This is a genomic window from Romboutsia lituseburensis DSM 797, assembly GCF_900103615.1.
GTDB lineage: Bacteria > Bacillota > Clostridia > Peptostreptococcales > Peptostreptococcaceae > Romboutsia_F > Romboutsia_F lituseburensis.
Map to the genome: position 1 here is coordinate 1 of NZ_FNGW01000009.1, position 57,671 is coordinate 57,671.

Sequence of the window (57,671 nt, forward strand, 5' to 3'; positions counted from 1 at the left end):
CGGGTGTAGCTCAATGGTAGAGTTCCGGCCTTCCAAGCCGGCTGTGAGGGTTCGATCCCCTTCACCCGCTCCAGATTAAACTTATGGGACTATAGCTCAGCTGGGAGAGCACCTGCCTTACAAGCAGGGGGTCACAGGTTCGAGCCCTGTTAGTCCCACCATATATGCGGCCTGGTAGTTCAGCTGGTTAGAATGCCAGCCTGTCACGCTGGAGGTCGAGGGTTCGAGTCCCTTCCAGGTCGCCAATTTAATTAAATACCGCGGGAATATGGCTCAGTTGGTAGAGCAATTGACTGTTAATCAATGGGTCACAGGTTCGAGTCCTGTTATTCCCGCCATTGTATCTGCGGGAATAGTTCAGTGGTAGAGCGCAACCTTGCCAAGGTTGAAGTCGCGAGTTCGAATCTCGTTTCCCGCTCCATAATAAAATATGGGTGCATAGCTCAGCTGGATAGAGCAACGCCCTTCTAAGGCGTGTGTCCGGGGTTCGAATCCCTGTGCGCTCACCAATAAAAAAAGTTTCACTTTAGTGAAACTTTTTTTTTATAGATATAAATAACATTAACTCTATAGACTAAACTATTAACTAATTGTAAATAATTTGTATATAGTTAGATTTATATAGTATAATACATAGTGTAAAAGATTAAAATGTTTATTTAGGAAGTTTTCAAACAGGAGGATAAAACTGTGTTGGATATAAATTCTTTTTTCAGTGGTTTTGTGGATATAATTTCAAGAATAACTATAAATGATGTAGTTGATATATCCATAGTAGCATATATTTTTTATAAAATATTTATGTTTATAAAAGATACGAGAGCAGAGCAAGTTTTAAAGGGGATATTATTCTTGTTAGTAGCAACTCAATTAAGCGAAACATTTAAATTACATACTCTTTATTGGATATTAGTTAAGAGTTTAGAAATTGGTGTTTTAGCAGCTGTAATAATATTTCAACCAGAACTTAGAGCAGGTCTAGAGCATATAGGTAGAACCAAATTTAATTTTTTTGGTAAAAATGGACCTAATTCTTCAGAGGATTCACTTAATAATACAATAGAAGAAATAGTAGAAGCATTATATTCTTTATCAAGACAAAAGATTGGTGCACTTATTATAATGGAAAGACAAACTAAAATAGGGGAAATAATAAATACTGGTACAAGCATAGATGGAGAAGTATCTAGACAATTATTAATTAATATATTTATTCCAAATACTCCTTTACATGATGGTGCTGTAGTAGTTAGAGATTCTCAAGTAAAAGCAGCAGCATGCTTTTTACCATTGACAGAAAGTAAGGATTTAAGTAAAGATTTAGGTACAAGGCATAGAGCAGCAATAGGTGTTAGTGAGGTTTCGGATTGTATATCGCTTATAGTTTCAGAAGAAACGGGAGACGTATCTATAGCTAAAGCAGGGAAGCTATATAGAAATATTTCTAAAGATAGAATGACAAACATATTAAGAAGTAATTTGAAATCAAAGTCAGAAGAAAAAAGCTTTTTTAAAGGTGGTATATTCAGATGATAGAGAGATTTAAAACTAATACAAAAATAAAATTAATATCCCTGTTAAGTGCAGTAGTATTATGGTTATATGTTATGGCGGTAGTTGACCCAGAAGAGACAAAATTATTTGAAGGGATGCCAGTAACTATAAGTAATATGGATGAATTAAGAGATAAAGATCTTGTAATATATCCTAAAATTGATCTTACTACAGATATATCTGTATCTGGTAAGCTATCTAAACTGCAAAAGGTTAATAAAGATAATATACATATTTATGGTCAAATAAATAATCCTATGGAGGGAAGTAATGATATTTATCTAAGAGCTAATACTCCAGGACAAGTAACTCATGAGATTAGAAATAACATACTTATAGTTAATTTAGAAAAAATAGTGAGTGAACAAAAACCTATTGATATACAGGCAGAAGGAAAACATAAGTCAAATGTAGCTAGAGCTACTGTTGATAAAGGTATAGATAGTATAGGTGTTTCAGGTCCTAGAAGCCAAGTTAAATTGGTAGATAAAATTGTAGGAGTAGTTGATGTAGGGTCAAATACAAATGACTTTACTGCTCAGATAAAACTATTTCCAGTAGACAAGGATGGAAACGAAGTAAAAGATGTTGAGCTTGAAAAATCATCAGTAACAGTAAATGTAGAGTTATTAAAAGAAAAAACTGTACCTATACAGATTAAATTTACACAAGATAGCAATCCAGATATAAAACTAAAAGATTATACATTGAGCCAAGAAAGTATAGTTATAAAAGGTAAAAAAGATGTTGTAGACAAAATTGATTATATAGAAACAGAGCCGTTAAATATAAATGATATTGCTAATAGTACATCAAAAGACCTGGGATTAAGTATACCTGAAGGAATAAGTACAGATACAAAATATATAACTATAAAGCTCAAAACCGTAAAGACAATTAAAGAATCCTTCGTTTATACAAAGCCTGAAATTCAAATAAGAAACAAAACAGAAGATATTGATATATCTAAAATAGATATACCAGATAATATAAATGTAAATATAGAATACTTAGAAAATATAGGAACTATAACAAAAGAAGATATAGTACTATATATAGATGTGTCACAAGATATTAGTGAAACTCAAAAATATGATATAAAGTATGAAACAGAATCTGATATAAAAAATGTGGTTATCACTCCAGATAAAACACTATAATTTTATAAAATAAACTAAAATAAGGTGCAATGAAAATTATCGTTTAAAGTAAAAAAAATGATGTTTTTGTTGCATCTTATTTATTTTAGTAATACTATAAAAGTGAAGAGACATTATAAGGCAATAATCTGAAAAATTAAAAAACTTAAAATAGACTAGGAAAACGTTGCTAAAAAATGTATAATTTAAATATAAAAAACAACTTAAATTAAAAAAATTAATAAGTATTAAATTTTTTATGCATACAATATTCAAAATAATCATCATTTAGTCATACATCACAGGTTATATAATATATTTTACATAGTAAAGTTTTTTGCTAAATAATAAAATATATAGTTAATATTTATAGTAAAGTATAAATGGCTTAAAAGGGGTCAAGCTATTTAACTAGATAAGTAAAGTGAGATTTCACTAGATATAAAAAGAGGTGGGAGTAGATGAGAAACTTTGAAGAAGTAGTAAAGTTTGCAAGAGAAAGAGGTCCTAAAACTATATCCGTAGCATGTTGTCATGATAAAGAAGTTTTAATGGCTGTAGAAATGGCAAGAAAAGAGAAGATAGCTAATGCTATTTTGATAGGCGATATAGAAAAGACAAGAGAGATAGCAAGTAGCATAAATATAGATTTAGATAACTATGAATTAATAGACATAAAAGACTTATCAGAAGCATCTCTAAAGGCAGTTGAATTGGTATCACAAGGAAAATCAGATATGGTGATGAAGGGGTTAGTAGATACATCAATAATCTTAAAAGCTGTATTAAATAAAGAAGTAGGCTTAAGAACTGGAAATGTTTTAAGTCATGTTGCAGTATTTGATGTTGAAGGGTATGATAGATTATTCTTTATAACAGATGCAGCTATGAACTTAGCTCCAGATGTTAATGTTAAAAAACAAATTATAGAAAATGCATGCACAGTAGCACATTCATTAGATATAGACACTCCAAAAGTAGCAGCATTATGTGCTAAAGAAAAAGTAAATCCTAAAATGCAAGATACAATAGATGCAAAAGAATTAGAAGAAATGTGTGAAAGAGGAGAAATCAAAGGATGTATAGTTGGTGGACCGTTCGCACTAGATAATGCTGTATCATTAGAAGCTGCAAATCATAAAGGTATAAATCATCCAGTAGCAGGTAAAGCAGATATATTATTAGCTCCAGACATAGAAGCTGGAAATATATTATATAAATCTTTAGTATTTTTCTCAAAATCAAAAAATGCAGGTGTTATAGTAGGGGCTAAAGCACCAATTATATTAACTTCAAGGGCTGACAACGAAGAAACTAAGTTAAATTCAATAGCTTTAGGCGTATTAATGGCAGCTAAAGCTTAATATATTAGGGGGTATAGCCACATGAATAATGTATTTAAAATACTGACAATAAATCCAGGATCAACGTCAACTAAGATAGCTGTATTTGACAATGAAGATTTAGTATTTGAAAAAACTTTAAGACATTCTTCAGAAGAAATAGGCCAATATGAAAAAATATCAGATCAATTTGAATTTAGAAAAACAGTAATAGAAGAAGCTTTAGCAGAGGGTGGAGTGAAAACTTCAGACTTAGATGCTGTAGTAGGTAGAGGTGGACTTCTAAAGCCTATAAAAGGTGGAACTTATTCAGTAAATGAAGCTATGATAGAAGATTTAAAAGTTGGTGTTCTAGGTGAACATGCATCAAATTTAGGTGGAATTATAGCTAAACAAATAGGTGATGAAGTTAATATACCATCATACATAGTAGATCCAGTTGTTGTAGATGAAATGAATGATGTAGCAAGGGTATCAGGTATACCTGAAATAGATAGAAAGAGTATATTCCATGCTCTTAATCAGAAAGCTACAGCAAGAAGGGCAGCAAAAGAATTAGAAAAAGAATATAGTGCATGCAACTTTATAGTAGCTCATATGGGTGGAGGAATATCTGTAGGGGCTCATGAAAAAGGTAGAGTTATAGATGTAGCTAATGCACTTGATGGTGAAGGACCATTTTCTCCAGAAAGAAGTGGTGGTTTACCAGTAGGTGATTTAGTAAAAATGTGCTTTAGTGGAAAATATACTTTAGATCAAATTAAAAAGAGAATTAAAGGAAATGGTGGTCTAGTAGGATATTTAAACACTAATGATGGTAGAGAAGTTGAAGAAAGAATCTCTAAAGGCGATGAAAAAGCTAAACTAGTTTATGAGGCTATGGCTTATCAAGTAAGTAAAGAAATAGGTGCATGTGCATCAGTTCTTAAAGGCAATGTAGATTTAGTGCTTTTAACTGGTGGAATTGCTTACTCTAAATTATTTACAAACATGATAGAAGATAGAGTTAAGTATATATCTGAAGTTAAAATTTATCCTGGTGAAGATGAAATGATAGCATTAGCACAAGGAGGACTAAGAGTTTTAACTAAAGAAGAGGAACCACAAGTTTATGGATTAGCTGTAGAGTGTATGTAATATTAAAAATACTACACTAACAAATAACATATATAAATGATTATATGACTTAATGGGTGAGATGAATGATAATTAATGATAAAAGAATAAGAATCATAATAGGACATTATGGAAGTGGAAAAAGTGAATTTGCAATTAACTATGTAACTAAGCTAAGAAAAGAAGTAAAAGGAAAAGTTGCTTTATCAGACTTAGATGTAGTGAATGTTTACTTCAGAACTAGAGAGAAAAAAGACTTATTGAAATCTTTAGATATACTTCCAATAGATAGTTCAATAGATGCACCAACTTTAGATTTACCCGCAGTATCAGCTCAAGTAGCAACTCCAATGAATGATGAATCTTATGACTATGTTATAGATGTTGGAGGAGATAATGTAGGTGCTAGAGTGGTAGGAAGATTTAATCATTTAATAAAAGAAAATGATTATGATATGTTTTGTGTAGTAAATGCAAATAGAGAGCAAACTCAGACTGCTGACAAGGTCATCGATCATATAAGAGCAATAGAAAAGTCTTCAGGTTTAAAAGTCACAGGACTTATAAATAATACTCATCTTATTAGATCTACTACTGTAGAAGATGTATTAAGAGGGCAAGAATTAGTACAGGAAGTATCAAAATTATGTAATATACCGGTTAAGTATGTTGCATGTTTAGAAAACCTTGTACCTGAATTACCTAAAGATTTAGAAGGGGAAATATTCCCAATAAAGCTTTATATGAGAGAGGCTTGGATGTAATTTGAGCTCAAATATATAGAAAGATTTTAAGGGGGCATAGGAAAATGGCTAAAGGAACAGTATCTTTTAATCAAGACCTTTGTAAAGGTTGTGGATTATGTGTAGAAGCATGTCCAGTAAAAATTGTAGCAGTGGACAACACTCATATCAATAAGAAGGGCTACAATCCAGCAACAGTTGTTGATATGGATAAGTGTATAGGATGTACAAACTGTGCTACTATGTGTCCAGACTCTGTTATAACAGTAGAGAGAGACTAATTAAAAATTAAGGGGGAATTTTAATGGCTAAGATACTTATGAAAGGTAACGAAGCATTTGGAAAGGCAGCTATAGAAGCTGGATGTAAATATTTCTTCGGTTACCCAATAACACCACAAAATGAATTACCAGAATATATGTCTAGAGAATTACCTAACGTTGGAGGAGTATTTGTTCAAGCAGAATCAGAAGTTTCTGCTATAAACATGATATATGGAGGAGCAGGTGCAGGAGCTAGAGTTATGACTTCTTCATCTTCTCCAGGGATAGCACTAAAACAAGAAGGGATAACATACGCTGCAGGTGCAGAACTTCCTTGTGTTGTAGTAAATGTAATGAGAGGTGGTCCAGGATTAGGTGGAATACAACCTTCTCAAGCAGATTACTTTATGTCTACAAGAGGAGGAGGAAATGGAGATTATAGAACTCCAGTTTATGCTCCAGCTACTGTTCAAGAAGCAGTTGATATGATAATGGAAGCTTTCAATGTTGCTGATTACTATAGAACACCAGTTATGGTAGTTGCTGATGGTATGATAGGGCAAATGATGGAACCAGTAGAATTTAAGGCTCCTAAAAAAAGAGACTTAGCACCTAAAGATTGGGCTACAGTAGGAACTAAAGGTCAAAGAAAACCTAATGTAATCAACTCATTATACTTACAACCAGATGAGTTAGAAAAACATTGTATAAAATTAGAAGCTAAATATAAAGAAATAGAAAAGAACGAAGTAGACTATGAAATGTATAAAACTGAAGATGCAGAACTAGTATTCGTAGCTTACGGAACTACTGCAAGAATAGTAAAAAATGCTATAGATATATTAAGAGGAGAAGGTATAAAAGCTGGTCTTATAAGACCTAAAACTTTATGGCCATTCCCATTCGAAGCATTTAATCAAATACCAGAAGCTAAAAACTTATTAACAGTTGAAATGAGTATGGGGCAAATGGTAGAAGATGTAAGATTAGCTGTTGAAGGTAGAGTACCAGTGCACTTCTATGGAAGAGCTGGAGGAATGATACCTGATCCAGATGGTATAGCTAACAAAGCTAGAGAAGTAGTAGAAAGTCAATTAGCTGTAGGAGGTGCTAGATAATGTCAGTTGTATTTAAGAAAACTAACGGTTTAACAGAAGCTCAAACACATTACTGTCCAGGATGTACTCATGGTATAATTCATAGACTAGTAGGAGAAGTATTAGAAGAATTAGATGTGTTAGGAGATACTATAGGTGTTGCTCCAGTTGGATGTTCAGTTTTAGCTTATAACTATTTTAACTGTGATATGCAAGAAGCATCTCATGGTAGAGCACCAGCAGCTGCTACAGGAATAAAGAGAGTTCATCCTGATAAAACTGTATTTACGTACCAAGGGGATGGAGACTTAGCTTCAATAGGTACAGCTGAAATAGTTCATGCTGCAGCTAGAGGAGAAAAATTTACTACTATATTCGTAAATAATGCTATCTACGGAATGACTGGAGGGCAAATGGCTCCAACTACATTAGTTGGCCAAAAAGCTACTACAGCTCCTAGAGGTAGAGAAATAGATAAACAAGGTTTCCCAATAAGAATGAGTGAAATGTTATCTACATTACCAGGTGCAGTATTCGTAGAGAGAGTTTCTGTAGATACTCCTGCTAATGTTAGAAAAGCTAAAAAAGCAATTAAGAAAGCTTTCCAAGTTCAACAAGCTGGATTAGGATTTGGTATAGTTGAAGTATTATCTACTTGTCCAACTAACTGGGGATTAGCTCCAAATGATGCGCTACAATGGTTAAGAGATAATATGATGCCATATTATCCTATAGGAAATGTAAAAGATGTTGATCTTAATGGGGAGGTGAAGTAATATGTCTACAGCTAGAGTAATATGTGCCGGATTCGGTGGTCAAGGTGTTATGTCTATGGGACAATTACTTACTTATGCAGGAATGCTAGAAGGTAAGGAAGTTTCTTGGTTACCATCATATGGACCAGAAATGCGTGGAGGTACAGCTAACTGTGCAGTAACTGTATCTGATAAGCCAGTAGGTTCACCACTTATAACAGGAGATGCTACTTGTGCTATAGTTATGAACTTACCATCTTTAGATAAGTTTGAAAGAGAAGTTAAGCCAGGTGGAAAAATATTAGTAAACAGCTCTCTTATTGATAAAAAAGTTGAAAGAGATGATGTTGAAGTTCATTATATACCTGCAAATGATTTAGCTTTAGAATTAGGAAACCCTAGAGTTGCAAATATGATAATGTTAGGTGCTTATTTACAAACAGAATCAACAGTAGAAATGGACTCAGTTTTAGAAGCTTTCAAAAAAGTTTTTGGACCAAGTAAAGAAAAGTTTGTTCCGTTAAATAAAGACGCTTTACAAAAAGGAGCACAAGCTATAAAATAATACTAAAGTAGTATAAAAATTTACAAAAAAAGGACAATAGAAATAATTCTATTGTCCTTTTTAGTTATATATATTAAAATGTCTTTATGGAATAAACTAGAGAATTAAGAACATTTATATGTATATAATAATATATTATAATTTGATAAGCTTTTCTTCATGAAAGGAGAATTTTTAATGAGAAAATATTTTGGAACTGATGGAGTAAGAGGCATAGCTAATACAGAGCTTACTTGCGATTTAGCATATAAATTAGGTAGAGCAGGCGGATTTGTTTTAGCTCAAGGGAAAGAAAAAGTTAAAGTAGTAGTAGGAAAAGATACAAGAATATCTGGAGATATGTTAGAAGCAGCTTTAACAGCAGGACTTATGTCTGTTGGATGTGATGTTATAACTGTTGGAGTAGTTCCAACACCTGCAGTAGCATATCTAACAAAAAAATATGAAGCAGACTGTGGAGTTGTTATATCAGCATCTCATAATCCAGTAGAATATAATGGTATAAAATTCTTCAACAATGAAGGGTATAAGTTACCTGATGAAGTTGAATTAAATATAGAAGAATATATCGATAATATAGAAAAAGTAAATTACCATCCAGTAGGAGAAAAAGTTGGAAAAAGAATACACATGCATGATGCACAAAGAGACTATATAGATTATTTAAAGTCTATAATAAATGTTGACTTTAAAGGGTTAAAAGTAGTTTTAGATTGTGCAAATGGAGCATCATATAAAGTTGCACCAATAGTATTTGATGAATTAGGTGCAAGTGTAATTACTATAAATAGTGAGCCAGATGGGAATAATATAAATGATAAGTGTGGGTCTACACATCCGCAAAAACTACAAGAAGCTGTTCTGGCGCACAAAGCTGATTTAGGTCTTGCATATGATGGTGATGCAGATAGATTAATTGCTGTCGATGAAAATGGAAACATTGTTGATGGAGACCATATAATGATATTAAGTGCTATACATCTAAATAAGAAAAAAGAGTTAGCACAAGATACATTAGTAGTTACAGTAATGAGTAATATAGGACTTACTATAGCAGCAAAAGAGCATGGTATAAAACTAGCTACAACTGCTGTAGGAGATAGATATGTATTAGAAGAAATGAAAGATAAAGGATACAACTTAGGTGGAGAACAGTCAGGCCACATGATATTCTTAGATTATAATACAACAGGTGATGGTGTTTTAAGTTCACTAGTACTTTCAAGAATAGTATTAGAAGAAAATAAAAAATTATCAAATCTTGCTGCAGTAATGACTCAATACCCACAAGTATTAGTTAATGCTAGAATAAAAAATGAGAATAAGAATAGATACATGGAGTATCCAGAAATAAAGAGTGAAATTGAAAGAATAGAAAGCTTATTAGATGGATGTGGAAGGGTACTAATAAGACCATCAGGCACAGAACCATTAGTAAGAGTTATGTTAGAGGGTAAAGAGGAAGGTCAAATAAAAGAATTAGCAACTAATTTAGCTAATCTTATACAAGAAAAACTATCGTAATTTAAAAGTGGATACTAAAGACAATATTAGTATTCACTTATAAGCGCCAGAACTTAGTAATTATGTAAGATAATTAAAGAAAAAGTACTGAGTTGACGAGGTCAGAGTTTATCGAATTATCGGCGGATGCTCTGCGGTGTATTTACCATCGTTAGAACTTGCTTAAAACATAGAAGTAATTCTGTGGACAAAGGGAAGTTTATGTAAATATGACCTAACTCTAAAAATATATAAAATAATAATATTTTTAGGAGGAATTAAATATGTGTGGAATAGTTGGATATTTAGGACACAGACAAGCAACAGAAGTTTTAGTAGAAGGACTTTCAAAATTAGAGTACAGAGGATATGACTCTGCTGGTGTTGCAGTTAACACTGGAAATGAATTAGAAATAAGAAAGTTTAAAGGAAGATTAGCAATATTAGCTGAAGATTTAGAAAAAAATCCTATAAATGGTGGATTAGGTATAGGACATACTAGATGGGCAACTCATGGAGAACCATCTGATGTTAATTCACATCCTCATTTCAATATGGATAGAACAATAGCTGTTGTTCACAATGGAATAATAGAAAACTATATGGAATTAAAAGAAGAATTACAAGCTGAAGGTGTTGTATTCTTATCTCAAACAGATACAGAAGTAGTTGCTCATTTAGTAGATAAATACTATGAAGGAAACTTATTAGATGCTGTATATAAAGCTACTGAAAGATTAAGAGGAGCATATGCATTAGGTGTTGTATGTAAAGACAACAATAATGAGTTAGTAGCTGTAAGAAAAGATAGTCCATTAGTTGTTGGTTTAGGTGAAGGTGAAAACTTTATAGCATCAGATATACCAGCAATATTAAAATATACTAGAAATGTATACTTCTTAGAAAACGGAGAATTTGTTCACATGGTAGGAGACAAATTAACTGTATTAAATGAAAATAGAGAAGTCGTATCAAAAGAAGTAACAGAAATAACTTGGGATGTTGAAGCTGCATCTAAAGGTGGATATGAGCATTTCATGTTAAAAGAAATATATGAGCAACCAAATGGTGTTAAGGAAACATTAATAAGAAGATTAAATGATAATGGAGAAATCCAATTAGATGATATAAAAATGACTAAGGAAGACTTAGAAAAAATAAATAAAGTATATATAGTAGCATGTGGTACTGCATATCATGCAGGCCTTGTAGGAAAATTTGCTATAGAAAAATTTGCTAAGATACCAGTAATAACTGATATAGCATCAGAATTCAGATACAGAGATCCATTTGTAGATGAAAATACTTTATTAATACTAGTAAGTCAATCAGGAGAAACAGCAGATACTTTAGCATCTTTAAGATATGCTAAAGAAAGAGGTGCTAGAATATTATCTGTAACTAACGTTGTAGGTTCTTCAATAGCTAGAGAATCAGATGATGTATTCTACACATGGGCAGGACCAGAAATATCAGTTGCATCAACTAAGGCTTATACAACTCAATTAGTATCATTCTACATGATAGCTTTAGATTTTGCTATAAAGAGAGGCACTATAACTAGAGAATTCTACAATGATATGATAGAGAAATTAAAAGAAATGCCTGAAAAAGTAGAAAAAGCTTTAGAACAAGAAACTTATATAAAAGAAGATGTTGCTAAGACTTTAAAAGAAGCAAGTAGCTCATTCTATTTAGGTAGAGGATTAGATTACAACTTAGCTATGGAAGGTGCTTTAAAGATAAAAGAAATATCTTATATACATGCAGAAGCATTTGCTGCTGGAGAATTAAAGCATGGAACAATAGCATTAATAGAAAAAGGAACTCCAGTAATAGCAATAGCTACTCAAGAAGAGCTATTTGAAAAAATGGTATCTAATATGGAAGAAGTTAAAGCTAGAGGAGCATATGTTATAGCTGTTGCTCAAGAAAAGAACAAAGAGGTAGAAAAAGCTGCTGATAAGGTAATATATATACCAAACGTAGATGATATATTATCAAGTATATTAACAGTTTTACCACTTCAATTATTATCTTACTATGTTGCAGTTGAAAGAGGTTGTGATGTAGATAAGCCAAGAAACTTAGCTAAATCAGTAACAGTTGAATAATAAATATAGAAATTATAGCCATGCATTTTTAATGCATGGCTTATTTGAATTATAAATATTAAGAATAAATCACTATTTAATCATTAAAAAAAGTAATGATATCCATAAAAATATACAATATATAGAATTCATAAATTTGATAGATGGTTATTATTAAGTATGATAACCTATAAATATATACATATATTGGAAAAGGGTGAGAATGTGATGATAAGCAAACAAGAAATAGCAAATTTAAAATCAGAAGGTATACTGGCTCAAAAGCAAGAAGGATATTTTTCAATTAGAATTTTAAGCAGGGCAGGGAATTTTACAGCAGAACAACTAACAGAACTAGCTAGATTGTCGCAAAAATATGGCAAAGGATACTTAGGAGTTACAACTAGATTAGCAGTAGAAATACCTTGGATAAAGTATGAGGATATTGATAATATAAAAATTGATTTAAAAGATGCTAATTTAGCTCATGGGGGAACTGGAAAAAAAGTTAGACCACTAGTCGCATGTAAAGGAACTGTATGTCAACATGGGATTTATGATACTCAAGATTTATGTGGAAAGTTACATGATGAATACTTTGCATATGACTTGCCAGCAAAAACTAAAATAACATTGGTTGGCTGTCCAAACAATTGTGCGAAAGCGAACACAAATGATATAGGAATAGTCGGTCAAGTTTATGTAGAGTTCGATGAAGATAAATGCAAAAATTGCGGTTTATGTACTAAATCATGCAGACAAAAATCTGTAAAGCTTGTTGATAAAAAGCTAGTTTGGAATAAAGGTGAATGTGTAAACTGTGGAAAATGTGCACAAGTTTGTCCGTTCGGTGCAATGGAAGTTAAAGAAAAGGGTATGGCCATATATCTTGGAGGAAGAATGGGTAGAGGTTATAGATTTGGTGATAGATTAAGTAATTTATACCAAGAAGATGAAATCATAGAAACAGTTCAAGATATATTAGAAACTTATAAAGACTTAGCAAATCCAGAAGAAAGAATCTGTAAGGTTATAGATAGACTAGGTATAGAAAAATTTGAAAAAGAATTATTAAGTAAAAAAAATCATAATATATAAAATTTAATACTACTACAATAGAGAGTATATCCTTCTTAAATTTGTCAATAATTCAGTTATGAATACGATATAATTTAAGGGGGACTTTTTTTATGAAAACATTCAAAATAATAATAAGTTTTATAGTACTTATGTTAATGGGAATGCTAATATCTTATGCGGATATAAAATCTAATAATGAATATTACAAGTTAATAGAAACTTTCAACAATACACAAGCAAATTTTAAGTTTTATAATATAAAAGCAAATGCAGTCATAGATTATAATATATCTAAAACTCAAATGAGGGATATTTGTATAGAAATCGTTAATAATTTAGGTTTAGAAGAAAGTAATATTAAGTGGGAAGAAAGTAAAAATAAACAGGAAAATCAAATTTATGCACAGATAAAATCTGATGAGAGAAATGTTTCCATAATTTGCATTAAGAAAAATGAAAAAGAGTCATATGTAATAGTTGACATATTAGAGAATAAAGTATATAAAAGTATAGTGGACATTTATACGATTCTTGAGGGGACTTTAAAGAAGCATACACCTCAGGTTGATATAAATACATGTATATCAGGAGAGTACACAAAAAAGTTACAAATAAATAAATATGATGATATTTTAGACAAAATATTATATAATATGAATGCTGAAGAAATAGATAGAATTGAGGAAGAGAATTTTGTCTCAATAACAGCGTATAGCAAGATTTTAAGCGAAAATTATTTAGAATATTTAGGAAATAAGATTAATTTGAATATAGGGATGAGGTATAGCGAAGATGAAGATAAAACTCTTATATACATCGCTACACCAATCATAAAATTAGATTATTAATGAACGAGGAGAGATTAGTAAGATGCCAAAAATATTAGTAAAGAAGAGTAATCCACTTAAAGGTAGTGTTAAAATAGATGGAGCAAAAAATGCAGTATTACCAATAATAGCAGCGACTTTATTAGCAAATGGAAAATCAACATTAAGAGGAGTTCCTAACTTAAGAGATGTACACGTTATATCAGATTTATTAAGACATGTAGGGGCAGAAGTAGAGTATAAAGACAATACATTAACAGTAGATGCTAGTAATATAACTACTTGCGAAGCACCATATGAATTAGTTAGAAAAATGAGAGCGTCTTTCTTAGTAATGGGGCCATTACTTGCAAGATTCAAGCACACTAAGATATCTATGCCAGGAGGATGTGCTATAGGAACAAGACCTATAGATTTACATTTAAAAGGATTCAAATATTTAGGTGCTACAGTAGAAATGGATCATGGATTTGTAGAAGCTACAACTAAGAAATTAACAGGAGCTAAACTATACTTAGATTTCCCATCAGTTGGAGCAACTGAAAATATAATGATGGCAGCTGCACTTGCAGAGGGAACTACTATAATAGAAAATGCTGCAGAAGAGCCAGAAATAGTAGATTTAGCTAACTTCTTAAATGAAATGGGAGCTAATATAAAAGGTGCAGGAACTAACACTATAAAAATACAAGGTGTTGAGGAATTAAAAGGTGCAGAGCATAACGTAATACCTGATAGAATAGAAGCAGCAACTTATATGGTTGCAGCAGCTATGACTAAAGGTGATATAGTTATAGAAAATGTAATAATGGAACATTTAAAACCAGTAGTAGCAAAATTAAAAGAAGCTGGTTGTGAAATAATAGAGATGGAAAATGATTCGGTAAGAGTTATAGGACCAGAAGTATTAAAGCCAATTGATATAAAAACTTTACCACATCCAGGATTCCCTACGGATGTTCAAGCTCAGTTTATGGCTATGCTTACAATAGCAAATGGATCGGGAGTTGTTACAGAAACTGTGTTTGAAAATAGATTTATGCATGTTGCTGAGTTCAATAGAATGGGAGCTAACATAAAAATAGAAGGTAAAAGTGCTGTAGTTAATGGTGTAAGTAAGTTACATGGAGCTAAAGTTAACGCAACAGATTTAAGAGCAGGAGCTGCCCTTATATTATGTGGTCTTATGGCTGAAGGAGAAACTCAAATAGGAGAGATATATCACATACAAAGAGGTTATGTTGATATAGATAAGAAGATAACTGCATTAGGTGGAAATATAAAGATAGTAGAAGATTAATAACAAAAATACTAGTCTAAAACAACAGGGTTGTTCATATACTTTAAGGACAAAGATTTAAACTAAGGAGGAAAAGTATATGAAGAACCCTTTAGCTGTTTTAGCAACAATAGTAGCGTGCTCTATAAGTATACCAATATTAATAAGTGTAGTATCTTATGATGATATAGAAGCAACACCTAAGGTAGATTCAAAACCTATTGTACAAACAATAAAGAAAAAAACAAAACAAATAGCAAATTATGAAACAGTAGATAAAAAATCACCAGTAATAAATGTTTATAATCATAACTTAGGCAAAGTACAACAAATGGATATTGAAGAATATTTATGTGGTGTATTAGCAGGAGAAATGTCAGCAGAGTTTAATTTAGAAGCGTTAAAAGCTCAAGCTGTAGCAGCTAGAACTTTTGTTATGTACAAAGAAGACCAAGGTAAACAAAGCAAACATCCAAATGCAGTAGTTTGTACAGACTTTAAGCATTGTCAGGAGTATAAAAGTTATGAATATTTAAAGAAAAAAAATGGTGAGAAATGGATGCAAAATTCTTACTCTAAAATACAACAAGCAGTTAAAGAAACAAAAGGTCAGATTATAACGTATAATAATAAGCCTATACTTACGTTATATTTTTCAACATCAGCAGGAAAAACAGAAAACAGTGAAGAAGTATTCGCACAGTCTTATCCATATTTAAAATCAGTTGACAGCCCATATGATAAAAACTATTCTCCAAAATACACATCAGCATTAAAAATGAGTAATAAAGATTTTGTACATGCATTTAAGGTAGGATATAGCGATATTCAACTTAGTGAAAATAACTTGAGTAATCAGGTTAAAATAATAGATAAAAGCAATGGTGGATCTGTAGAAAATATTAAAGTAGGTAATAAGCAGATAAAAGGTACAGATGTAAGAAAGATTTTAAACCTTAATTCAGCTAATTTTGACTTATCATTTAAAGATAGCTATGTAGATATATCTGTTAAGGGATATGGACATGGTGTTGGAATGAGTCAATGGGGAGCAGAAGGTATGGCACAAGAGGGTTATAAATACTATGAAATTTTATCTCACTACTATACAGGAACAACAATAAAAGATTTATATTAAAAAGTAAAACTCTATAATCTATTTACTAATTAAGATTATAGGGTTTTTTATAATACTTAGAAAATTATACTTATATTAAAATTAAAGATAATTATAATTTGCGTATATGTATTTCAAAAAAAGTCAGCCTTATAAAATCTTCAAGGAAGACTTTTTTATTTTGTAAATTTATATAAAAATACATTAAATAGCCAGTATTTATCCAAATATTATTTATAAAAAATATACAAAATTGTATAAAAATAGAAATTAGGACAACAATATAAATACATAAATATATTTGGAGGTGCTGTATGAAGAAAAAGCTATTAGAAAAAGATGGTTTTTATCTAGCATTGTTTGCATGTGTTTGCTTAGTAGCTGTTGGCGGAGTTTGGTTTACAAAAAATAATGTAGATGAATTAGCTTCTAATAACGGATTTGTAAATAAGACTGATGAAAGTAAAAATGATGATGAAGTAAATTTAATACAAAAAGATAATGACGCTGCTGTTCCTACAACAACAGAATCAAAAGATAACCTAGAAAAAGCTAAAGCTAAAGAAAAAGAGCAACAAGCAAATAAAAAGGAAGAATCGAAACTTAGTTTTTTAGGTGAAAAGGTAGTCAGAGAATATTCTGATAAAGAACCTAGTTACTCAAAAACACTAAACTTATGGGAAGTACATAAAGGTTTAGACGTTAGTACATTAAAAGGTCAAGAAATAAAATCTTTATTAGATGGAAAAATTGTAGATGTATTTAAAGATGATGAACATGGTATGTCAGTAAAAGTTAAAAGTAATAATGATATTACTGTAGTTTATTCTAATTTAAGTGAAAAAATAAATGTTAAAAAAGATCAACAAGTTAAAGTAGGGCAAGCTCTAGGTACAGTTGGTAACACTTCTATGGTAGAAGGAAAAGATGGTCAACACGTACATATAGAAGCATATAAGGGAAATAGCTCTATGAATCCTATGAGCTTAATTAAATAAAAATAATTAGACTTAATCAAATTTGGTTAAGTCTGTTATATTTTTTGAAATTCTCACATATATATGATTAAGGCTAGTATGTGAGGAGGGGAAGTTTTGAGATCTCATATAGAGGAACGAGCAATCGTTGTAGCAAAATATATACTAGAAAAAAATACGACTGTGCGTCAAACAGCGAAAACATTTGGAGTGAGTAAAAGTACTATTCACAAAGATGTAACAGAACGATTAGAAGAAATAAATCCATCTTTAGCTAAAGAAGTTAAAATGGTTTTAGAAAAGAATAAATCTGAAAGACACATAAGAGGAGGCATGGCTACTAAGCTTAAATATGAGAAAGATATTAAAAAAGATGTAGGTTAAAACCTGCATCTTTTTTAATATTGTTCTTGACTAAAACTCTGTTTTTGTATATTTTGTATTATAGGAGTGTTTTGCAAAAAAATAATGAATCGTTTAAATATAAAATATGAAACAAAAGGAGTTGTAAAAATGGCGAGAGCTGATATAGGTATAGACTTGGGAACAGCAAATGTACTTGTATACGTAGATGGAAAAGGAATAGTATTAGAAGAGCCTTCTGTTGTGGCAATAGAAAAAAGAACTAATTCTGTCCTAGCAGTAGGAGAAGAAGCTAGAAAGATGATAGGTAGAACGCCTGGAAATATTGTTGCTATAAGACCATTAAGAGATGGTGTTATATCTGACTATGATGTAACTGAGAAAATGCTTAACTATTTCGTAAACAAAGTAGTGGATAAAAAAGGATTTGGGAGATTCTTTATGCCGAGAATAATGGTTTGCGTTCCTACTGGTGTTACAGAAGTAGAAAAAAGGGCAGTAGAGGAAGCTACACGCCAAGCTGGTGCAAGAGAGGTATATATAATTGAAGAACCAATAGCAGCGGCTATAGGAGCTGGAGTAGATATATCTAAGCCTAATGGTAGCATGGTTATAGATATCGGTGGTGGTACAGCTGATATAGCTGTAATATCGTTAGGAGGAGCTGTAGTTAGTGAATCTATAAAAGTTGGAGGAGATAGATTTGATGAAGCTATAGTAAGATATATGAGAAAGCAACATAATCTTCTTATCGGAGAAAGAAGTGCGGAAAAGATAAAAGTAGAAATAGGAACTGCATATAAAAGAAAAGAAGAAAAGAGTATGAAAATAAGCGGTAGAAACTTAGTTACAGGATTACCATTATCTATAACAATAAATTCTTCTGAAATGCTAGAAGCACTTGATGAGTGTGCAGAACAAATAGTACTTACTACACTAGCAGTACTAGAAAAGACACCACCAGAGTTAGCTGCTGATATAAGTGATGCAGGTATAATAATGACAGGTGGAGGTTCATTGTTATATGGATTAAATACAAGAATCGAAGAAAGAACAGGAATAAAGGTTATTGTTGCCAATGAACCAATGTCTTGTGTAGCTAAAGGTACAGGTAGTGCACTAGGTTCTTTAGATATGCTTGAAACAGGGGGTACCTTCAAAAGAAGATAATAAGGAGGTATTTTTATGTTAAATATAGATCAAATAAAGGAATTAATACCACATAGATATCCATTTTTATTAGTGGATAAAGTAATAGAATTGGATGCTGGAAAAAGGGCTGTAGGTATAAAAAATGTAACAGTAAATGAGCCATTTTTCCAAGGTCATTTTCCAGAATACCCTATAATGCCAGGTGTATTAATAATAGAAGCAATGGCTCAAGTAGGTTGTGTAGCTATGATGTCTATAGAAGAAAATAGAGGTAAATTAGGTGTATTCGCAGGTATTGATAAAGTTAGGTTTAAAAAAGAAGTAAGACCAGGGGATACATTAACTATGGAAGTAGAGATGACTTCTGTAAGAAGAAACATTGGAAAAGCTACAGCTAAAGCTTTTGTTGGAGAAGAGTTAGCTTGTAGTGGAGAATTAATGTTTGCCCTTGTAGAAAAGTAAGATAAAAAGTCCTAGAAATAGGACTTTTTTTATTTGATAAAATTAAATTATTATACATAAGTAGCCAAAGATTAAAATGCATGAATAGAAAAAGCTCGCACAACTAGTAGCGCTTTATGTAAAGATATAGTGCGAGATAATTCATTTTAAATAGGAAATTAGGTAGAAAGTAATAGAGATAATGAAATTATTTCAGCGAGTTCTATTATGAAGCTAAGCCTCACGTTATTAAAAGAAAATCTGTTATTTTCATCTATTTTATCTACAATCCCAACAATAGAGTAATTTCCTATTTGAGGGAGTTTTTTTCCTACTCCTTTTCCAGGAAGAATAGGACCTTTTCTAATTTGTACATTGCCTATACTACTTTTTGATCCCAAGCATGCATCTATAGCCAAGAAATTTCCTTTAGGATGAGTATTTTTTATATGTTCAATAGACTCATAAATATTTAAAGCATGAATAGGATTATCTAGTGTGCCGTAAACAGGAAACTTAAAGTCACTATTCTTTAACATGGTACCAACTAAAGGGCCAAGAGCATCACCTATAGCCCGATCTGTTCCTATACAAACCACAACTGTATTTTCATCAACTAAATCTTTAAGGACTGAACTTAATATTTGTACGACATTCTCTTTTTTATAATTTACCTTGGCTAAATACATAGGAACACCCCCTTCAAAAGAAATATATGAAATTTTGGCCTGAAAAAGACCTATATTAAAGTAGATAAGTTATAATATGAAATTAAGTTAAGATAGGATACTGTTTATATAAAATTAACAAATAAAAAAATAAGGAAATGTATATTTTAGACTTATTGTGAGAGAGAATTAAATACTGCAGGGGAAAACATTAATTAGATAAAATAAATAATTTTGTTGACAACGTTTTAAAAACATAGTAACATGTAAATTGTAAAGAACATATAATAAAAAGAACTTAATAACTTTCTTGATTACCTTATCAAGAGCGGCGGAGGGATAGGCCCTGTGAAGCCCAGCAACCACCCATATTTGGGAGACGGTGCTAAATCCTACAAAACCATATGGTTTTGAGAGATGAGGTTAGTTAATTAGCGTATTGATATATATATAATTAACCTCTTCTTGTAAAAAGAAGAGGTTTTTTTAATTCAACAATAAATAACTAAACCGTGACCTCTTAAAATGTACTAAGTTCTTAAATAGGTTATTAAAAAATTACCAGTAAAAAGTATAAAAAAATTGATTTTTCGTAATTATAATAAACGAGGGAATCTACTAAATTTAAGGAGGAAACAAAGATGGCAAGACATTTATTTACATCAGAATCAGTAACAGAAGGGCATCCAGATAAAATCTGTGACCAAATATCAGATGCTATACTAGATGCATTATTAGAAAAGGATCCTTTATCAAGAGTAGCATGTGAAACAACAGTTACTACAGGATTAGTTTTAGTTGCAGGAGAAATAAGTACAAAAACTTATGTTGATATACCTAAATTAGTTAGAGAAACAGTTAGAGGCATAGGATATGATAGAGCTAAGTATGGATTTGACTGTGATACTTGTGCAGTTATAACATCTATAGATGAACAATCAGGCGATATAGCAATGGGTGTTGATGAAGCTTTAGAAAACAGAGCTGGACAAATAAGTGAAGATGAAATAGAAAAAGTAGGAGCTGGAGATCAAGGTATAATGTTCGGTTTCGCATGTAATGAAACAGAAGAATTAATGCCTTTACCAATATCATTAGCTCATAAATTAGCAAGAAGATTAACTGAAGTTAGAAAGTCAGGATTATTAGATTATCTAAGACCAGATGGAAAAACTCAAGTTACAGTTGAATATGATGGAAATAAGGTAGTTAGAGTTCATACTATACTTATATCAACTCAACATGGAGAAGAAGTTGAGAATGAAACAATAAGAAAAGACTTAATAGAGCATGTTATAAAAGCTGTTATACCTGCAGACTTATTAGATGAAGAAACTATAATATATATCAACCCAACAGGAAGATTCGTTATAGGAGGACCTCAAGGAGATACAGGACTTACAGGAAGAAAGATAATAATAGATACTTACGGTGGATACTCAAGACATGGAGGAGGAGCTTTCTCAGGAAAAGATGCTACAAAAGTTGATAGATCTGCTGCATATGCTGCAAGATACGTAGCTAAAAATATAGTAGCTGCAGGACTTGCTGATAAATGTGAAATAGAATTAGCTTATGCTATAGGTGTTGCTAGACCATTATCTGTATTTATAGATACTTTTGGAACTGGAAAAGTTTCAGAGGAATTATTAGTTGAATTAGTTAATAAACATTTCGACTTAAGACCAGGTGCGATAATAAGAGACTTAGACCTAAGAAAACCTATATTCAAACAAACAGCTGCTTATGGACACTTTGGAAGAACTGATATAGACTTACCATGGGAAAGAACTGATAAAGCAGAAGTATTAAGAAAAGAAGCATTAGGACAATAATTTAATTTATAAATAAATACTAAACCCCTTAAAGTATATGAATAGGAAAGGCCTATAGAATCTACTTTAAGGGGTGATTTTATTTGTCATAAAAGGTATAATAATTACAACTTAAGTGAACGATAGAAATATTATGGTTGTAGGAGAAGCAGTATGGAACGAATAGAAGGAATGATAAGTGATATAGTTTTTAAAAATGAAGAAAATGGATATACTATAGCCCACCTAGCAAATTCAGACAATGAGATAGTAATAGTTGGGTGCATGCCTACCTTATCAGTAGGAGAAAGTATAGAAGTAGAGGGAAAATGGGTAAATCACAAAACTTATGGAACTCAATTTGAGGTTAATAAGTTTATGCCGGTTACCCCAAACTCACTAGAAGGCATATATGTGTATTTATCATCAGGTATGATACATGGTATAGGCGAGAAAATGGCTAAAAGAATAATCGATAAATTTGGAGTTAATACTTTGGATGTTATTCAAAATATGCCAGAACGTCTAAAAGAAGTAGAAGGAATAGGGAGTAAAAAAATAGATCAGATAGTTAAAAGTTATGAAGAAAATAGAGAACTTAGAAATATAATCATTGAATTATCTCCGTATGGAATTACCCCAAACTACTGTATGAAAATATATAAAAAATATAAAAATAAAGCTCTAGAAAATATAAATAAAAATCCTTACCAATTAGCTGAAGATATAAGAGGAATAGGATTTAAAATAGCAGATAATATAGCTAGTAAAATAGGTATAGAGAAAGACTCTAAGGACAGAGTATCACAAGGTATCTTATATGCCTTAAACCAATCTTTAAGTAGTGGACATACTTATCTACCAGAAGATATTCTAATACAAGAAGCAAAAAAACTTTTAGAAGTAAAACCTCCTATAATAGAAGAGTGTATAATGGAACTAGCATATGACCAAAAGGTACATATAGAAAAAATGAACGGAATGAAGTTGGTATATCTAATACCATACTATGTATCAGAAAATGGGGTTTGTAAGCAAATAATAAAATTATCTCAAGCTGAATTTGAAGATTTATATATAGATATAGATAAAGAAATTAAAGTAGTAGAAAAACAAGAAAATATTAAACTAGCAACAAATCAAGTACTTGCAGTAAAAGAAGCTATAGAAAATGGTGTAGTTATAATAACTGGAGGACCAGGAACAGGAAAAACAACTACTATAAATACAATAATTAAAATATTTGAAAATAATAGTCAAGAAGTAGTATTAGCAGCACCTACAGGAAGAGCTGCTAAAAGGATGAGTGAAACATCTAGCAAGGAAGCTAAAACTATTCATAGGCTCCTTGAAATGGGATTTGCTACAGACAGTGATCAGTTAGAGTTTATGAAAAATGAAGAAGAACCTATAAAAGCAGATGTAATAATTATAGATGAAGTTTCTATGGTAGATATATTACTTATGTATAGTTTACTAAGAGCAATAAAACCAGGGACACGAGTTATATTAGTTGGAGATAGTGACCAGCTACCGTCGGTAGGAGCAGGAAACGTACTTAGTGATATGATAGAATCATGTGTAATAAATGTTGTTAGATTAAATGAAATATTTAGACAAGCTCAAGAAAGTATGATAGTAGTCAATGCTCATAAAATAAATAAGGGAGAGCCATTATCTTTAAATGCAAAAGATAAAGATTTTTTCTTTATAAAAAGAAATACAAATGAAGAAATTTTAAAAGAAATAATAAGTGTGGTTAGTGAAAGACTACCTAAATTTTATAAAGTAGATAAATTAAAGGATATACAAGTCTTAGCATCGATGAGGAAAGGGGAATTAGGTGTTACTAATCTTAATATAGAACTTCAAAAATACCTTAATAAGCCTGAAAAATATAAGGTTGAAGAGAATTTTCAAAAAAGACTTTTTAGGGTAGGAGATAAAGTAATGCAAATTAAAAATAACTACACTAAAAAATGGGAAAATGAAGATAGAAGTGAAAGTGGAGAAGGTATATACAATGGAGATATTGGATATGTATATCATATAGATAAAGAAAAAAGAATTGTATATGTTATATTTGATCAAATAAAAATAGTAGAGTACAAATACGATGAATTAGATGAGCTGGACCACAGTTTTTGTACGACAATTCATAAAAGCCAAGGTAGTGAATTTCCAGTAGTAGTAATACCTATGACATGGGCACCTCCTATGCTATTAAGCAGAAATTTATTATATACAGCTGTTACAAGAGCAAAGAAACTTGTAGTAATAGTGGGAGATGTTAAATACTTGGAATATATGATAAAAAATAATAGAACTAATGATAGATATTCAAATTTAGCATATAAACTTAATAAATTTAAAGAAGAAGGGGTGTTAGTTAAGTAAGAATGAATAGTCATTTGAAAAAATTAAATGACATAAATGAATACATGACTGATATATTTCTCGACCTTATATACCCAGATAATATAAGTTGTATAATTTGCAACAAACCAATAAATAAAAATAACACATACTCTATGTGTAAGGATTGTTTTAATGAACTTCATTTTATACTAGATGGATGTATTAAGTGTGGAAAGCCGATAATTAATTGTTCTTTAGAAGAACATGATATAGATGAATGTAGCTATTGTAGTGGTAAAGAGTTTTATTTTGATAAAGCTATATCATGCATAGAATATAACGATTTTAGTAAAAAAATGATTTTTGGATTTAAATATAGCAATAAAACATATATGAGTAGATATATAGCATCAATAATGAAGGAAAAACTAATATTAGAGGGAATAAATTTTGACTATATACTATTTGTACCTTTACATAAATCAAGACTGAAAAAAAGAGGATTTAATCAAGCGTATAAGATAGCCAAGTATTTAAGTAAAGAATTTAATATACCAGTACTTGATTGTATAGTAAGGAAAGAAAATACTAAAAGACTTTATAAATTAAGAAAAAAAGAAAGAAGAAACGAGCTAAGAGATGCATTTATATTAAAGAAGAATAAAATTTATTTAGAAAATAAGAATATAATACTTGTAGATGATATATTTACAACTGGTGCAACTGTGAATGAAATCTCAAGAATTCTAAAATTAGAAGGTGCAAATTTAATAACAGTATCAACTTTTTTAACAGGAGCTAACACGCTTAGTTGTTAGGAATAAATTCCTATTGACATATATCTAATAAAATATTAAAATAAAAAAAGTGATATTTAGGTCTGTGGTTGCAAGTCCAAGCCAGTCGCAGGCAAAGGGATCCACGTAAGTTAACACTAAAAATTGGGTTAATGATCATGGTGCGGCTTAGAAGTAAGACCTACCGGTACAAAATCGAGAGAGTTAGTAGTGCGGCGAACCCAAGCGAACCCTCCAGTAGGCGAGTGTGGGGTCAAAAACCAGGTCAGCTAAATATCCTAAAGTACCTTTATAGGTGCTTTTTTTATGCAAAAAATTAAGCTACATTCCAATTATGGAATATAGCTTTTTTAGTTTTATTTTAATCAAAGCATAAAGATATATCATATGTATAAAAATGTATTTGATAAGAACTATAAAAATAATAAATTCCAAAATCCTTAAATATAATATTGAAATTTTATAAAAAAATATATAAATCTATATAAAAAAAATTTTATATTTGAAATTGTATAAATCATTAAAAAACGACACTAATTCACAAATAAATAACAGTTGTTGTAGACATTTGTGGATAGAAAATATTATAAAAATAGCTTGGAATACACAAAAACAAGAGTTATTAACAAATTTATCCACACTATCCACAGTTATATTGTTAAGATTAATCCACATATATAATTTGTAGATTATCCAAAAATTAATTCTATTTTATTTGAATATATTAATTTATAAAAGTTAACAATAAAAATAAAGGATTATATAACTCAGGGTAGAATACTTTATTAAAGTATAATTAGTTATACTGCTATAACTGAAGGGAGATGTTCTTATGAATATAATAATATCTGGAAAACAAATGGAGCTAACAGACGGAATTAAAGGTGCAATAGAAGAAAAAATCGGAAGATTAGACTACTACCTTCATCCAGAAACAGAAGTAAAAGTGACAGTTAGTGCTAAAAAATCAAGACAAAAAGTAGAAGTAACAATAATCCCTATAAGTGGACCAATAGTTAGAGCTGAAGATATAGAAGAAAACTTATATGCAGCTATAGATGTAGTTTATGATAAATTAAATAAGCAATTAAGAAGATATAAAAATAGATTGCAAGATAGACATCAAGATAGTGAAAGTATAAGATTCCAAGGTGTAGAATTAAATGAGGACATTGACTTTGATGAAGATGAAGATGATTTAAATATAGTAATAGAAAGACATAAAAAGTTTGATATGAAACCTATGAGTGCTGAAGAAGCAGTACTACAAATGGAACTAATTGAACATGATTTCTATATGTTTAGAAATATAGATACAGATGAAGTATCTATTGTGTATAAACGTAGAAATGGTGGATACGGAATAATAGAACATGAATAAGATAATTTAAATTAATTAAAAAGCTATCGATAAATTTAATTATCGATAGCTTTTTTAATTAGTTTACCTTACATATAAACAGTTACATTTTAAGCGTTAGAACATAAAGGCAAATATTCAATATTAAATATAGAATTTTTATGGTAAAATGAATATTAGTATAATAATTGAGCGAGGAGAGATGCTGAATATGAGTTTTTTAGATAGTTTATTTAACATGGCGGATAAAAAAGAACTTAAAAAGTTTAATAAGATAGTTGATCAAATAGATTCTTTAGAGACAAAATTTGATTCTATGTCAGATAAAGAACTTCAAAATATGACAAATATATTTAAAGAGAGATTAAGCGCAGGAGAAACGATAGACGATATATTACCAGAAGCTTTTGCTGTTGTAAGGGAAGCATCTAAAAGAATATTAGGGATGAGACACTATAGAGTACAGCTTATAGGTGGTATTGTTCTTCATCAAGGTAGAATAGCTGAAATGAAAACTGGGGAAGGTAAAACATTAGTTGCAACTGCGCCAGTGTATTTAAATGCTCTTACAGGGAAAGGTGTACATGTAGTAACAGTAAATGATTATCTAGCAAAACGTGATAAGGAACAAATGGCAAAAGTATATGAATTCCTTGGAATGACAGTTGGGGTAATAGTTCATGGGCAAAATCCTCAAGTTAGAAGAGAACAATATCAATGTGATATAACATATGGAACTAACAATGAATATGGATTTGATTACTTAAAAGATAATATGGTAATACATAAGGAACAAATGGTTCAAAGAGAGTTAAACTATGCTATAGTCGATGAGGTTGACTCAATTCTTGTAGATGAAGCGAGAACACCACTTATAATATCTGGACCTGGGGATAAATCTACGCATTTATATGCGGATGCGAATACATTTGTATTAACATTAAAACCAGATAACTATGAAGTTGACGAAAAGCAAAAATCAGTTTCTTTAACTGAATCAGGGATACAAAAAGCGGAAGTTTACTTTAATGTAGATAACCTAACAGATGTAGCTAATACAGAACTTTATCATCATATAAGTCAAGCATTAAAAGCTCATGTAATAATGAAACGTGATGTTGATTATGTATCTAAGGATGGAGAAATAATCATAGTTGATGAATTTACTGGAAGACTTATGTTTGGTAGAAGATACTCAGAAGGATTACATCAAGCTATAGAAGCTAAAGAAGGCTTAAGAATTCAAAGAGAGTCTAAAACATTAGCTACTGTAACATTCCAAAATTACTTTAGAATGTATAACAAGTTATCAGGGATGACAGGAACAGCTAAGACAGAAGAAGATGAATTTAAGGCTATATATAAAATGGATGTAGTTCAAATACCTACGAATAAAAGTATTCTAAGAAAAGATTTAGCAGATGTTGTTTATAAAAATCAAAGAGGTAAGTTTAATGCAGTTGTAGATGATATAATTGAAAGACATGCAGTTAAGCAACCAGTGCTTGTTGGTACAGTTTCAATAGAAAATTCAGAATTATTATCTATGTTATTAAAGAAAAAAGGAGTTAAGCATGAAGTATTAAATGCTAAGCACCATGATAAAGAAGCTGAAATAATAGCACAAGCTGGTAGATTAGGTGCTGTAACTATAGCAACTAATATGGCAGGGCGTGGTACCGATATAGTATTAGGTGGTAACCCTACTTTCCTAACAAAGAGAGAAATGAAAAGATTAGGATACGATGAATCTGTAATAAATAAAGTGGATACATCGTTAGAAGGAATAGATAGAGAAGGCAACGAAGACTTATTTGCAGCTAGAGATGAATATGAAAACTTATACAAAAAGTTTAAAGAGCAAACTCATCAAGAGCAAGAAGAAGTTATAAAAGCTGGTGGTTTAGCTATCATAGGTACTGAAAGACATGAATCTAGAAGAATTGATAATCAGTTAAGAGGTCGTGCTGGTCGTCAAGGTGACCCAGGTAGTTCTACATTCTATATTTCATTAGAAGATGATCTTATGAGATTATTCGGAAGTGATAGAATAAGTTCTGTAGTAGAGAAAATAGGTCTAGAAGAAGATATGCCTATAGAACATAAAATGTTAACTAAGTCTATAGAAGGCGCTCAAAAGAAAGTTGAAGGTAGAAACTTTGGTATAAGAAAACATGTGCTTCAATATGATGACGTTATGAATAAGCAAAGAGAGACTATATATGCTGAAAGAAGAAGAGTTCTAGAAGGTGAAAATTTAGAAGAACAAATAAAGCATATGGTACACTCTTTAATAGAAGATGCAGCTAATACTTATACTCAAGAAAATAATATAAACGTAGATGGATTTAAGGATTATCTATATCATTTATTCATGCCAAAAGGAAGCATAGAAATAACAGATATGGAAAAACTTAATACTGCACAATTAGTAGAAGTAGTCTATGAAATAGCAGTTAAGATATATAGTGATAAGGAAGAAAAAATAGGATCGGAAAGAATGAGGGAAGTGGAAAGAGTTATACTTCTTCAAGCTGTTGATAATCATTGGATAGATCATATAGATGCTATGGATCAATTACGTCAAGGTATAGGACTTCGTGCTATAGGTCAGCAAGATCCAGTTATAGCTTATACTAATGAAGGATTTGAAATGTTCAATGAAATGAACACACATATACAAGAAGATACTATAAGATATCTATTCAACATAACTATAGAAGAGCCAGTTGAAAGAAAGCAAGTTATAGATGTTGATCATTTATCTTCTAATATAACAGATGAACCAGGAAATAAAACTGTTAAGAAAGAAGAATCAATAGGAAGAAATGATGACTGCCCTTGTGGAAGTGGTAAAAAGTATAAGAAATGTTGTGGTAGATAATAGCGGAGGACAGAAATGTTAAATTTACAAGACTATAGAAATAGTGTAGAGAGAATGTCTTCAAATATAGAAGAAATGAGGGTTTCTCTTTGACATTGCTTCATTAAATACAAGAATTAAAGAAAATGAAGAAAAAATGAATGAGCAGGATTTTTGGAATGATAATGATGCTGCTCAGAAGATACTTCAAGAAAATAAATCACTTAAGGAAACTGTAGAAGAGTATAATACACTTGTATCATCATTAGAAGAGATTGAAGTTTTAATAGAACTAGGACTTGAAGAAAATGATGAATCTATTGAAAAAGAAATAGAAGAATCTATATCTAAATTAGAAAATGAAATAGATAAGGTAAGGATAAAAACTCTTTTAAGTGGAGAATATGATAAAAATAATGCTATTTTATCTATAAATGCTGGTACTGGAGGGCTTGATGCTCAAGATTGGGCACAAATGCTACTTAGAATGTATGTAAGATGGGCAGAGAGTAAAGACTATAAAGTTAAAACTTTAGATATAATATCAGATCCTGAAGCTGGAATAAAAAGTGCAACACTTCTTATAGAAGGAATAAATGCATATGGATATTTAAGGAGTGAAAAAGGTGTTCATCGTATGGTAAGAATATCTCCTTTTGATCCATCAGGAAAAAGACATACATCATTTGCATCTATAGATGTTATACCAGAATTAGATGATAGCATAGAAATAGATATAAATACGGTTGATTTAAAAATAGATACATATAGAGCTTCTGGTGCAGGAGGTCAACATGTAAATACTACAGATTCGGCAGTAAGGATAACACATATTCCTACTGGTGTTGTGGTTCAATGTCAAAATGAAAGATCTCAACATAAGAATAAAGATACGGCGATGAAGATGCTTATGGCCAAGCTTATAGAGCTTAAAGAACTTGAACAAAAAGAAAAAATAGAAGACATTCAAGGAAAATATTCTCAAATAACTTGGGGAAGCCAAATAAGATCATATGTATTCCAGCCGTATAAATTAGTAAAAGACCATAGGACTAATGCAGAAATGGGTAATGTAGATAGTGTTATGGATGGCAATTTAGATTTATTTATAAATGAATATTTAAAAATGAATAAATCTAAAAATCATTAAAGAAAGGGCTTGAGAATTTAATTCTCGAGCCTTATTTTAAAGCTGTAAAAAATACTTAAGATCTAGACATACCTAAATAATCGAAAGAAGAGGGATTTATATGAATATAAATGAAATATTAAAAAAAGAGCTTAATCTAAGAGATGATCAAGTAAATAATACTATAAAACTTATAGATGAAGGTAACACAATTCCATTTATAGCTAGATATAGAAAAGAAATGACTGGCGAAATGAGTGATGTAACTTTAAGGGAATTTCATGATAAATTAATGTATTTAAGGAATTTACAGAGTAGAAAAGATGATGTAGTAAGAATAATTGAAGAACAGGGAAAATTAACAGACGAAATAAAAATAAATATAGAAAAAGCACATACTCTTCAAGAGGTAGAAGATATATATGCTCCATACAAACAAAAGAAAAGAACTAGAGCTACTATAGCAAAAGAAAAGGGATTAGAAGGCTTAGCATTAGCTATTTTAAATACAAATATAGAAAATTTAGATATTGAAGCTGAAAAATATATAAATGAAGAAAAGGAAGTAAGCTCAATAGAAGAAGCTTTAAAAGGAGCTAAAGATATAATAGCTGAAATTGTATCAGATGATGCAAAAATAAGAAAGTACATAAGAGAACTTGCATTAAAAGAAGGTATTATAGTAACAAAAAATTCTCAGGAAGAAAAATCTGTATATGATATGTACTATGATTATAGTGAATCAGTAAAAACTATAGCTCCTCATAGAGTATTAGCTATAAATAGAGGAGAAAAGGAAAACTTCTTAAAGGTTAAATTAGAAATAAATAATGAAAAAGTAATAAATCATATAATAAATGAATATGTAAAAAATGATAACTTTAAAAATAAACAAGAAATAGTTTCATCTATAGAGGATGCATACAAAAGATTAATATTCCCTTCTATAGAAAGAGAAATAAGAAATCATTTAACTGAATTAGCTCAAGAAAGAGCAATAAGTGTATTTGGTAAAAATATAAAAAGCCTTTTATTACAACCACCAGTTAAAGATAAAGTTGTAATGGGATTTGACCCAGCATTTAGAACAGGATGTAAGATTGCAGTTGTAGATAAAAATGGGAAGTTACTAGACTTTACAACTGTATATCCGACAGAACCACAAAACAATGTAGAAGGTGCAAAGAAAACTCTGAAAGAATTAATAAATACTCATGGAGTAGATATCATAGCTATTGGAAATGGAACTGCATCGAGAGAATCTGAGAAGTTTGTATCAGATATGATAAAAGAAATAGATAAACCTATCCAATATATAATAGTTAATGAAGCTGGAGCATCAGTTTATTCTGCATCAGAATTGGCTAATGAAGAGCATCCGGATATAAATGTATCTATAAGAGGAGCTATATCTATAGGAAGAAGATTACAGGATCCATTAGCAGAGCTAGTAAAAATAGATCCTAAAAGTATAGGGGTAGGTCAATATCAGCATGATTTAAATCAAAAAAGGTTAGCTGAAGTATTAGGTGGAGTTGTAGAAGATTCAGTTAATAGCGTAGGTGTAGATTTAAATACAGCATCATATTCTTTATTAGAGCATATTGCAGGTATAAGTAAAACTATAGCTAAAAATATAGTAGCATATAGAGAAGAAAATGGAGATTTTACGTCTAGAGCACAGTTGAAAAAAGTAAAGAGACTAGGTCCTCAAGCATTTACACAATGTGCAGGATTTATGAGAATACTGGATGCTAAAAATCCTTTAGATAATACAGGCGTTCATCCAGAGAGCTATGATACTTGTAAAAAAATGTTAGAAATTTTAGGATACTCATTAAAGGATATAGAAAATAAAAATATAGAAGAAATTGATTCTAAGATTAATGAAGTAGGTATAAAACAATTAAGCGAGAATTTAGAAATAGGTCAAGTAACATTAAAAGATATAATAGCTGAAATTAAAAAACCAGGAAGAGATCCTAGAGAAGAAGGTATAAAACCAATACTTAGAACGGATGTATTAAAAATAGAAGATATCCAAGAAGGAATGATTCTGAAAGGTACAGTCAGAAATGTAGTAGACTTTGGAGCTTTTGTAGATATCGGAATAAAAAATGATGGTTTAGTTCATAAATCTCAAATGAGTAAATCATTTGTAAAAGACCCTATGTCTATAGTCACAGTAGGAGATATTGTAGATGTAAAAGTTATAGGAGTTGACATGAATAAGCAAAGAGTGGCTTTATCAATGAAGATATAAGCTTATACTAGGAGGAGAATATATGATATTCATAAAAAATGGAACAATAAATACTATAACTAACGGTATAGTTGAAGAAGATATAATTATAGAAAATGGGAAGATAGTAGCTATTGGAAAAAATTTAGATGTACCATCAGATGCACAAGTTATAGATGCAGATGGTAAGTTTGTTTTTCCTGGATTTATAGATGCCCATACTCATTTAGGATTATGGGAAGATGGAATGGGATTTGAAGGTGCAGATGGAAATGAAGAAACTGATCCAATAACTCCACACTTAAATCCTATAGACGGTATAAATCCAATGGATAATACTTTTAAAGAAGCAGTTCAAGGAGGTATAACAGCGGTATGTACAACTCCAGGAAGTGCAAATGTAATGGGTGGCCAATGTATAGCTATAAAAACATTTGGTAGAAGGATAGATAAGATGGTTATAAAAAATCCTGTTGCATCTAAAATAGCTTTTGGTGAAAATCCAAAAAGTTGTTATGGAAGAGATGAAAAAATGCCTCAGACTAGAATGGCTATAGCTTCATTGCTAAGAGAAAATTTAAAAAAGGCAGAAGAGTATTTAGATGAAATGGATTTATACATGGAGCATGAAGATCATGATAAGCCAGAGTATGATATAAGAATGGAGAGTTTATTACCAGTACTTAAAAGAGAAGTTCCATTTAAAGTTCATGCACATAGAGCAGATGATATATTTACAGCTATAAGAATAGCTAAAGAATTTGATCTAAAACTTACACTAGATCACTGCACAGAAGGACATCTAATAGTTGAAGATTTAGTAGAAGAAGGATATCCAGTAATCGTGGGTCCATCATTAACAGAAAAATCTAAAATAGAATTAAGAAATTTAACTTTTGATACAGCTGGAATATTATCTAATGCAGGGTTAGATATATGTTTAATGACAGATCATCCTGTAATTCCTGTTCAATACTTACCGTTATGTGCAGGCATAGCTGTTAAGCATGGCATGAAAAAAGAAAAAGCTCTTGAAGCTATAACTATAAATCCAGCTAAAACTTTGGGCATAGATGATGCTGTAGGCTCTATAGAAGTAGGGAAAGATGCAGACATAGTTATATGGGATGGATGCCCATTAGAAATACAAAGTAATGTATTACACACTATTATAGATGGAAAATTAGTTTATAATAGATAATTATGGGTATAAAAATATAGTCGTCGTAATTAATTCACAGGTAATATAAGGTATATAAAAAAATTAGTTGACTTTAATAGTGTAAATTAATACTATATAAATATAAGAATGGAAAAATCAATAGTAAGATAGATCTTCGGGGCAGGGTGAAATTCCCTACCGGCGGTACAGCCCGCGAGCTACATTTGTAGCATGATTTGGTGAAATTCCAAAGCCGACAGTAAAGTCTGGATGAGAGAAGAAGCAAATTTTTTACATTGTCTATTTATATACAATAAATTATGTATATTATATAACTTGTGCTCAAAAAATAAGCTCGAAGATAGATCTCTTCGAGCTTTTGTTTTTCCTAATAAAAATTAGGAGGTTATATTTTATGCAAGGAACTTTAGAAAATAAAAGTGTTTTTAAAACATCTACATTAGTAAAGGTAGGGATACTGTCTGCAATTGGATATATATTAATGTTTATATCTGTTCCAATTCCAATGTTATTTCCAGAATTTCTAAAAATAGATGTATCTGATTTACCAGCATTATTAGGCGGAATTGCACTAGGACCTATGGCAGGTGTTGCTATAGCATTTCTTAAAAATTTATTACAGTTTATAACAGGTATGTCTACAACAGGTGGTGTTGGAGAATTTGCAAATTTCGTAATAGGTGGGTCATTTGTTTGGACAGTTTCTTATGTTTATACAAAGAAAAGAGAAAAATCAGGAATTATAATAGGGCTTATACTTGGAGTATTTGTTATGACTATAGTTGGCTGTTTATCAAATTACTATATAATGTTACCATTTTATAGCACTATAATGCCGATAGAAGCAGTAATAGAAATGGGAGCAGCAATTAATCCTTATATAGTAGATAAATTTACATTTGTAATATGGATAATAGCTCCGTTTAATTTATTAAAAGCAACTATAATGTCATTGTTGACATTGCCTTTATACAAAAGAACAGAGAAAATATTAAATAAAGTTAAATAAAATAAAAGCTCCCTAACTTAAATTAGGGAGCTTTTGAAGTTTAGAGCCAATACGTTAGATTAAACTAAACTAGTTTTTGCTAAAAAAAGTGATCAAAGTAAACTATAAAACTAATAATTCCAGTGATTATAGTATATATTAGAGATACTATAAAAGGGAGATTTATATTGAATTCAATATCACCATTATTTTTTCTTTCTTTGCTTTCAATTAAAAATTTATATCTCATATCACATGCTGAAGTTGTTGCTCCACCATTGCTAGAAAAATATGCTATAAAAATAGTAACTAATATTCCTGTTAAGAAGGAAAATTCAAAAAAGCTAGTTTTAAAAATATTGCATAGTGCAAAATTACAAATGATAAGAATTAAAAATGTCGAGATTACAGAAATAAGTTTTTTCAACTATAAGCCCTCCAATATTTTATTTGTAATTATATTATATTTATATAAAAGTATTTTGTGAGAGGCAATAGTATGCTATAAACTTATAACAAAAGAGAAAAGACACTTATTTTAATAAGTGTCTTTTAATATAAATTTATTATTTTCCTATAAACATTTGTGTCCAGTATAATTGTCCATTTGAAGCTTTAGCTATACCAACACCTAGCTCTGTAAAGTTAGGGTTTAATATATTTTTTCTATGACCTTCAGAGTTCATCCAAGAATTCATAACTTCAGCAGGTGTTCTTTGTCCCATTGCTATATTTTCTCCAGCTGTTCTGTAAGATATTCCGAATTGTTTCATCATATCAAATGGTGAACCGTAAGTAGGAGAAGTATGATCAAAATAGTTTTTGTTTATCATATCTTGTGATTTTGTAGTTGCAACATTAGATAATTCTTTATTTAATGTTAAAGGCTTAGCTCCAACTTTAGCTCTTTCTTGGTTAACTAAGTTTAATACTTCTTGTTGTTGAGCTGAGAATGAAGCATTAGACTCTGGCTTATTTTCAGGTTTTACAGTATTGTTACTGTTGTCATTATTATTGTTATTATTGTTGCTGTTTGAATCACCAGGAACTGAAGGTTTGTTCTCTGGAGTAGTATTTGGCTTTTCAGGCTTTACAACATTATTATTTGAAGATTCAGAATCAGTTGGCTTGTTAACATTACAATTTGAGTTACTTGGTTTGTTAACATTACAATTTTTCTTATATTTAAAGCAATCTTTAACTGAATTTACACATATTATTTGTAATTTTTGATTAGAGTTACTGCATGCAGTAGTTCTTGAATCTGCATGAGATGTAACTATGCTACCTGCCGATACTATTGATATTAATCCTGCTGCTACTAGTGTTTTTATTTGTTTTTTCATTTTAATCCACCTCTAGTTTATCTTTAATTCAGATTTCATCAAAAGGTTACAAAAAAGTTACAATTGATGATGTGAATATAGTATCACAATTAAAATAAAAATTTACATGTAAAATTATTCCTAGTATAAACGTTGGATTATGGACTTATATAAAAATACTAGGTGAAATTAAGTTATAACAAAGGGGAAAGGGGTTTAACTAAAATAGACATAATGTAAAAAATTTCATTAATATATATAATTTACAATATAAAAATTAGTATATTTTTAGAAAATTAAAAAGCACTTACTTAAAAAAGTAAGTGCTTGGGGGAATAAGGAATATTTAATATTTGGGGGAGTAAATATCCTTTGTATTTAAATTATGGTCAATAGTTCAGAACCATATACACATTTTTATGAAAAAATAAAAAAATATAAATTATAAGAAAATTGAAAATAAAATTTAAATATAAATATCATCAAAGTTAAAATATCAACAATAATGTAGTTTATACTTATAAATACTTTATAATAATACATTGTTATAATATAATAATATCTAGTTGACTATTATTAATAGTTTGTTTATTTATAAAACAAATAGTATTGTTATAAGATGAATGAATATAGTTGATAATTATAATTGAGATATTTTTATAGATAAATATCTATTTGAAATATATAGTTATTACATAAATTTTTATGGAGATGAAATTATGGTTAATATATACTTAGAAGACGAACAAAAAACAAAGGAAATCGGATATAAATTAGGGACTTTATTGCATCCAGGTAGTGTGATTTGCTTAATAGGTGATTTAGGAGCAGGTAAAACTACAATGACGCAAAGCTTAGCAGAAGCTTTAGAAGTTGATGATTACATAACTAGTCCTACATTTACTATAGTAAATGAATACGAAGGAAAAATGCCTCTTTATCATTTTGATGTTTATAGAATCGGTAGTAGTGATGAAATGTATGAAATTGGTTATGATGAGTACATAAATGGAGAAGGGGTTTGTATCATAGAATGGGCAAATCTTATAGAAGATATACTTCCAGAAGAATATTTACATATAGAATTAAAATATAAAGATATGTCGAGAGAGATGATATTAAATCCAGTAGGAAAAAAATATGAAGAAATAGTTGAGGAGTTGACAAAATAATGAAGGTTTTAGGAATAGATACATCTTCGTTAGCTGCAAGTGTTGCAGTTATTGAAGACAATAAATTGATTTGTGAGTACACTATAAATACTAAGAAAACTCATTCTCAAAAGCTTATGCCTATGATAGAAAATATGCTTAAAATAAGCGATATTAATATTAATGAAATAGATGTACTAGCTGTTTGTGAAGGCCCTGGATCATTTACAGGATTAAGAATAGGAATGTCTACTGCTAAAGCTATATCACATGTTAATAACTTACCTATAGTAGGAGTTAATTCAGTTGAATTATTGGCTGCCAATATGAATTTATGTGACAAGAAGATATGCTCTATACTAGATGCACAAAGAACTCAAGTATATATGGGTCAATATAAATTTGAGAATAATGAAATAGTAGAATTAAAGTCAGTTGATGTAGTAGAAATAGATGATTTATTAGAAGAATTATCGCAAACTAATGAAGAGTGGATAATAGTTGGAGAAGCAGTATACAAATACGAAGACAAGATAAAATTAAAATCTAATATACACATACCTGCACCTTCTCATAATGTAAATAAGGCAAGTAGCTTATGCTCTGTTGCTATAAATAAATATAATAAAAATATAGATGTATATGATTGTTTCGGAATAAATCCATTATATATAAGAAAATCTCAAGCAGAAGTTCAATATGATGAAAAAATGAAGAGGATACAAAATGGAAAATAATTTAGTAATAGAGCAAATGACATCAAAAGATATAGATGGTGTTTTTCAAGTAGAAAAAAATTGCTTTGAACATCATTGGTCTAAAGATGCTTTTAAAAAAGAACTTAATAATGATGTTGCAAGATATTTAGTTGCAAAAATAGATAATAAAGTAGTTGGCTATGTTGGAATATGGTTTGTTATGGATGAAGGCCAGATTACAAATGTAGCTGTACACAGTGACTATAGAGGATTAAAAATAGGAGATAAGCTAGTGAATGCTTTAGTAGAATTATGCAGAGCTAATAGTATAGTTGCAATGACGTTAGAAGTAAGAGTATCTAATATTGTTGCTCAAAATCTTTATAAGAAATATGGATTTAAACTAGCTGGAATTAGAAAAGAATATTATAGCGACAACAAAGAGGATGCTATGATAATGTGGAATGATATAAAGGCGGTGAAGTAATGAAAGATATAATAACACTATCTATAGAAAGTAGCTGCGATGAAACTTCTATAGCAGTTTTAAAAAATGGTAGAGAAGTATTATCAAACGTAGTAAACACTCAAATAGAATTACATAAAAAATTTGGTGGAGTAGTACCAGAAGTCGCATCAAGGAAGCATATAGAAAATATAGATGAAGTTTTAGATGAAGCATTAAAACAAGCGAATATTACGTTAAATGATGCGGATCATATAGCTGTAACATATGGTCCAGGTCTAGCAGGAGCTTTACTTGTTGGTTTATCTTATGCAAAAGCACTTGCGTATACAACGGGCAAACCACTAGTAGGAGTAAACCACATAGAAGGACATGTAAGTGCAAACTATATAGCACATAAAGATTTGAAACCACCATTTATAACTCTTATTGTTTCAGGAGGACATACTCATCTAGTAGAAGTTAAAAATTATGGTGAATATGAAATTTTAGGTAGAACTAGAGATGATGCATCAGGTGAAGCATTTGATAAAATAGCAAGAGCTATGGAATTAGGTTATCCAGGCGGTCCGATAATTGATAAATTAGCAAAACAAGGTAATAAAAATGCTATAGATTTCCCAAGAGCATATTTAGATGACGGATATGATTTTAGTTTTAGTGGATTAAAATCAGCTGTATTAAATTATTTAAATGCTAAAAAGATGAAAAAAGAAGATATAATAGTGGAAGATGTATGTGCATCATTCCAAGAAGCTGTTGTTGAGGTATTATCTAATAAAGCTATAAAAGCTGCAATGGAAAAAGGATATAATACAATAGCTCTTGCTGGTGGAGTAGCATGTAATTCAGCTCTTAGAGAGAAAATAACAGAGTTAGGTAAGACAAAAAATATAGAAATAAAATACCCACCAATAGATTTATGCACTGATAATGCTGCTATGATAGGATGTGCAGGATATTATAACTTCATCAATGGAAGAAGAGATGATATGAGTCTTAATGCAGTTCCAAATCTAAGAATAGGGCAAAGATAATTTATTATAAATTTCTATAAATATAAAACATACAAAAAGGAGTTCAAAGGTGATTAATTTCACTTTTTAAACTCCTTTTATTAATTTTAATTCATTTCTTTAACTATGTTAGCTGCCCATTTTTTAGAAAGAGCTCTTGGAACACCAAATATAAATTTAAATATTTCTTCAGCATACGTAAGTAAAACTAAGATATATATTGGAGCACCGTAAAATGCTGCTAAGAATGTTAGTGGTATTGAAGCAAACCACATACATCCTAATTCTAAAAATAGTGCATATTTTGTATCTCCGCCACTTCTTAAAATACCGATAACTATTAAAGTATTAAATGACTTAAGAGCCATCATAATACCCATAATTACAAATATTTTAGTAATATCAGGAGCTAAACTATCAGAAACACTAAATATTTTTAGTAAGAATGGTATGTTTAATATTAATAATCCGCCAAATATTAAACCAGCTAAAAAAGTAAGTGCAGAGAATTTTTTTGCATATACAATTGCTCTATCTATATTGTCAGCACCTAATTCATTTCCAAGCATTATAGATGCACCAATAGCTATACATACAGCCGTCATTATAAAAAAGTTACCTGTACTAGTAGCTATTTGACTAGCTGCTATAGCTGAAGTACCTGCTTTTGAATAAGCGACAGAATATAAAACTGTACCTACCGCCCATGCACTATCATTTAAAAATATTGGCATACTTTTTGATAAAAATGAAATAGTAAAATCCTTTGTTATAAGTTTTAAGTCAGAGAATCCAAATCTTAAAACATAGTCTTTTTTCATAAAGTATACATATCCAAGTATTAAAACTAACTCAACCATTCTAGCAGTAACTGTTGCTATAGCAGCACCTTTTACACCTAACATTGGAAGTCCGAAGTTTCCAAATATAAGACCATAGTTTAGTATTATATTAACCACTAATGCAGCTGAACTGCAAAACATACCTAATTTAGGATTTCTTACTCCTCTTGATCCCATACTAAATACAGTACTGATAGCAATAAGTGGATAACAAAAAACTACTATGCTAAAATATTGTGTACATAATTTAATAACTTCAGGGTCATAAGAGAATATGTGAATTATATTAGTCGGTATAACTAAAGCTGGTATAAAGAAAAATAAACTAAGTATTATTGCTAATAAAGTACTAAATCCAGTGACTTTACGTATGTTAGTTACATCACCTTTTCCAAAAAATTGAGAAATAAATACTCCTGCTCCACCTGTGATACCAGATAATGACATGTTAAATAAGAAGAAAAACTGATTAGCAACACCTATCGAAGCTACTGAACTTTCTCCTAAACTACTTATCATCATGGTATCTATTACATTTACAGAAGTAGATATAAGTTGTTGAATAATAATAGGTATACATAGTGAAACAAGTATTTTATAAAACCTTTTATTATCAGAATCTAAAGTAAATAATCCCTGCAAATAATCACCTCTTGATATAAAATTTTATGATATAAATAATAGCATAATAAATAAATAATGTAACTAGTAAATTTATAAAAGACTATACAAATAATACTATACTAAAAAAAATTTGCATGAAGAGTACAAAAATATTTTTATAAAATATTAAAAAAAATTCGTGTTAAAATTAAATTAAAAAGAAGCCAAAGTATTGGCTTCTACATAAGTTCTTCCCATTGTTCGTAAAGAGAAGATAATTTGTCTTCAAAAGAAATTTTTTCTTGGCTAACATCTTTTGCTTTGTCAGGATTAGAATAAATTTCTTCTTGGCATAATAACATATCTAATTCTTCTATTTTAATTTCTGTTTCTTGAATTTCTGTTTCTATTTGTTGGATCTTATGCCTGTTTTTCTTTTGAGCTTCACGCTGTTCTCTTTCTTTACGTTTTTCGTCTTTTATTTGAGTCTTGGTTTTTTCTTCTTTTTCTTCTATTAAACTCATTTCATAGACTTGTTTCTTTTTCTCTATATAATAATCATAATTTCCTAAGTACTCACAAATACCATCTTTATCAAGTACTAAAACTTTATCAACAACAGTATTTAAGAAATATCTATCATGAGAAATAGTAAATATAGTTCCTGTATAACCTGATAAAGCTTCTTCTAATACTTCTTTAGAATCTATGTCTAAATGGTTGGTAGGTTCATCAAGTAATAAGAAGTTTGCATTTGATAATATTAACTTTAATATAGCTACTCTCGCTCTTTCGCCACCACTTAAAGTAGATATTTTTTTAAAAACTTCTTCATTTTCAAATAAGAATGCTCCAAGCATACTTCTTAAAGCTGTTTGAGTAAGATGAGTATTATTTTCCCAAATTTCATCTATTATTGTATTATCAAGATTTAAAGTTTTCTGCTCCTGATGGAAATAAGATACATTTACATTAGTGCCAAATTTTATATTTCCGCTTAGTGGTTGAAGTTCATTCATTATTATTTTAAATAATGTTGATTTACCTATTCCGTTAGCTCCAATAAGAGCAACTTTTTCACCTCTATATATATCAAGGTTTAAATCTTTAAATAAAATTCTTTCCCCGTATCCCATAGAAACATCTCTTACTTGTAAAACATCATTACCGCTCGTTACAGAAGGATTAAATTCAATTCTAGCCCTTTTTCTATCACCATCAGGCTTATCTAAAACATCAACTTTAGAAAGGGCCTTTTCTTTACTTCTAGCTCTTTTTAGATGTTTTTCTCTACCATAAGCTTTTAATCTCTCAATAGATTCTTCTTGCTTCTTTATCTCTTTTTGTTGGTCTTCAAATTTTTTCTTTTCTATTTCTTTCTCTACAGCTGATAATTTAACAAAATCAGAGTAATTTCCATTGTAACTTTTTAATTTTTTATTATGGATTTCAAAAACTCTATTAACTACTTGATCTAAGAAATATCTATCATGGGAAATTAGTATAACAGTTCCTCTATATTGCTTTAAAAATATTTCTAGCCATTCTATAGCATCAGAATCTAAGTGGTTAGTAGGTTCATCTAATAATAGAAGAGTAGGCTTTTTAAGAAGTAGTTTACCTAAAAGTACTCTAGTTTTTTCTCCACCAGAAAGTATACTTATAGGCTTATCCATATCCTCATCAGAAAAACCTAGACCTTTTAAAACACCTTTAGCTTCTGATTTATATCCATATCCATTTAACTCAGAAAATTCTTCTAACTTATGAGAATACTCATTCATAATTTTTTCTAGTTGAGAAGAATTAGGATTAGCACTTTCTTCTGCTATTTTTATTTCTAAATTTCTTAGGTAAGATTCCATATCTATTAAGTCTTTGAAAACTTCTAACACCTCTTCAAATATAGTGTTATTTGAATGGAAATTAGTATTTTGTTCTAAATATCCTATTTCACAATCTTTTGAAGTGTATATATCTCCGCTATCATAACCATATATACCAGAAATTACTTTGAATAAAGTGGTTTTTCCAGTTCCATTTACACCTATTATACCGACTTTATCACCTTCATTTACTGTAAAACTTACGTTTTCTAATATCGAATCTATTCCAAAACTTTTATTCAAGTTATTACATGACAAAACAATCATAAATTTATCCCTCCTTAAACTACCTAAAATTATAATGTTTTGGTATAATATAATCAAGGATATTGCATTAGGTTTTGAAAAATGCAATAAAATATTAAGGACTTAAAAAATATCATAGGAGGTGAAATCATGGGATCTAAAAATATATCTATGGCAGTAATAAGAAGACTACCAAAGTATCATAGATACCTTGGCGATTTATTAGATAAAGACATACAAAGAATTTCTTCAAAAGAATTAAGTGATATAATCGGTTTTACAGCGTCTCAAATAAGACAAGACTTAAATAACTTCGGTGGATTTGGACAACAAGGTTACGGATATAATGTTGGCGCTCTTCACAATGAAATTGGAAAGATATTAGGATTAGATAAACAATACAACGCTATACTTATAGGGGCTGGTAACTTAGGTCAAGCTATTGCTAACTATTCAGGGTTTAGAAAAGCTGGCTTTGAAGTAAAAGCCTTATTTGATGCTAATCCAAGAATGATAGGGCTGAAAATAAGAGAATTTGAAGTTTTAGATTCAGAGGAAATAGAAGATTACGTAAGAGATAATGATATAGATATAGCTATATTATGTATACCTAAAAATGGTGCTCAGAGTATAGTAAATAAGTTAGTTAATGTGGGTATAAAAGGAATTTGGAACTTTGCTCCAATAGATTTAGAAGTACCAAAAGATGTAATAGTAGAAAATGTAAACTTAACTGAGAGTTTATTTACACTATCATACTTAATGAAAGAAAATGAAGAAATGTAAATAATTTATTAATTAATTTAACAACAAGATGCACTAACAAGTTGTTTACTTTTAGTGCATAAAATTATAACTTATCTAATGCTGGGTAAGTTATAATTTTTTATGTACAAAAAAAGCTATCAGTTAGCATAAAACTACTTGATAGCCTTTTTATTGCAAATATTATTCTGGTTGAGGAGCATCAACAGGACAAACTCCAGCACAAGCACCACATTCTATACAAGTACCAGCATCTATAACGTATTTGCTATCTCCTTCAGATATACATTCAACTGGACATTCACCAGCACAAGCACCACAGCTTATGCAAGCATCATTTATTATGTAAGCCATCTCAAAATCCTCCCTTAATTATTATTTTATTCAGTAATATTATACCAAAATTTGGAGCAATGCACAAACCAATTAATTCTACAAGAATGTTAATATTATGACAGCTTATTCTAGCAAAATAAAGTCATATTTAAACGTTTTCATAAAAATATAGATTTAAATATACATTTATTAAAAAATCAATAAAAGTTAAAATTTAAAATGAATTTTTTATAAATTTAAGGATTTATCTATCTTAAAAAAATATAAATATATATAAGATAATTTTTTCAAAAATTTATAAAAAAAAATGTTTAAAGGTAATATTTGGGTGGTAAATAATAAATGTAAAAAAAAATAGTTAAAAATTAGTCAAAAATATATCACTAAAGTCATATCATTATAATCTGATTTATATCTCAAAAAGACTAAAAATTAAATATAAAAAATTCAAGGGGGAATTTAAAATGTCTTGTAATACTTGTAGAATGTGTGAAAGTGCAGATAAAAAATTGGAAAGCTTTATAGCATCTAAGGATGTAGAAACAGCATTCCACAGAACAGAGGATCAAAAAGTTAAGTGCGGATTTGGGCTTCAAGGTGTATGCTGTAGATTATGTGCAAATGGACCATGTAGAGTAACACCTAAATCACCAAGAGGAATATGTGGAGCAGATGCAGATACAATAGTAGCTAGAAACTTTTTAAGAGCAGTAGCATCAGGTTCAGCTTGCTATTTACATGTAGTAGAAAACACTGCTAGAAACTTAAAACACTTAGGAGAGACTAAAGGTGAAATAAAAGGTTTAAATGCTTTAAATAATTTAGCTGAAAAATTTGACATAGAAGAAAATGATAATCATCAAAAATGTATCAAAGTAGCTGATAAGGTTATAAATGATTTATATAAACCAAGATTTGAAAAAATGGAACTTGTTGAAAAAGTTGCATATGGACCGAGAGTAAAGAGATGGAAAGAGTTAGGAATAATGCCTGGAGGAGCTAAGTCAGAAGTATTTGATGCTATAGTAAAATCATCAACAAATCTAAACAGTGATCCAGTAGACATGTTAGTTAACTGCTTAAACTTAGGTATATCAACAGGATTATATGGGCTTACATTAACAAATCTTTTAAATGATGTTATGTTAGGAGAACCAGTTATAAGAATGGCTCCAGTAGGATTTAATGTTATAGATAAAGATTATATAAACATAATGATAACAGGACATCAACACTCAACATTCTCTCATTTCCAAGATAGATTAAAAGATGCTGATGTAGTTGCTATGGCTAAAGAAGCTGGAGCAAAAGGATTTAGATTAGTAGGATGTACATGTGTAGGTCAAGATTTACAATTAAGAGGGGAACATTATCAAGAAGTATTTGCTGGTCATGCAGGAAACAACTTTACAAGTGAAGCAGTGCTTTCAACTGGTGCAATTGATATAGTATTATCTGAATTTAACTGTACAATACCAGGTCTTGAGCCAATAGCTGATAAATATAAAGTAAAAATGGTTTGTTTAGATGATGTAGCTAAAAAAGCTAATGCAGAATATATACAATTTGATAGAGAGAATTTAGAGGCTATAAGTACAGAATTAATAAATAAATCATTAGAGTCATACAAAGAAAGAAGAAGCGTAGTAGAAATAGATATACCAAGTGATCATGGATATGAACAATCTTTAACAGGTGTAAGTGAAAAGAACTTAAAAGAGTTTTTAGGAAACTCATGGAAACCACTTATAAACTTAATAGCAGAAGGAAAAATCAAAGGTATAGCTGCTGTAGTTGGATGTTCAAATATGACTGCTGGTGGGCATGATATAAATACTGTTGAGCTAACAAAAGAATTAATAAAGAGAGACATAATAGTACTTTCAGCTGGATGTTCAACAGGAGGACTTGAAAATGTAGGTCTTATGTCTCCAGGAGCTGAGGAATTAGCAGGAGATAACCTAAAAGAAGTATGTAAATCATTAGGAATACCACCAGTATTAAACTTTGGACCATGTTTAGCAATAGGAAGATTAGAAATAGTTGCAACAGAAATAGCAGCAGAATTAGGAATAGATTTACCACAATTACCACTTGTATTATCAGCACCACAATGGTTGGAAGAGCAAGCATTAGCTGATGGAGCATTTGGATTAGCATTAGGATTACCACTTCATTTAGCATTACCACCATTTATAACAGGTGGAAAACTAGTAACAGAAGTACTTACTGAAAAATTAAAAGATTTAACAGGAGGTCACGTTATAGTGAATCCAGACCCTAAATCTTCAGCAGATCAATTAGAAGAAATAATAATAGATAGAAGACAAAAACTAGGGTTAAAGGAAGTGGAATGTTATGCATAGAATATTAATAAATAAAGAATTATGTACTGGATGTAAAAACTGTGTTTTAGCTTGTATGCTAAAACACAGTGAAAGCGACAATATATATACTCTTGATTTAGAAAATATAGATAATGATGGTAGAGGTCACATAGAACTTGATAAAGATAATAAACCTGTGCCTATAATATGTAGACATTGTGATGAGCCAGAATGTGTATTAACTTGCATGAGTGGAGCTATGAGCAAAAATAATGAAACAGGAATTGTATCATATAATGAGAGTAAATGCGGTTCTTGTTACATGTGTGTAATGTCTTGTCCTTATGGTGTATTAAAAGTAGATGATAGAACGAAACAAGTTGTATTGAAATGTGATTTATGTAAAGATGAAGAATATCCTAGATGTGTAGCTAATTGTCCAAGTGGAGCATTAGAGCTACAAAAGGAGGATGCTTATGCTAGATAAGATATTTAATATGTTTAAAAATAAAAAATCAACTGATTATGTGATTTTAGGAGCTAGTGCGGCTGGTATAAATGCTGCTAAAACTTTAAGAGAATTAGATTCAGAGGCAAATATAATAATAATATCAAAGGATGAAAAAATTTATTCTCGTTGTATGTTACACCATGTTATATCTAATCATAAGACAGTAGAAGATATTAATTTTGCAGGTGACAAATTTATAGAAGAAAATAATATAAATTGGATAAAAGGAAGAAGTGTAAAAAGCATTGATTCAGAAGAAAAATTAGTAGAGTTAGAGGATCAAATAATACAATATGATAAACTTTTAATAGCAACTGGAGCATCAGCATTTATACCTCCAATAAAGCATTTAAGAGATGGTAACTTTGTATATACTCTAAGAAATATAGATGAAATAGATAAAATAAAAGAAAAAGCATCTCAATCTAAAAAAGCTGCTATAATAGGTGCTGGATTAGTTGGTATAGACGCATTGGCAGGATTATTAGAGTATAAAAATTTAGAAGTATCACTAGTTTATAATGGAAAACGTATATTAGATAAACAGCTAGATAAATATAGTGCATCAACATATGAAGATAAGTTTATTGAAAAAGGAGCTAAGTTATATCCTAATTCAGCTATAAAAGAGATAGTTCTTGAAGCAAATAAAGATGTAAAAGGTATAAAGTTTGAAGATGGAAGTATATTAGAATCTGATATGATCATAGTAGCTACAGGTGTAGCTCCAAATGCAGGGTTTATAGATAGTACAAAGATAGAGTACAATAGAGGTATAGTAATCAATGATAAATGTGAAACTACTGAAAAGGACATATATGCTGCAGGAGATGTTGTAGGCAAAAATGCAATATGGCCATTAGCAGTTAAGCAAGGTATTGTAGCTGCATATAATATGTTAGGTAAAGAAAAACAAATAGATGATAATTTTGCATTTAAAAATAGTATGAACTTTATGGGAATAGCAACAGTATCATTAGGTTTAACTTCACCACCTGATGAAGAATATAAAGTTATATCTAGATGTGATGAAAAAGGATACAAAAAATTTGTATATAAGGATAACGTTATTTATGGGTTAGTAGCTCAAGGTGATATATCATATACTGGAACTATAGCCTACTTAATAAAAAATAAAATTGAAATACCTAATTTAGAAGATAGAATATTTGATGTAGGGTATGCAGACTTTTTGGCACTTAAGGAGAATGGAGAATTCTGCTATAATATATAATAAAAATAAGGCTATAGATTAATCTATAGCCTTATTTACATATATAACAAAAGTAGAAAGGTGAATCTAAATGAAAGTATATGCATTTGTTGGTCCTAGTGGAACAGGTAAAAGTTATAAGGCTTTAGAAGTAGCTTATGAAAATGATATAAAATACATAATTGATGATGGATTATTAATACATAAGAATAAGATAATCGCAGGTATTTCAGCTAAGCAGGCTAATACGACAATGGAAGCTGTTAAAAGAGCGATATTTAATGATGACATTCATAGAGAAAATGTTAAAACTAAAATAATAGAACAAAAAATAGATAAAATATTAGTTCTTGGTACATCAAATAAAATGATAAACCAAATCGTAGAAAAGTTAGAACTTGGTGAAATTTATAGAATCATAAATATAAGTGAAGTAAGCACACAAGAAGAAATAAACATCGCTAGAAAGTCGAGAAAAAATGGAAATCATATAATACCAGTTCCAACAATGGAAATAAAACCTATAGCTAGTGGCCTAAGCATAAACTCCATAAGAAGATTTTTTAGAAGAAAAAATAACACATATAAAGTTTTAGAAAAAACAATTATAAGACCTACATTTAGTTATATTGGAAAGTTTTATATAAATCCTAATGTAATAGAACAAATCATAAGGTTTGAGGTTAATAAAATAAGCAAAGTTGATAAAATAAATAAAGTGCAAATAAATAATATAGATGGAAATCTATATATAAAAATTAATATTAATATAAATGATATAACTCAGATAAAAGAATGTTACCAGTTGCAAAAAATAGTAAAAGAAAGCATAGAAAAAGTAACTTCTATAAATGTGAAAATAGTTAATGTAAATATAGAAAAATTAAGATTTAATACTACCAAAGCTTAGTTTAAAAACATTAATGAATCATATTATTTATGAAAAACTTATAAAAAGTTATTGGCATTTGACAGTAACTTTTTTTAGTGCTACCATTTAATTAGCAAATGCCAATTAAAAAGGGGGAAGTAGATATTATGTCAAGTTGTAATTCATGTCCATCAAAAGATGGATGTAGTAAAGATAATCAAAAATGTATGATAGAAAATAACCCAATGAATAACATTAAAAATGTTATAGGTGTTATGAGTGGTAAAGGTGGTGTAGGGAAATCATCTATATCAGTAATGATTGCTAAGCAATTAAGAAAAGCTGGGTACAAAGTAGGGATTTTAGATGCAGATATAACTGGGCCTAGTGTACCTAGATTACTTGGACTTAAAGACAAAAAAGCAACATCAAATGAACAATTTTTATTTCCAGTAGAGTCAGAAGATAATATAAAAGTGATGTCATTAAATTTCTTAATTGAAGATGAAAATGAACCTGTAATATGGAGGGGGGCAATGATATCTAATGCAGTTAAACAATTTTGGACTGATGTACTTTGGGGAGAGTTAGACTATTTAATAATTGATATGCCGCCAGGAACGGGAGATGTAGCATTAACAGTAATGCAAAATATTCCTATAAGTGGGATTATTATGGTGTCTATACCTCAAGATTTAGTTTCAATGATTGTATCTAAAGCTATAAATATGACAAAAAAAATGGATATTAAAGTATTAGGAATTATTGAGAATATGAGTTACATACTTTGCCCAGATTGTAATAAAAAAATAAAACTATTCAATGGAGAAAATGTAGAACAATTCTTAGAATCAAGTAATTTAAAACTTCTTGGTGAATTGCCAATGACAAGTTCAATTTGCAACTTATCAAATAATAACTATGAAAATAAAAACGATAGTTTAGAGGAATTATTTAATCCAATAGTTGATAATATGTTAAGTGTATTAAAGGAGAATTAAATGGATAAAAATTTAATTCATTTAAGAAATATAATTGAAAGTAATGGATATAAATTTACAAAACAAAAGCAGTATATATTAAAAGTTTTGATTAATGCCAAGAGCCATTTAAGTGCTGAAGACATATATCAAATTGTTAGAGTTGACTCAGTTGGAATTGCGACAGTATATAGAACTTTAAAGAAGCTCAAAGAATTAAATATAGTTAAAGAGATAAATATAGATGGAACAAATTTTTATGAAATGAAGATATTTGGAGGCAGACCCCTGCATATACACTTTAAATGCAACGAATGTAATAGTATAATGGATATATACAATAGGTCTTTAATTTTAGACTATTTAAAATTAAATAATAATGCAGAAAAAGAAAATAATTTTACTGTATTTGATGCAGATATAATGCTAATTGGATTATGTAGCGAATGTAGGGAGAAAAAAATATGTCAAGACCAACTAAATTTAGAAGAGTAGAATTTTTTCCAGAAAATAATTATTTCGTACCAATAGGAAAGTCTAAGTGTGAACTTGAAGAAATTGTTTTAAAAGTAGAAGAGCTTGAAGCAATGAGACTTAAAGATATAGAAGGTTTAAATCAAGAAGAATGTGCGAAAAAGATGAAGATATCAAGACAAACATTCCAAAATATAATTGATGGAGCTAGAAATAAGGTTGCTATGGCTTTGACAGAAGGAAAAGCAATTAATATTAGTGGGGGTCATTACACTACAAATCATTGTAAGTTTAAATGTATGGATTGTGGATCAATATATAATATTAATTATGAACAAGATAAGTCATCTTGTCCAAGTTGTGGATCTCAAAGTGTAATATGTAGCAAAAAAGCTGAATTTTGTAAAAAGTGGTGTCATGGACAACGTGATAAATAATCATAATTTAAAGCATGTGATAGGGTATATAGTTAAAATAAATAAGTACTCTATCACATGCTTTTTGCGTTTTTTACTTTTCATTTTTTTATAAATTGTTGACACTGTGATTAAAAGGTGTTAGAATTCAATCAGAATAAAAAATACTTTTAAATTCAGTCCAGAGAGGCTGAAAAAGGAGGATATATATATGTTATTAAAAGGAAGAAATTTAATCCAGCCAGAAGACTTTTCAGTTAAAGAAATAGATCAAATATTAGAATTATCTCAAAAAATAATTGACAATCCGTCAAAATATTCTCGTGTATGTGAAGGTAAATTATTGGCTACTTTATTTTATGAGCCATCAACAAGAACAAGATTAAGCTTTGAATCAGCAATGTGCAGATTAGGTGGAAGTGTAGTAGGTTTTTCAGAACCTAATTCATCATCTGTAACTAAAGGAGAATCTTTAGGTGATACTATAAGAACAGTAGCATGTTATGCAGATACAATAGTAATGAGACACCCAATATCAGGATCTGCAGCTGAAGCAGCATCTTATTCAGAAGTACCTTTTATAAACGCGGGAGATGGAGGAAATCAACATCCAACTCAAACACTTACAGATCTACTTACTATCAAATCCCTTAAAGGAAGTTTAGAAAATCACACAATAGGATTATGTGGAGACTTAAAGAATGGAAGAACAGTACACTCTTTAGTTAAAGCAATGGCTAGATATAAAGGAACTAAGTTTGTATTTATATCTCCAGATGAATTAAAAATGCCTGAATATATCAAAGAAACTATACAAGAGCAAGGTCATGCATACTATGAAACTAATAACTTAGATGAAGTTATAGGAAACTTAGATATTTTATATATGACTAGGGTTCAAAGAGAAAGATTTGAAAATCAAGCAGAATATGAAAGATTAAAAGATTGCTATATCTTAAATAATGTAAAATTACAAAGAGCTCAAAAAGACATGTTAGTAATGCATCCGTTACCAAGAGTAAATGAAATAGATGTAGACGTGGATGGTGATGAAAGAGCTGTATACTTCAAACAAGCTAAGTATGGAATGTTTGTAAGAATGGCATTAATAATGAAACTTCTAGGTGTTAAAGAAGCACAAATTTCATTAGAAGAAAAGATGTTAGAATGTGTGTAAAATTTTAGACTAACCAGCAAAAGACAATAGGGGGAAATATAGATGTATAAAATTTGTGAGAATAGATACGTAGGAGAAGATATGTATCTAATGAAGGTAGAAGGTAAGTTTGAAGGTAAAATGGGTCAATTTTATATGTTAAGAGCATGGGATATGTTTCCACTTCTTTCAAGACCAATAAGTATACATGATATAGGTGAAAATAGTATAACTTTCTTATATAAAGTAGTAGGTGAAGGAACAGAAATACTAAGCAAGTTAAAAGAAAATGACACAATAAAATTAGAAGGTCCATATGGAAATGGATATGAAAAAGTAGAAGGAAAAGTAGCTTTAGTAGGTGGAGGAATTGGAGTAGCACCATTGTACTTAGTTGCTAAAAATATAGATAACTGCGATGCATATTTAGGATTTAGAAATGAAGCTATATTACAAGAAAAATATAGTGAAGTTTGTAATGAAGTGAACATAGCAATAGGAGATAAATTTGTAACAGACATAATAGATGTAGAAAAATATGATTATATATTAACTTGTGGACCAACGCCGATGATGGAAAAGCTAGTAAAGATGGTAGAGGGAACTAAGACTAGAATAATGGTATCTTTAGAAAATCATATGGCATGTGGAGTAGGTGCATGTTTAGTATGTACTTGTAAAACACAGTCTGGAAACAAAAAAACTTGTAAGGATGGACCTGTATTCTGGGGAGAGGACGTGATACTTAATGACTAATCTAAATGTTAAATTCGGAAATATAGACTTTAAAAATCCTCTTGTAATGGCATCTGGAACATTCGGATTTGGGAAAGAATATAATGAAATTTATGATATACAAAAGTTAGGTGGGATAAGTAGTAAGGGACTTACACTAAACAAAAGAGACGGAAATTCTGGAATGAGAGTTTGTGAGACTCCATCGGGAATGATGAATAGTGTTGGTCTTGAAAATCCTGGAGTTCAAGGATTTATAGATAATGAATTACAATTTTTTAAAGATTTGGATTTAGTAAGAATTGCAAATGTTGGTGGAGGTACTTTGGATGATTATATAAAAGGAGTTCAACTGTTAAACGATCAACCAATAGATATGATAGAACTAAATATATCTTGTCCAAATGTTAAGGCAGGGGGAATGGCATTCGGTATAAAAAATGAAGTAGCAAGAGAAGTAGTAAGAGAAGTGAGAAGTGTAACTAACTTACCTCTTGTAATAAAGCTTTCACCAAATGCAGAGGACATAATAGGAATGGCACAAGTATGTGAAGAAGAAGGGGCAAATGGAGTATCTTTAGTAAATACATTTAAGGCGATGGCAATAGACATTCATAAAAGAAAGCCAGTATTTGAAAATGTATATGCAGGACTATCAGGACCCGCAATAAAGCCTATAGCACTTAGAATGGTACATGAAGTTTGTAAAAATATCAGTATACCTGTAATGGGAATGGGTGGAATAACAACAGCCCAAGATGCTATAGAGTTCATAATGGCTGGGTCGACATGTATCCAAGTTGGTACTGCTAATTTTATAAATCCTAAAATAGGACTTGAAATAATAGATGGAATAGAAGCGTTTATGTTAAAAGAAGGAATAAAAAGCTTAGATGAAATAAGAGGAATATTATAATATCAAATTAAAAAACAAAAGAAAAAATACATAAATCAATTGATATAAAACACAAAATTTGGAGGACGTATATATGAGTAAAGTAGATGTAGTAGATATATTAAAGAAGAGTGATGCATTATTAGAAGGACATTTTTTATTATCATCAGGAAAGCATAGTAATAGATATGTACAATGTGCTAAAGTATTAAGATTTCCACAATACGCAGAGGCAGTATTAAGTACAGTAGTAGAGCAAATAAAAGATTTAGATATAGATTTAGTTGTAGGACCTGCAATGGGAGGGGTTATAGTTTCATATGAATTAGGAAGACAATTAAATAAAGAAACTGTATTTACTGAGAGAAAAGATGGAGTAATGGAATTAAGAAGAGGCTTTGAAGTAAAACCAGGTGCAAAGATAATAATAGCAGAAGATGTTGTTACAACTGGTAAATCAACTATAGAAACAAAAGAAGCTTTAGAAAAATTAGGTGGAGAAGTTGTAGGAGTAGCTTGTATAGCAAATAGAACGAACAAAGATATTGGAATGCCAATATATAGTGCTATAAAATTAGAAATAGAAGTGCACGAGGCAGATAACTGTCCTTTATGTAAAGCAGGGGAATTAGAATTAGTAAAGCCAGGAAGTAGAGAGTTTAAAGAGTTAGGAATGTAATGAAAAAGACCTTAGAAAAACTAAGGTCTTTTTTTATTTAAGTTAGATGTATAATGTTTTAATTCATCTAGAAAAACTTGAGATGCTTTAGATACAGTTATGTTTTTAGGTAAAATATAAGAGAAATGTCTAGTATATGAATTACCTAAATCAATTGTAGATAGTTCCTTGTTTAAAACAGCTGGGTTAGTGACAAATTCAGATATTATAGTAATTCCTAGTTTATTTTTAACAGCTTCTTTTACTGCATAATTACTACCTAAAATCATAATTCCTTTAGGTATAATTTCATTAGTAGCTAAGAACATATTTAAAAATTCTCTTGTACCAGAACCTTCCTCACGAACAATCCATTTTTGATCTTCTAAAATATCAAATGAAAAATTTTCAGTATCTAAATCTGGCGTATATGGAAATGCTAACATCATTTTATCTTCTAAGAAGTATTCTTGTGTAAAGCTAGAATATGGTGAATTTCCTTCAATTAAGCCAATATCTAAAGTAAGCTCCTTCAGACTAGAGCATATTGAATGAGTATTATTTATAAAAATTTCAACATCCACATCTGGATATTTTTCAGAAAAAGTAGCTAAGAACATAGGTAATATATATTCTCCAATAGTCATACTAGCCCCAACCTTCAAGCTTCCCTTTATAGAATCAGAAGTATTGCGAACTTCCATATATGTAGTATCCAATAAATTTATAATTTCCTTTGCCTTTTTATATAATGTATATCCGCTATCTGTTATAAAAATAGTTTTTTGTTTAACTGATCTATTGATTAATACAACACCAAAATGGTTTTCTAAATTTTTTATATGTGTACTAACACTTGGCTGAGATAAATTTAAATGTTCACCAGCCTTAGTAAAATTTTTATACTCCACAACAGCAATAAAAGTTTTTAATTCCTCTAGCAAATAAAACACCTCCAATAATAATCTATAAGTATATTATAACTCTAATCATTAAAAAAATTAATAGTAATTATATTTTATATTTATTTTACTTATAATAACTGCGGATGTATACTAAAAACATAAACAAGAGATTAAAAAACAAAAAAGAAAGGATGATATAAATGGACGGAATAAATAAAATAACAAATAGCAATAATATTTTTTATAAAATAAAAGAAATTTTACCAGGATTAGCAGTATCAGTACTTATAGGTCTAGCAAGTATGGTGTTATCTCATGTAGTTCCAAAGCTAGGAGCAGCAACAATATCTATATTTTTAGGAATGTTTATAGGTAATGTATTTTTAGGACAAGAAGTTTTTCAAAAAGGATATAAATTTTCAGAAACTGATTTATTATCATACTCTATAGTATTATTAGGAGCGACTTTAAGTGTATCAACATTAATGGAGTTAGGTTTTAACGGAATACTATTTGTAGTATTACAAATGTCAGTTACTATAGCAGGTGCTTTATATATAGGAAAAAAATTAGGATTTGGGCAAGATTTTAGATTCCTTATGGCAGCAGGTAATGCAGTATGTGGTTCATCTGCAATAGCAGCTACAGCTCCTGTTATAAATGCAAAAGATAAAGATAAAGGGATAGCAATAACTATAGTAAATGTTACTGGAATATTTTTAATGTTTTTATTACCTGTCTTAACTCAAAAATTATATAGTCATGAAGCTGTACAAACATCAGCTATGATAGGTGGGACATTACAATCTGTAGGTCAAGTAGTAGCCAGTGGAGCTATGGTAAGCGAGCCAGTAAAAGACTTATCGACTATATTTAAAATAGTAAGAGTAATATTATTAGTAGCAGTAGTATTTTTATTTGGACATTTAAAGAACAAAACAAATCATGACATAATAGAAGAAGAAATAGAAGATACTAAAAAAGGAAAAATAAAAGTTCCTTGGTACGTATTAGGATTCTTTATAACTTGTGCATTATTCTCTACAAATATAATATCTCCAGAAGTTTCAGAAATGTGTAAAGCTCTAAGTAACAAATTCGAGATAATAGCATTAGCGGCTATTGGATTAAGAGTTAATATAAAAGATTTAATAAAACAAGGTAAAGCTGTATCATTATACGGATTATTTGTAGGAACTTTACAAGTAGTATCAGCAGTAATTTTAATCAATATATTATTATAATAAAAAAACCCTTCTTATTTTTGATAAGTAGGGTTTTTATTTATGTATTAGGTATAACGATTTTAACTTTGAATATATTATCATCATGAGTTATGACGACATTTCCTGAGTATTTTTCAACTGTACTTATAGCATTTTTTAAGCCTATTCCATGCATAGATGAATCTATTTTACTGGTCAAAAATGCACCATTTTTTTTATTTATTTTATTAATTTTAGTATTTTCAATTATAATAACACAGAAATTATCAATATATTTACTTTTTAATACTATATTTTTAGGCAGATTAGAGTCTATAATTTTATCACATGCTTCTATAGCGTTATCTATTAAATTAGAAAAAATAGTACAAACATCTATCATGTCTATAAAGTCGCTTTTTGAAAAATCCATATCTATATTAAAGTTTATTTCCTTATTTTCACATATTGATTTTTTGTTAATTAAAATAGAATCTAATATCATATTTCCTGTATTTAATGCATCTTTATATTTTGAATAATTACAAGTTTTAGATTCTATATCATCAATGTATGTAATTATTTTTTCTAACTCATTGCTTTCACATAAATGTCTAATACAAATAATATGATTTTTCATATCGTGGTGAAGATTCCTAATTTTTTCTTTTTCTCTGCTCATATTTAGATAGTAATTATATTCTTTTAAAATATTATCCTTTAAAATCTCATTTTCATATTCAAACTTATAACTTCTAATAGATCTTTTAACTATTAGGAAAAAGTATATATTAGAAATTAATACTAAAAGAGGTATTAAAATTAATATCAAATCATTTATATGTGTAATGCTATTATCCACAGCAATTAATCTAAACGATAGTATTAAAGTTGATATATTTATTAAAATAGGAACAAGTATAAATATATGAGAGATTTTTTTCAACTTAAAGAATTTTTTTATATAGATAAATATGTATAAAGCTAATAACATAAAAATAGCTTGAATAATAACACTTTCTAACACTACATTATCGATATTTATATAATAGTCATTAGATATATCATTATAATTTATAACAAATGCTAAATATACACTTACATACTCCATAGTGATATACATAAAAAGCCAATATATAAAACTTATGATAATACACCTTAAAATTCTAACCTTATAGTTAA

53 protein-coding genes, 5 tRNA genes and 2 riboswitches (1 of these 60 running past the window's edge) are annotated in these 57,671 nt (G+C 29.8%); of the genes, 50 read left to right on the plus strand and 8 right to left on the minus strand.

Translation table 11 applies throughout. The features are described 5' to 3' along the window. Positions 1-85 precede the first annotated feature (85 nt). From BLP75_RS14330 to fabZ, 24 genes are all read left to right on the plus strand, one after another. A tRNA-Val gene (locus tag BLP75_RS14330) sits at positions 86-161 on the plus strand. Positions 162-168: 7 nt separating this feature from the next. Then, a tRNA-Asp gene (locus BLP75_RS14335) sits at positions 169-245 on the plus strand. 17 nt (positions 246-262) lie between these two features. Further along, positions 263-338: transfer RNA gene (locus BLP75_RS14340), tRNA-Asn, on the plus strand. Between the two features lie 8 nt (positions 339-346). Next, positions 347-421 (plus strand) — tRNA-Gly (locus BLP75_RS14345). Positions 422-432: 11 nt separating this feature from the next. After that, positions 433-509 (plus strand) — tRNA-Arg (locus BLP75_RS14350). Between the two features lie 181 nt (positions 510-690). Next, the gene (gene cdaA, locus BLP75_RS14355) at positions 691-1,533 is read left to right on the plus strand and encodes a diadenylate cyclase CdaA (RefSeq protein WP_092727227.1); all 843 of its coding nucleotides are present in this window, start codon (positions 691-693) and stop codon (positions 1,531-1,533) included. Next, positions 1,530-2,714: a CdaR family protein gene (locus tag BLP75_RS14360; RefSeq protein WP_092727228.1), complete on the plus strand. Its 1,185-nt coding sequence runs from the start codon at positions 1,530-1,532 to the stop codon at positions 2,712-2,714. Before cdaA ends, BLP75_RS14360 begins: the two co-directional genes overlap by 4 nt. Positions 2,715-3,154: 440 nt before the next feature. Beyond that, positions 3,155-4,057, plus strand: coding sequence for a phosphate butyryltransferase (gene ptb, locus BLP75_RS14365; RefSeq protein ID WP_092727229.1), 903 nt, complete (start codon positions 3,155-3,157; stop codon positions 4,055-4,057). Between the two features lie 21 nt (positions 4,058-4,078). Next, positions 4,079-5,173, plus strand: a complete 1,095-nt coding sequence (gene buk, locus BLP75_RS14370; RefSeq protein ID WP_092727230.1) for a butyrate kinase — start codon at positions 4,079-4,081, stop codon at positions 5,171-5,173. Positions 5,174-5,238: 65 nt separating this feature from the next. Further along, entirely contained in the window at positions 5,239-5,916 is a 678-nt protein-coding gene (locus tag BLP75_RS14375) for an ATP-binding protein (RefSeq protein ID WP_092727231.1), read from the plus strand. Positions 5,917-5,960: 44 nt separating this feature from the next. Continuing rightward, positions 5,961-6,176, plus strand: coding sequence for a 4Fe-4S binding protein (locus BLP75_RS14380; protein WP_092727232.1), 216 nt, complete (start codon positions 5,961-5,963; stop codon positions 6,174-6,176). Between the two features lie 23 nt (positions 6,177-6,199). Continuing rightward, positions 6,200-7,276, plus strand: a complete 1,077-nt coding sequence (locus BLP75_RS14385; RefSeq protein ID WP_092727233.1) for a 3-methyl-2-oxobutanoate dehydrogenase subunit VorB — start codon at positions 6,200-6,202, stop codon at positions 7,274-7,276. After that, positions 7,276-8,031, plus strand: a complete 756-nt coding sequence (locus BLP75_RS14390; protein WP_092727234.1) for a thiamine pyrophosphate-dependent enzyme — start codon at positions 7,276-7,278, stop codon at positions 8,029-8,031. Before BLP75_RS14385 ends, BLP75_RS14390 begins: the two co-directional genes overlap by 1 nt. A 1-nt stretch (position 8,032) precedes the next feature. Then, positions 8,033-8,575 carry a 2-oxoacid:acceptor oxidoreductase family protein gene (locus BLP75_RS14395; RefSeq protein WP_092727235.1) on the plus strand — a complete coding sequence of 181 codons (543 nt, stop codon included), beginning with the start codon at positions 8,033-8,035 and terminating at the stop codon, positions 8,573-8,575. A 177-nt stretch (positions 8,576-8,752) separates the two neighbouring features. Beyond that, entirely contained in the window at positions 8,753-10,099 is a 1,347-nt protein-coding gene (glmM, locus tag BLP75_RS14400; protein ID WP_092727236.1) for a phosphoglucosamine mutase, read from the plus strand. A gap of 263 nt (positions 10,100-10,362) precedes the next feature. Next, positions 10,363-12,192, plus strand: a complete 1,830-nt coding sequence (gene glmS, locus BLP75_RS14405) for a glutamine--fructose-6-phosphate transaminase (isomerizing) (RefSeq protein ID WP_092727237.1) — start codon at positions 10,363-10,365, stop codon at positions 12,190-12,192. Positions 12,193-12,399: 207 nt separating this feature from the next. Then, on the plus strand, positions 12,400-13,269 hold the full coding sequence (locus tag BLP75_RS14410; protein ID WP_092727238.1) for a 4Fe-4S binding protein: 870 nt from the start codon (positions 12,400-12,402) through the stop codon (positions 13,267-13,269). 92 nt (positions 13,270-13,361) lie between these two features. Next, complete coding sequence (locus BLP75_RS14415) at positions 13,362-14,099, plus strand: YwmB family TATA-box binding protein (protein WP_092727239.1); 738 nt, start codon at positions 13,362-13,364, stop codon at positions 14,097-14,099. A gap of 22 nt (positions 14,100-14,121) precedes the next feature. Beyond that, positions 14,122-15,378 carry a UDP-N-acetylglucosamine 1-carboxyvinyltransferase gene (gene murA, locus BLP75_RS14420; protein ID WP_092727240.1) on the plus strand — a complete coding sequence of 419 codons (1,257 nt, stop codon included), beginning with the start codon at positions 14,122-14,124 and terminating at the stop codon, positions 15,376-15,378. Between the two features lie 79 nt (positions 15,379-15,457). After that, on the plus strand, positions 15,458-16,495 hold the full coding sequence (spoIID, locus tag BLP75_RS14425) for a stage II sporulation protein D (protein WP_092727241.1): 1,038 nt from the start codon (positions 15,458-15,460) through the stop codon (positions 16,493-16,495). 293 nt (positions 16,496-16,788) lie between these two features. Beyond that, positions 16,789-17,472 carry a peptidoglycan DD-metalloendopeptidase family protein gene (locus tag BLP75_RS14430; protein ID WP_092727242.1) on the plus strand — a complete coding sequence of 228 codons (684 nt, stop codon included), beginning with the start codon at positions 16,789-16,791 and terminating at the stop codon, positions 17,470-17,472. A 96-nt stretch (positions 17,473-17,568) separates the two neighbouring features. Continuing rightward, complete coding sequence (spoIIID, locus tag BLP75_RS14435) at positions 17,569-17,835, plus strand: sporulation transcriptional regulator SpoIIID (RefSeq protein ID WP_026899919.1); 267 nt, start codon at positions 17,569-17,571, stop codon at positions 17,833-17,835. Positions 17,836-17,964: 129 nt separating this feature from the next. After that, positions 17,965-18,984 carry a rod shape-determining protein MreB gene (mreB, locus tag BLP75_RS14440; RefSeq protein WP_092727330.1) on the plus strand — a complete coding sequence of 340 codons (1,020 nt, stop codon included), beginning with the start codon at positions 17,965-17,967 and terminating at the stop codon, positions 18,982-18,984. Positions 18,985-18,999: 15 nt separating this feature from the next. After that, positions 19,000-19,428, plus strand: a complete 429-nt coding sequence (fabZ, locus tag BLP75_RS14445) for a 3-hydroxyacyl-ACP dehydratase FabZ (RefSeq protein ID WP_092727243.1) — start codon at positions 19,000-19,002, stop codon at positions 19,426-19,428. Between the two features lie 158 nt (positions 19,429-19,586). On the opposite strand, the gene yyaC is transcribed toward fabZ, so the two are convergent. After that, positions 19,587-20,096: a spore protease YyaC gene (gene yyaC / locus BLP75_RS14450; RefSeq protein ID WP_092727244.1), complete on the minus strand. Its 510-nt coding sequence runs from the start codon at positions 20,094-20,096 to the stop codon at positions 19,587-19,589. 295 nt (positions 20,097-20,391) lie between these two features. Beyond that, positions 20,392-20,499, plus strand: a riboswitch (SAM riboswitch). Positions 20,500-20,716: 217 nt separating this feature from the next. On the opposite strand from yyaC, the gene metK reads away from it, so the two are divergent. From metK to BLP75_RS14495, 9 genes are all read left to right on the plus strand, one after another. After that, positions 20,717-21,910, plus strand: a complete 1,194-nt coding sequence (gene metK, locus BLP75_RS14455; RefSeq protein ID WP_092727245.1) for a methionine adenosyltransferase — start codon at positions 20,717-20,719, stop codon at positions 21,908-21,910. Positions 21,911-22,063: 153 nt separating this feature from the next. Further along, positions 22,064-24,286 carry an SF1B family DNA helicase RecD2 gene (gene recD2 / locus BLP75_RS14460; RefSeq protein ID WP_092727246.1) on the plus strand — a complete coding sequence of 741 codons (2,223 nt, stop codon included), beginning with the start codon at positions 22,064-22,066 and terminating at the stop codon, positions 24,284-24,286. A 2-nt stretch (positions 24,287-24,288) separates the two neighbouring features. Then, a complete protein-coding gene (locus BLP75_RS14465; RefSeq protein ID WP_092727247.1) occupies positions 24,289-25,065 on the plus strand; it encodes a ComF family protein in 777 nt (258 codons plus the stop codon). Positions 25,066-25,876: 811 nt separating this feature from the next. Continuing rightward, the gene (gene hpf, locus BLP75_RS14470; protein WP_092727248.1) at positions 25,877-26,425 is read left to right on the plus strand and encodes a ribosome hibernation-promoting factor, HPF/YfiA family; all 549 of its coding nucleotides are present in this window, start codon (positions 25,877-25,879) and stop codon (positions 26,423-26,425) included. A 190-nt stretch (positions 26,426-26,615) separates the two neighbouring features. Continuing rightward, on the plus strand, positions 26,616-29,288 hold the full coding sequence (gene secA, locus BLP75_RS14475) for a preprotein translocase subunit SecA (protein WP_092727249.1): 2,673 nt from the start codon (positions 26,616-26,618) through the stop codon (positions 29,286-29,288). Positions 29,289-29,303: 15 nt separating this feature from the next. Beyond that, positions 29,304-30,417 (plus strand): peptide chain release factor 2 gene (gene prfB / locus BLP75_RS14480; RefSeq protein ID WP_207645438.1). Its coding sequence is split into 2 segments (ribosomal slippage): positions 29,304-29,366 and positions 29,368-30,417, totalling 1,113 coding nucleotides; the frame shifts between segments, so codons are not numbered across the junction. A 100-nt stretch (positions 30,418-30,517) separates the two neighbouring features. After that, a complete protein-coding gene (locus tag BLP75_RS14485) occupies positions 30,518-32,659 on the plus strand; it encodes a Tex family protein (protein WP_092727251.1) in 2,142 nt (713 codons plus the stop codon). A 22-nt stretch (positions 32,660-32,681) separates the two neighbouring features. Then, positions 32,682-33,839, plus strand: coding sequence for an amidohydrolase (locus BLP75_RS14490; protein ID WP_092727252.1), 1,158 nt, complete (start codon positions 32,682-32,684; stop codon positions 33,837-33,839). A gap of 128 nt (positions 33,840-33,967) precedes the next feature. Continuing rightward, a riboswitch (FMN riboswitch) is annotated at positions 33,968-34,086 on the plus strand. 129 nt (positions 34,087-34,215) lie between these two features. Next, positions 34,216-34,830 carry an ECF transporter S component gene (locus BLP75_RS14495; protein ID WP_092727253.1) on the plus strand — a complete coding sequence of 205 codons (615 nt, stop codon included), beginning with the start codon at positions 34,216-34,218 and terminating at the stop codon, positions 34,828-34,830. Positions 34,831-34,909: 79 nt separating this feature from the next. On the opposite strand, the gene BLP75_RS14500 is transcribed toward BLP75_RS14495, so the two are convergent. Together BLP75_RS14500 and BLP75_RS14505 are read right to left on the minus strand one after the other, a co-directional pair. Further along, the gene (locus BLP75_RS14500; RefSeq protein ID WP_092727254.1) at positions 34,910-35,236 is read right to left on the minus strand and encodes a hypothetical protein; all 327 of its coding nucleotides are present in this window, start codon (positions 35,234-35,236) and stop codon (positions 34,910-34,912) included. A gap of 139 nt (positions 35,237-35,375) precedes the next feature. Beyond that, positions 35,376-36,155 carry a CAP domain-containing protein gene (locus BLP75_RS14505; protein WP_092727255.1) on the minus strand — a complete coding sequence of 260 codons (780 nt, stop codon included), beginning with the start codon at positions 36,153-36,155 and terminating at the stop codon, positions 35,376-35,378. Between the two features lie 698 nt (positions 36,156-36,853). Between BLP75_RS14505 and tsaE the strand changes: the two genes are divergently transcribed. From tsaE to tsaD, 4 genes are read left to right on the plus strand one after another with little or no spacing between them, the layout of a single operon-like run. Next, positions 36,854-37,306: a tRNA (adenosine(37)-N6)-threonylcarbamoyltransferase complex ATPase subunit type 1 TsaE gene (tsaE, locus tag BLP75_RS14510; protein ID WP_092727256.1), complete on the plus strand. Its 453-nt coding sequence runs from the start codon at positions 36,854-36,856 to the stop codon at positions 37,304-37,306. Next, positions 37,306-38,022, plus strand: coding sequence for a tRNA (adenosine(37)-N6)-threonylcarbamoyltransferase complex dimerization subunit type 1 TsaB (gene tsaB / locus BLP75_RS14515; protein WP_092727257.1), 717 nt, complete (start codon positions 37,306-37,308; stop codon positions 38,020-38,022). The genes tsaE and tsaB overlap by 1 nt, the downstream gene beginning before the upstream one ends. Further along, entirely contained in the window at positions 38,012-38,470 is a 459-nt protein-coding gene (rimI, locus tag BLP75_RS14520; RefSeq protein ID WP_242872446.1) for a ribosomal protein S18-alanine N-acetyltransferase, read from the plus strand. Before tsaB ends, rimI begins: the two co-directional genes overlap by 11 nt. Then, the gene (gene tsaD, locus BLP75_RS14525; RefSeq protein ID WP_092727258.1) at positions 38,470-39,486 is read left to right on the plus strand and encodes a tRNA (adenosine(37)-N6)-threonylcarbamoyltransferase complex transferase subunit TsaD; all 1,017 of its coding nucleotides are present in this window, start codon (positions 38,470-38,472) and stop codon (positions 39,484-39,486) included. Before rimI ends, tsaD begins: the two co-directional genes overlap by 1 nt. 86 nt (positions 39,487-39,572) lie before the next feature. On the opposite strand, the gene BLP75_RS14530 is transcribed toward tsaD, so the two are convergent. Together BLP75_RS14530 and BLP75_RS14535 are read right to left on the minus strand one after the other, a co-directional pair. Next, complete coding sequence (locus BLP75_RS14530) at positions 39,573-40,949, minus strand: MATE family efflux transporter (RefSeq protein WP_092727259.1); 1,377 nt, start codon at positions 40,947-40,949, stop codon at positions 39,573-39,575. A gap of 200 nt (positions 40,950-41,149) precedes the next feature. After that, positions 41,150-43,063, minus strand: coding sequence for an ABC-F family ATP-binding cassette domain-containing protein (locus BLP75_RS14535; RefSeq protein ID WP_092727260.1), 1,914 nt, complete (start codon positions 43,061-43,063; stop codon positions 41,150-41,152). A gap of 129 nt (positions 43,064-43,192) precedes the next feature. On the opposite strand from BLP75_RS14535, the gene BLP75_RS14540 reads away from it, so the two are divergent. Next, positions 43,193-43,828 (plus strand): redox-sensing transcriptional repressor Rex, encoded by a 636-nt coding sequence (locus BLP75_RS14540; RefSeq protein ID WP_170139201.1) that lies wholly within the window; start codon positions 43,193-43,195, stop codon positions 43,826-43,828. Positions 43,829-43,990: 162 nt separating this feature from the next. Here the strand turns inward: BLP75_RS14540 and BLP75_RS14545 are convergent, their stop codons facing one another. Continuing rightward, positions 43,991-44,161 carry a DUF362 domain-containing protein gene (locus tag BLP75_RS14545; RefSeq protein WP_092727262.1) on the minus strand — a complete coding sequence of 57 codons (171 nt, stop codon included), beginning with the start codon at positions 44,159-44,161 and terminating at the stop codon, positions 43,991-43,993. 446 nt (positions 44,162-44,607) lie between these two features. On the opposite strand from BLP75_RS14545, the gene cooS reads away from it, so the two are divergent. The 11 genes from cooS (at position 44,608) to pyrE (ending at position 54,400) form a co-directional block, all read left to right on the plus strand. Continuing rightward, positions 44,608-46,509 (plus strand): anaerobic carbon-monoxide dehydrogenase catalytic subunit, encoded by a 1,902-nt coding sequence (gene cooS, locus BLP75_RS14550; RefSeq protein ID WP_092727263.1) that lies wholly within the window; start codon positions 44,608-44,610, stop codon positions 46,507-46,509. Next, positions 46,502-46,957, plus strand: coding sequence for a 4Fe-4S dicluster domain-containing protein (locus tag BLP75_RS14555; protein WP_092727264.1), 456 nt, complete (start codon positions 46,502-46,504; stop codon positions 46,955-46,957). The genes cooS and BLP75_RS14555 overlap by 8 nt, the downstream gene beginning before the upstream one ends. Next, the gene (locus tag BLP75_RS14560; protein ID WP_092727265.1) at positions 46,947-48,215 is read left to right on the plus strand and encodes an NAD(P)/FAD-dependent oxidoreductase; all 1,269 of its coding nucleotides are present in this window, start codon (positions 46,947-46,949) and stop codon (positions 48,213-48,215) included. The genes BLP75_RS14555 and BLP75_RS14560 overlap by 11 nt, the downstream gene beginning before the upstream one ends. 70 nt (positions 48,216-48,285) lie before the next feature. Then, positions 48,286-49,104 (plus strand): ATP-binding protein, encoded by an 819-nt coding sequence (locus BLP75_RS14565; protein ID WP_092727266.1) that lies wholly within the window; start codon positions 48,286-48,288, stop codon positions 49,102-49,104. 128 nt (positions 49,105-49,232) lie between these two features. Then, positions 49,233-50,066, plus strand: a complete 834-nt coding sequence (locus BLP75_RS14570) for an Mrp/NBP35 family ATP-binding protein (protein ID WP_092727267.1) — start codon at positions 49,233-49,235, stop codon at positions 50,064-50,066. Further along, on the plus strand, positions 50,067-50,540 hold the full coding sequence (locus tag BLP75_RS14575; protein ID WP_092727268.1) for a Fur family transcriptional regulator: 474 nt from the start codon (positions 50,067-50,069) through the stop codon (positions 50,538-50,540). Further along, a complete protein-coding gene (locus BLP75_RS14580; protein ID WP_092727269.1) occupies positions 50,510-50,956 on the plus strand; it encodes a DUF134 domain-containing protein in 447 nt (148 codons plus the stop codon). The genes BLP75_RS14575 and BLP75_RS14580 overlap by 31 nt, the downstream gene beginning before the upstream one ends. 190 nt (positions 50,957-51,146) lie before the next feature. Continuing rightward, complete coding sequence (gene pyrB, locus BLP75_RS14585; RefSeq protein ID WP_092727270.1) at positions 51,147-52,112, plus strand: aspartate carbamoyltransferase; 966 nt, start codon at positions 51,147-51,149, stop codon at positions 52,110-52,112. 42 nt (positions 52,113-52,154) lie between these two features. Next, on the plus strand, positions 52,155-52,847 hold the full coding sequence (locus tag BLP75_RS14590) for a dihydroorotate dehydrogenase electron transfer subunit (protein ID WP_092727271.1): 693 nt from the start codon (positions 52,155-52,157) through the stop codon (positions 52,845-52,847). Beyond that, positions 52,840-53,742 carry a dihydroorotate dehydrogenase gene (locus BLP75_RS14595; RefSeq protein ID WP_092727272.1) on the plus strand — a complete coding sequence of 301 codons (903 nt, stop codon included), beginning with the start codon at positions 52,840-52,842 and terminating at the stop codon, positions 53,740-53,742. The genes BLP75_RS14590 and BLP75_RS14595 overlap by 8 nt, the downstream gene beginning before the upstream one ends. A 73-nt stretch (positions 53,743-53,815) precedes the next feature. Beyond that, positions 53,816-54,400: an orotate phosphoribosyltransferase gene (gene pyrE, locus BLP75_RS14600; RefSeq protein WP_092727273.1), complete on the plus strand. Its 585-nt coding sequence runs from the start codon at positions 53,816-53,818 to the stop codon at positions 54,398-54,400. Positions 54,401-54,420: 20 nt separating this feature from the next. Here the strand turns inward: pyrE and BLP75_RS14605 are convergent, their stop codons facing one another. Next, entirely contained in the window at positions 54,421-55,323 is a 903-nt protein-coding gene (locus BLP75_RS14605) for a LysR substrate-binding domain-containing protein (protein ID WP_092727274.1), read from the minus strand. A gap of 161 nt (positions 55,324-55,484) precedes the next feature. Here BLP75_RS14605 and BLP75_RS14610 point away from each other — a divergent pair, with 161 nt between their 5' ends. Next, a complete protein-coding gene (locus BLP75_RS14610; protein ID WP_092727275.1) occupies positions 55,485-56,528 on the plus strand; it encodes a YeiH family protein in 1,044 nt (347 codons plus the stop codon). Positions 56,529-56,568: 40 nt separating this feature from the next. Here BLP75_RS14610 and BLP75_RS14615 read toward each other — a convergent pair whose 3' ends face one another. Continuing rightward, positions 56,569-57,671: the 3' portion of a sensor histidine kinase gene (locus tag BLP75_RS14615; protein WP_092727276.1), read on the minus strand. 217 nt of this gene lie beyond the right edge of the window; 1,103 of the gene's 1,320 nt are visible here — the last part of the coding sequence; its start codon lies beyond the right edge, outside the window — the gene reads right to left on this strand; the stop codon is at positions 56,569-56,571.

Coding starts and splice junctions, on each gene's coding strand:
- tsaE (WP_092727256.1), top strand. CDS start 36,854: ATGGTTAATATATACTTAGAAGACGAACAAAAAACAAAGGAAATCGGA.
- BLP75_RS14545 (WP_092727262.1), bottom strand. CDS start 44,161: ATGGCTTACATAATAAATGATGCTTGCATAAGCTGTGGTGCTTGTGCT.
- yyaC (WP_092727244.1), bottom strand. CDS start 20,096: ATGTATTTAGCCAAGGTAAATTATAAAAAAGAGAATGTCGTACAAATA.
- BLP75_RS14590 (WP_092727271.1), top strand. CDS start 52,155: ATGTATAAAATTTGTGAGAATAGATACGTAGGAGAAGATATGTATCTA.
- BLP75_RS14595 (WP_092727272.1), top strand. CDS start 52,840: ATGACTAATCTAAATGTTAAATTCGGAAATATAGACTTTAAAAATCCT.
- buk (WP_092727230.1), top strand. CDS start 4,079: ATGAATAATGTATTTAAAATACTGACAATAAATCCAGGATCAACGTCA.
- BLP75_RS14540 (WP_170139201.1), top strand. CDS start 43,193: ATGGGATCTAAAAATATATCTATGGCAGTAATAAGAAGACTACCAAAG.
- tsaB (WP_092727257.1), top strand. CDS start 37,306: ATGAAGGTTTTAGGAATAGATACATCTTCGTTAGCTGCAAGTGTTGCA.
- spoIID (WP_092727241.1), top strand. CDS start 15,458: ATGAAGAACCCTTTAGCTGTTTTAGCAACAATAGTAGCGTGCTCTATA.
- BLP75_RS14415 (WP_092727239.1), top strand. CDS start 13,362: ATGAAAACATTCAAAATAATAATAAGTTTTATAGTACTTATGTTAATG.
- hpf (WP_092727248.1), top strand. CDS start 25,877: ATGAATATAATAATATCTGGAAAACAAATGGAGCTAACAGACGGAATT.
- metK (WP_092727245.1), top strand. CDS start 20,717: ATGGCAAGACATTTATTTACATCAGAATCAGTAACAGAAGGGCATCCA.
- BLP75_RS14575 (WP_092727268.1), top strand. CDS start 50,067: ATGGATAAAAATTTAATTCATTTAAGAAATATAATTGAAAGTAATGGA.
- BLP75_RS14565 (WP_092727266.1), top strand. CDS start 48,286: ATGAAAGTATATGCATTTGTTGGTCCTAGTGGAACAGGTAAAAGTTAT.
- BLP75_RS14535 (WP_092727260.1), bottom strand. CDS start 43,063: ATGATTGTTTTGTCATGTAATAACTTGAATAAAAGTTTTGGAATAGAT.
- murA (WP_092727240.1), top strand. CDS start 14,122: ATGCCAAAAATATTAGTAAAGAAGAGTAATCCACTTAAAGGTAGTGTT.
- tsaD (WP_092727258.1), top strand. CDS start 38,470: ATGAAAGATATAATAACACTATCTATAGAAAGTAGCTGCGATGAAACT.
- BLP75_RS14430 (WP_092727242.1), top strand. CDS start 16,789: ATGAAGAAAAAGCTATTAGAAAAAGATGGTTTTTATCTAGCATTGTTT.
- secA (WP_092727249.1), top strand. CDS start 26,616: ATGAGTTTTTTAGATAGTTTATTTAACATGGCGGATAAAAAAGAACTT.
- BLP75_RS14560 (WP_092727265.1), top strand. CDS start 46,947: ATGCTAGATAAGATATTTAATATGTTTAAAAATAAAAAATCAACTGAT.
- BLP75_RS14410 (WP_092727238.1), top strand. CDS start 12,400: ATGATAAGCAAACAAGAAATAGCAAATTTAAAATCAGAAGGTATACTG.
- BLP75_RS14495 (WP_092727253.1), top strand. CDS start 34,216: ATGCAAGGAACTTTAGAAAATAAAAGTGTTTTTAAAACATCTACATTA.
- recD2 (WP_092727246.1), top strand. CDS start 22,064: ATGGAACGAATAGAAGGAATGATAAGTGATATAGTTTTTAAAAATGAA.
- BLP75_RS14490 (WP_092727252.1), top strand. CDS start 32,682: ATGATATTCATAAAAAATGGAACAATAAATACTATAACTAACGGTATA.
- BLP75_RS14610 (WP_092727275.1), top strand. CDS start 55,485: ATGGACGGAATAAATAAAATAACAAATAGCAATAATATTTTTTATAAA.
- BLP75_RS14555 (WP_092727264.1), top strand. CDS start 46,502: ATGCATAGAATATTAATAAATAAAGAATTATGTACTGGATGTAAAAAC.
- BLP75_RS14385 (WP_092727233.1), top strand. CDS start 6,200: ATGGCTAAGATACTTATGAAAGGTAACGAAGCATTTGGAAAGGCAGCT.
- pyrE (WP_092727273.1), top strand. CDS start 53,816: ATGAGTAAAGTAGATGTAGTAGATATATTAAAGAAGAGTGATGCATTA.
- glmM (WP_092727236.1), top strand. CDS start 8,753: ATGAGAAAATATTTTGGAACTGATGGAGTAAGAGGCATAGCTAATACA.
- BLP75_RS14390 (WP_092727234.1), top strand. CDS start 7,276: ATGTCAGTTGTATTTAAGAAAACTAACGGTTTAACAGAAGCTCAAACA.
- pyrB (WP_092727270.1), top strand. CDS start 51,147: ATGTTATTAAAAGGAAGAAATTTAATCCAGCCAGAAGACTTTTCAGTT.
- rimI (WP_242872446.1), top strand. CDS start 38,012: ATGGAAAATAATTTAGTAATAGAGCAAATGACATCAAAAGATATAGAT.
- ptb (WP_092727229.1), top strand. CDS start 3,155: ATGAGAAACTTTGAAGAAGTAGTAAAGTTTGCAAGAGAAAGAGGTCCT.
- fabZ (WP_092727243.1), top strand. CDS start 19,000: ATGTTAAATATAGATCAAATAAAGGAATTAATACCACATAGATATCCA.
- BLP75_RS14485 (WP_092727251.1), top strand. CDS start 30,518: ATGAATATAAATGAAATATTAAAAAAAGAGCTTAATCTAAGAGATGAT.
- BLP75_RS14570 (WP_092727267.1), top strand. CDS start 49,233: ATGTCAAGTTGTAATTCATGTCCATCAAAAGATGGATGTAGTAAAGAT.
- glmS (WP_092727237.1), top strand. CDS start 10,363: ATGTGTGGAATAGTTGGATATTTAGGACACAGACAAGCAACAGAAGTT.
- BLP75_RS14465 (WP_092727247.1), top strand. CDS start 24,289: ATGAATAGTCATTTGAAAAAATTAAATGACATAAATGAATACATGACT.
- BLP75_RS14380 (WP_092727232.1), top strand. CDS start 5,961: ATGGCTAAAGGAACAGTATCTTTTAATCAAGACCTTTGTAAAGGTTGT.
- BLP75_RS14580 (WP_092727269.1), top strand. CDS start 50,510: ATGTCAAGACCAACTAAATTTAGAAGAGTAGAATTTTTTCCAGAAAAT.
- BLP75_RS14375 (WP_092727231.1), top strand. CDS start 5,239: ATGATAATTAATGATAAAAGAATAAGAATCATAATAGGACATTATGGA.
- mreB (WP_092727330.1), top strand. CDS start 17,965: ATGGCGAGAGCTGATATAGGTATAGACTTGGGAACAGCAAATGTACTT.
- cooS (WP_092727263.1), top strand. CDS start 44,608: ATGTCTTGTAATACTTGTAGAATGTGTGAAAGTGCAGATAAAAAATTG.
- BLP75_RS14395 (WP_092727235.1), top strand. CDS start 8,033: ATGTCTACAGCTAGAGTAATATGTGCCGGATTCGGTGGTCAAGGTGTT.
- BLP75_RS14505 (WP_092727255.1), bottom strand. CDS start 36,155: ATGAAAAAACAAATAAAAACACTAGTAGCAGCAGGATTAATATCAATA.
- BLP75_RS14360 (WP_092727228.1), top strand. CDS start 1,530: ATGATAGAGAGATTTAAAACTAATACAAAAATAAAATTAATATCCCTG.